The organism is Paenibacillus typhae (assembly GCF_900099765.1).
GTDB lineage: Bacteria > Bacillota > Bacilli > Paenibacillales > Paenibacillaceae > Paenibacillus_AQ > Paenibacillus_AQ typhae.
The window spans coordinates 57,672-99,635 of sequence record NZ_FNDX01000021.1 but is presented as its reverse complement, the minus strand read 5'-3'; the positions used below and the strand labels follow the sequence as shown (position 1 = coordinate 99,635).

General features: G+C 53.1%; 32 protein-coding genes (1 of these 32 cut by a window edge). 24 read left to right on the top strand and 8 right to left on the bottom strand.

From position 1 onward, the window contains the following. From BLR64_RS17510 to BLR64_RS17490, 5 genes are all read left to right on the top strand, one after another. Positions 1–347 (top strand): transposase (locus BLR64_RS17510; RefSeq protein ID WP_139172014.1); only part of this gene is annotated, 347 nt, incomplete at its 5' end. A gap of 629 nt (positions 348–976) precedes the next feature. Then, the gene (locus tag BLR64_RS17505) at positions 977–1,471 is read left to right on the top strand and encodes a CYTH domain-containing protein (protein WP_090716098.1); all 495 of its coding nucleotides are present in this window, start codon (positions 977–979) and stop codon (positions 1,469–1,471) included. 227 nt (positions 1,472–1,698) lie between these two features. Next, positions 1,699–3,087, top strand: coding sequence for a threonine synthase (gene thrC, locus BLR64_RS17500; RefSeq protein ID WP_090716096.1), 1,389 nt, complete (start codon positions 1,699–1,701; stop codon positions 3,085–3,087). 290 nt (positions 3,088–3,377) lie between these two features. Beyond that, complete coding sequence (locus BLR64_RS17495) at positions 3,378–4,364, top strand: Gfo/Idh/MocA family protein (RefSeq protein ID WP_090716094.1); 987 nt, start codon at positions 3,378–3,380, stop codon at positions 4,362–4,364. Between the two features lie 18 nt (positions 4,365–4,382). Continuing rightward, positions 4,383–5,258: a radical SAM/SPASM domain-containing protein gene (locus BLR64_RS17490; protein WP_090716093.1), complete on the top strand. Its 876-nt coding sequence runs from the start codon at positions 4,383–4,385 to the stop codon at positions 5,256–5,258. Positions 5,259–5,372: 114 nt separating this feature from the next. On the opposite strand, the gene BLR64_RS17485 is transcribed toward BLR64_RS17490, so the two are convergent. Continuing rightward, positions 5,373–6,377, bottom strand: coding sequence for a LacI family DNA-binding transcriptional regulator (locus BLR64_RS17485; RefSeq protein WP_090716091.1), 1,005 nt, complete (start codon positions 6,375–6,377; stop codon positions 5,373–5,375). A 454-nt stretch (positions 6,378–6,831) separates the two neighbouring features. Between BLR64_RS17485 and BLR64_RS17480 the strand changes: the two genes are divergently transcribed. The 11 genes from BLR64_RS17480 to BLR64_RS17430 all read left to right on the top strand — a co-directional run bounded on the left by BLR64_RS17480 (position 6,832) and on the right by BLR64_RS17430 (position 23,984). Continuing rightward, positions 6,832–8,193, top strand: a complete 1,362-nt coding sequence (locus BLR64_RS17480; RefSeq protein ID WP_090716089.1) for an ABC transporter substrate-binding protein — start codon at positions 6,832–6,834, stop codon at positions 8,191–8,193. Between the two features lie 205 nt (positions 8,194–8,398). Next, positions 8,399–11,290: an extracellular solute-binding protein gene (locus BLR64_RS17475; RefSeq protein WP_090716109.1), complete on the top strand. Its 2,892-nt coding sequence runs from the start codon at positions 8,399–8,401 to the stop codon at positions 11,288–11,290. Between the two features lie 22 nt (positions 11,291–11,312). After that, positions 11,313–12,218 (top strand): carbohydrate ABC transporter permease, encoded by a 906-nt coding sequence (locus BLR64_RS17470; protein ID WP_244157747.1) that lies wholly within the window; start codon positions 11,313–11,315, stop codon positions 12,216–12,218. Positions 12,219–12,220: 2 nt separating this feature from the next. Further along, positions 12,221–13,123 carry a carbohydrate ABC transporter permease gene (locus BLR64_RS17465; protein WP_090716085.1) on the top strand — a complete coding sequence of 301 codons (903 nt, stop codon included), beginning with the start codon at positions 12,221–12,223 and terminating at the stop codon, positions 13,121–13,123. A gap of 12 nt (positions 13,124–13,135) precedes the next feature. Further along, on the top strand, positions 13,136–14,644 hold the full coding sequence (locus tag BLR64_RS17460) for an SMP-30/gluconolactonase/LRE family protein (RefSeq protein ID WP_090716082.1): 1,509 nt from the start codon (positions 13,136–13,138) through the stop codon (positions 14,642–14,644). Then, positions 14,625–15,245: a YIP1 family protein gene (locus tag BLR64_RS17455; protein WP_090716080.1), complete on the top strand. Its 621-nt coding sequence runs from the start codon at positions 14,625–14,627 to the stop codon at positions 15,243–15,245. The genes BLR64_RS17460 and BLR64_RS17455 overlap by 20 nt, the downstream gene beginning before the upstream one ends. Positions 15,246–15,259: 14 nt before the next feature. After that, positions 15,260–17,839, top strand: coding sequence for a DUF5696 domain-containing protein (locus tag BLR64_RS17450; RefSeq protein ID WP_090716079.1), 2,580 nt, complete (start codon positions 15,260–15,262; stop codon positions 17,837–17,839). Then, entirely contained in the window at positions 17,836–18,735 is a 900-nt protein-coding gene (locus BLR64_RS17445) for a carbohydrate ABC transporter permease (protein WP_039869937.1), read from the top strand. Before BLR64_RS17450 ends, BLR64_RS17445 begins: the two co-directional genes overlap by 4 nt. 22 nt (positions 18,736–18,757) lie before the next feature. Further along, complete coding sequence (locus BLR64_RS17440) at positions 18,758–19,762, top strand: carbohydrate ABC transporter permease (protein ID WP_090716077.1); 1,005 nt, start codon at positions 18,758–18,760, stop codon at positions 19,760–19,762. Between the two features lie 27 nt (positions 19,763–19,789). After that, on the top strand, positions 19,790–21,709 hold the full coding sequence (locus tag BLR64_RS17435; RefSeq protein WP_090716075.1) for a cellulase family glycosylhydrolase: 1,920 nt from the start codon (positions 19,790–19,792) through the stop codon (positions 21,707–21,709). A 121-nt stretch (positions 21,710–21,830) separates the two neighbouring features. Next, on the top strand, positions 21,831–23,984 hold the full coding sequence (locus tag BLR64_RS17430; protein WP_090716073.1) for a class I SAM-dependent methyltransferase: 2,154 nt from the start codon (positions 21,831–21,833) through the stop codon (positions 23,982–23,984). A gap of 199 nt (positions 23,985–24,183) precedes the next feature. Here the strand turns inward: BLR64_RS17430 and BLR64_RS17425 are convergent, their stop codons facing one another. From BLR64_RS17425 to BLR64_RS17415, 3 genes are all read right to left on the bottom strand, one after another. Further along, the gene (locus BLR64_RS17425; protein ID WP_139172012.1) at positions 24,184–24,534 is read right to left on the bottom strand and encodes a nuclear transport factor 2 family protein; all 351 of its coding nucleotides are present in this window, start codon (positions 24,532–24,534) and stop codon (positions 24,184–24,186) included. Positions 24,535–24,669: 135 nt separating this feature from the next. Next, positions 24,670–25,581 (bottom strand): YwqG family protein, encoded by a 912-nt coding sequence (locus BLR64_RS17420; protein ID WP_090716071.1) that lies wholly within the window; start codon positions 25,579–25,581, stop codon positions 24,670–24,672. A 78-nt stretch (positions 25,582–25,659) separates the two neighbouring features. Continuing rightward, positions 25,660–26,577, bottom strand: coding sequence for a helix-turn-helix transcriptional regulator (locus tag BLR64_RS17415; RefSeq protein WP_090716069.1), 918 nt, complete (start codon positions 26,575–26,577; stop codon positions 25,660–25,662). Positions 26,578–26,705: 128 nt separating this feature from the next. On the opposite strand from BLR64_RS17415, the gene yicI reads away from it, so the two are divergent. From yicI to BLR64_RS17400, 3 genes are all read left to right on the top strand, one after another. After that, positions 26,706–29,027, top strand: coding sequence for an alpha-xylosidase (gene yicI, locus BLR64_RS17410; RefSeq protein ID WP_090716067.1), 2,322 nt, complete (start codon positions 26,706–26,708; stop codon positions 29,025–29,027). A 370-nt stretch (positions 29,028–29,397) separates the two neighbouring features. Further along, the gene (locus BLR64_RS17405; RefSeq protein ID WP_090716065.1) at positions 29,398–30,573 is read left to right on the top strand and encodes an SGNH/GDSL hydrolase family protein; all 1,176 of its coding nucleotides are present in this window, start codon (positions 29,398–29,400) and stop codon (positions 30,571–30,573) included. Positions 30,574–30,639: 66 nt separating this feature from the next. Continuing rightward, positions 30,640–30,945 (top strand): hypothetical protein, encoded by a 306-nt coding sequence (locus tag BLR64_RS17400; protein ID WP_090716063.1) that lies wholly within the window; start codon positions 30,640–30,642, stop codon positions 30,943–30,945. A gap of 118 nt (positions 30,946–31,063) precedes the next feature. Here the strand turns inward: BLR64_RS17400 and BLR64_RS30575 are convergent, their stop codons facing one another. The 3 genes from BLR64_RS30575 to BLR64_RS17390 all read right to left on the bottom strand — a co-directional run bounded on the left by BLR64_RS30575 (position 31,064) and on the right by BLR64_RS17390 (position 34,759). After that, a complete protein-coding gene (locus BLR64_RS30575) occupies positions 31,064–31,159 on the bottom strand; it encodes a sporulation protein YjcZ (protein ID WP_197071388.1) in 96 nt (31 codons plus the stop codon). Positions 31,160–31,298: 139 nt separating this feature from the next. Further along, the gene (locus BLR64_RS17395; protein WP_090716061.1) at positions 31,299–32,939 is read right to left on the bottom strand and encodes a response regulator transcription factor; all 1,641 of its coding nucleotides are present in this window, start codon (positions 32,937–32,939) and stop codon (positions 31,299–31,301) included. Then, on the bottom strand, positions 32,936–34,759 hold the full coding sequence (locus BLR64_RS17390) for a cache domain-containing sensor histidine kinase (RefSeq protein ID WP_090716060.1): 1,824 nt from the start codon (positions 34,757–34,759) through the stop codon (positions 32,936–32,938). Before BLR64_RS17390 ends, BLR64_RS17395 begins: the two co-directional genes overlap by 4 nt. Positions 34,760–34,893: 134 nt before the next feature. On the opposite strand from BLR64_RS17390, the gene BLR64_RS17385 reads away from it, so the two are divergent. The 4 genes from BLR64_RS17385 to BLR64_RS17370 all read left to right on the top strand — a co-directional run bounded on the left by BLR64_RS17385 (position 34,894) and on the right by BLR64_RS17370 (position 40,268). Next, entirely contained in the window at positions 34,894–35,775 is an 882-nt protein-coding gene (locus BLR64_RS17385; protein WP_090716058.1) for a carbohydrate ABC transporter permease, read from the top strand. Then, entirely contained in the window at positions 35,775–36,608 is an 834-nt protein-coding gene (locus BLR64_RS17380; RefSeq protein ID WP_068721850.1) for a carbohydrate ABC transporter permease, read from the top strand. Before BLR64_RS17385 ends, BLR64_RS17380 begins: the two co-directional genes overlap by 1 nt. Before the next feature lie 66 nt (positions 36,609–36,674). Continuing rightward, positions 36,675–37,982: an ABC transporter substrate-binding protein gene (locus tag BLR64_RS17375; protein ID WP_090716057.1), complete on the top strand. Its 1,308-nt coding sequence runs from the start codon at positions 36,675–36,677 to the stop codon at positions 37,980–37,982. Positions 37,983–38,138: 156 nt separating this feature from the next. Continuing rightward, a complete protein-coding gene (locus BLR64_RS17370) occupies positions 38,139–40,268 on the top strand; it encodes a beta-galactosidase (protein ID WP_244157746.1) in 2,130 nt (709 codons plus the stop codon). A 309-nt stretch (positions 40,269–40,577) separates the two neighbouring features. Here BLR64_RS17370 and BLR64_RS17365 read toward each other — a convergent pair whose 3' ends face one another. After that, a complete protein-coding gene (locus BLR64_RS17365) occupies positions 40,578–40,805 on the bottom strand; it encodes a hypothetical protein (RefSeq protein WP_090716055.1) in 228 nt (75 codons plus the stop codon). A 344-nt stretch (positions 40,806–41,149) separates the two neighbouring features. Between BLR64_RS17365 and BLR64_RS17360 the strand changes: the two genes are divergently transcribed. Continuing rightward, positions 41,150–41,964, top strand: the 5' portion of a protein-coding gene (locus BLR64_RS17360) for a LysR family transcriptional regulator (RefSeq protein ID WP_090716054.1). The gene runs 103 nt beyond the window's last position; only the first 815 of its 918 coding nucleotides appear in the window; the start codon lies at positions 41,150–41,152; its stop codon lies beyond the right edge, outside the window.

The window sequence follows — 41,964 nt, the reverse complement described above, 5'->3', positions numbered from 1 at the left end:
ATGCCAAATACGAAACCCTGCGCTACACCAAGCCTAGCCAGTGCAAAGACTGTCCGTTTTCCGATTCTGGCTGCCAAAAGGTGTTTAAAATCCGGATCCAAACGGATTTGCGAAAGCACGCCTACCCCGCAAGAGGTAGCGAGAGCTTTACGAAACTGTACAACAAGCGAACGGCCGTGGAACGAGTTTTTGCGTACCTCAAAGAGTATTTTGGCATGAAACGTACACGTCACCGCGGTGTCCGGGCAGGTGTGGATTTCCAGCTCAGTACACTGGCCTACAATTTGAGTAAGTTTGCGCTAGACAAGTTGAACAAGCAGTTAAACAGTTTCCAGAAAGTAGCCTGATTTTTTTAAAAAACGATCTCAAAAATTTTGGCCCAGTCTTGCTACTCAACAAACTGAATTATGAAATTGACTCCTTTGTACACTTAAAAAGATGAAAAAGTTCTATTTTCTCCAAAATGGCCCTCTTTAGTTGCACAGAGTGCAGTTATTCTGAGAATAACGCCAAAAATCGCTATTTTAGTTGCACAGAGTGCAGTTATCCTGAGTGTGTGGCGTAGGATAATGATGTACAGGGGAGCACTGACCAGGCTAAGTGGAAATTCGCCACCTATTTCTGGTCTAGCTGCCGGATATGAGGATGCTAAATGGAAAAACGCCACTTAATTCCACAGTTTCCCCGTCAAAATGGGGTTACTGTAAAATTTAGATGTCCTTTTCCACCTAATCATCGTAAATGGCGATAAACGGCCGGATTAAGTGGCGAAAATCCATCTAAGCAGGTTGAACTTAGAAATGTAAGTTAAATGAGGAGCAGTGGAGAGGGATGGGGAACTGGCGAATTGGGAGCGTCAGTCCCCCAACTTTCCTGCCTCACCGATTGACTAACGTATGACCTGCCCCTATGATGATAAATAATATAAAACATCGCAGAGCGCATACCGTACAGCGTATAGAGGGAGAGAGACAGCATGTCTATGGAGATTGAACTCAAATTCCTGCTGCCGGAATATCCGGAGCAGCTGATTGAGGGCGGAGAGCTCAAAGTAATTACACGGCACAGCATTGACCAGACGTATCTGGCGATTGAGGACGGGCAGGAGCTGCGGGTGCGCAAAATTACCGATCTTGATTCGGGCGAGGTTACGTTTACGCATACGTTCAAGGACGGAAAGGGCATCAGCCGCAAGGAGATTGAATATGACATCTCGGAAGGCCTGTATAATCAGATGATCGATGCCGTCAAGGCCATTCCCCTGGTCAAAACACGCACCACAGCCGTATGGAACGGCATCACCGTAGAGATCGACGTCTACACCCAGCTTCAGCTCACAGTAATTGAAGTGGAGTTCGACTCACTGGAGGAAGCGGAGAGCTTTAACGCCCCGGAATGGTTCGGAGAAGACGTAAGCACAGAGAAAAAATACAGCAACAAAACCGTCTGGAAAGAGCTGCAGAAGAAGTAGGGCGGCAACCGTATTTTTTCAAAATATCAGAAAGTATAAGTCAGGGGACTTATACAGGTCTGAAATTTCTCGCAGAAACGGGTGTCGCCTTCCCTTAAGGACGACGAAGCCGTTTCTACTTGCAAAAGTTGACACAGAAGTAACGGACTTTAACGCTTAAACGTGTTAATATATAGGGTAGTTCTGTATAGAGTGATTAAAGAGGGGTCCAGGAGGATGAGACAGGTATGGAGTATATAAGCACAAGAGGAAAAGTGGATGCTAGAGGCTTTATTGATACAGTTCTGATGGGACTGGCGGATGACGGCGGACTGATGGTGCCGGTTCAGATTCCGGTTATTTCTGCGGATAAGCTGGAGGAATGGCGCAAGCTCAGCTTCCAGGAGCTGTTTCTGGAGATTTTCTCCTACTATACCAATGATGAGATTCCTTATAATGACCTCAAAGAAATGGTCTACACCAGCTATGGCAATTTCCGTGCGCCGGAAGTGACGCCTCTCCATAAAGTGAATGATTCCCTGTACGTGCTGGAGCTGTTCCACGGGCCGACGTTTGCGTTCAAGGATGTGGCGCTGCAGTTCATGGGTGAGCTGTATTCCTACATTGCCAAGGTACGCGGTGAAATTATCCATATTCTCGGGGCAACCTCGGGCGATACCGGTGCGGCGGCCATTCAGGGCGTGCGCGGCAAAGAAGGCATCAAAATCTGTATTCTGCATCCGCATAATAAAGTAAGTAAGGTGCAGGAGCTGCAGATGACCACTGTGGACGACAGCAACGTGCTGAATTTGTCTGTGGAGGGCAACTTTGATGACTGCCAGAAGGTGATTAAAGAGCTGTTCGCCGATCTGGACTTCAAAGGGAAATACCATCTGCGGGCGATTAACTCCATTAACTTCGTGCGTATTCTGGCCCAGACGGTTTATTACTTCTATGCTTACCTGCAGATTGAGAACAGCGGTGACAAGAAGATTAATATCAGCGTGCCTTCAGGCAACTTCGGCAACATTTTCTCCGGCTTCCTGGCCAAAAAGATGGGCCTGCCCATTAACAAGCTGATCATCGCCACCAACGAAAACAATATCCTCGAGCGTTTCGTTCTGACCGGCGAATACAAACCAGGCGAATTTACAAGCACCTACAGCCCTTCGATGGATATTCAGGTGGCGAGCAATTTTGAGCGGTATCTGTATTATCTGCTGGATGAGGATGCAGTCAAGCTGTCGGAGTATATGGCAGGGCTTGCGGCGGACGGCAAAATTACAGTGGACGGTGAGCTGTTCACTCGGGTCCAGGCTGATTTCGCGGCGCTTGGCGCGAAGAATCAGCAGTGTCTGGACATCATCACCAAATATAAGCAGGAGTACAGCTATCTGCTTGATCCGCATACGGCCTGCGGAATTGCCGCCTATGAGGCGTTCAGCGGCCCGGATGAGACTACTATTACATTCGCTACTGCACATCCTGCCAAATTCAACGAGGCGATTACCCTCACCGGCATCAAGCAGGAATTTCCGCCGCAGATTTCCGCGTTGTTCGATATACCGCAGCATATGACGGTTGTGGAGCATGACAAGACGGAGATTGTGCGCGAGCTGCAGGATTTTTTCGGATAAAAAGATAACAGGTGTAAGCAAGGTCCGTTCTTGAAAAAAGAGCGGGCTTTTTGCTGTTGGCGTTATTGCTGAATATCAATGGGAATGCCGGACATTCTGCTGACAGCCGCTTTTTTACAGACTATTGACAGGCAATTACCGGGCCGGATGCTCCAGTTCTCCAGGTGCATTTTTTCACATAAAAAATCTAGCGGAAATTGTCGGAAATTACCCTTCAAAAAGTGGACATCCCTGACATGGAATGAGAAAATAGCATTTATAGATTAAAAAGACAAAGGACGGGATCACTCATGACAATTCGTTTCGGGGTCGTTGGCACCAACTGGATTACAGACCGTTTTATTCAGGCTGGACTTGAAAATGAGGATTTTATTCTGACTGCGGTGTATTCCCGTACAGAGGAAAAAGGTCAGGCTTTTGCCGCTAAATATGCGGGGGCTGCGATTTATACGAATCTGGAGGATATGGTGTCCAGCCCGGAAGTGGACGCTGTGTACATAGCCAGTCCTAACTCCATGCACGCCGAGCAGGCGATCATCTGCATGAATCACGGCAAGCATGTCTTGTGTGAGAAGCCTGCTGCTTCCAACAGCAAGGAGCTGAAGCTTATGATTGAAGCTGCCCGGGCTAATGATGTGCTGCTGATGGAAGCGATGAAGTCGACGATGATGCCTAACTTCACCGTAATTAAAGATAATCTCTATAAGCTTGGCACAGTGCGGCGTTATTTCGCCAGCTATTGTCAATACTCATCCAGATACGACGCGTACCTCCAGGGGACTGTGCTGAATGCGTTCAACCCGGAATATTCTAACGGCTCGCTGATGGATCTGGGCATATACTGTCTGTATCCGATGGTGGCGCTGTTCGGCAAACCGGATGCGGTCAAGGCGACCGGCTACATGCTGTCCTCCGGGGTAGATGGCGAAGGCAGCATGGTCATGAGCTACCCAGATATGGATGCCGTTGTGATGCACTCCAAAATTACCGACTCCTACCTGCCTGCTGAAATTCAGGGGGAGAACGGGACGATGGTCATCGATAAAATCAACCAGCCGTATCAGGTCAAAATCCATTACCGCGACGGAACGGTAGAGGAGCTTACTGTACCTCAGGTATACGAAGCGATGTATTATGAGGCGCATGAATTCACCCAGCTGCTGAAAAACGGCCAGCGCGAGAGCAGCATCAACAGCCATGAAAGTTCGCTGGCGGTAGCGGAAGTTATGGAGGAAGCCAGACGCCAGATCGGCCTGCGTTATGCATCGGATTTATAGTGAAATGGGGAGCAGCACTTGAAGACATTTAAAAAGGTATACATCGAGATTACAAGCGTCTGCAATCTGGCCTGCAGCTTTTGCCCGCCGACGGAGCGGACGAAAAACTTTATGAAGCTGGACACCTTCAACAAAATCCTGGATGAGATCAAGCCGCACAGCAATCATATCTATCTTCATGTTAAGGGAGAGCCGCTGCTGCATCCGAAGATCGGCGAGCTGCTGGATGCTGCACATGCCAAAGGCTTCAAGGTTAATATTACGACTAACGGAACGCTGATTCATAAGGCCGGGCCCAAGATTATCGGCAAGCCGGCGCTGCGCCAGATGAATTTCTCCCTGCACAGCTTCGACGGGCATGAGGGCTCCGAGAACCGTGAGGGCTATCTGCGGGAGATTATCTCGTTTGTCCGCGAAGCCTCGGCGCAAGGCGTCATTATCTCCTTCCGGCTGTGGAATCTGACGGAGGACAACCAGACGAACGTAACGCGGATGCGCAACCGCGAGACGCTGGCGGTGCTGGAGGAGGCCTTCAATCTGGACTACCGGATTGAAGAGAAGGTGGTTCCCGGCAGCGGCGTCAAGATTGCGCCGCGCGTCTATCTGAACCAGGACCATGAGTTCAGATGGCCGGCCCTGCATGAGCCGGAGGACGACGGCAAAGGCTTTTGCCATGCGCTGCGCAGCCAGGCAGCGGTGCTGGTTGACGGCACGGTGGTACCGTGCTGTCTGGACGGCGAGGGCGTCATCAACCTCGGCAATCTGCATGAGCAGCCGTTCTCCGAGATTATCGAGGGCGAGCGGGCGAATAATCTGTTCTACGGCTTCTCCCGCAGGGAAGCGGTGGAGGAGCTGTGCCGCAAGTGCGGGTACCGCCAGCGGTTCGGGACCTGATAGACGTCTGTCCACAATAAAACCTCTCTTTTAGTGAAATGAAGTGTAAGCTTCCATTTCGCTAAAGAGAGGTTTTTTGGCGTTGATTGCGGACAGGGTACCCGAATCCGGGTATCAGCCTTTGATGATCAGATCGGCCTGGATCAGGATTTTTTCAAAGCTTGTGCCGGGATTAAGAATTCTCCACAGCATCTGGTCGACGGCCCGCATACCAAGCTGGCCCTTATCGACATCAACAGTAGCCAGCAAAGGCAGTGAAGGATAGGTGTTATCAAAGCCGGTGAAGGCCAGATTGGCGGGGACGGGCAGGCCCATGTATTCCAGGGTTTCAATCGCGAACAACGCGTAGGTATCGTTGGCGCATATGAAGATGTCTGGCAGGCCGTGCTCGGTGACTGCAGCGGCGAAGGTCTCCCTGAACTGGTCAATTTCAGGTCCGATCAGGGAAGGGATCTGGCTAAGTCCGATCCCTTTATCCTCCAGTGCTGCACGGAACACCAGAAAGCGCTCGTAGAAGCTCTCGGCATCGCGGATGTTGCCGATAAACTGGAAGCGGGAATACCCCTTTCCGATGGCCAGGCTCATTAGCTCCTTCATGACAGTCAAGTTATCGGTAAAGATGGAATCACTCTTGAAGCCGGGATCGGCGTGATCCACCATCATCACCGGAATCCCAAGGCTTCTGATCTCCAGCAGAATAGGGGTGGAAATCGAGCCGACCGTAATCACACCCATTATGGCTTCGGGATGCAGAAGGGAGAATAGGGAGTCTCCTTTGGGTTCGGTTAAGGTCACTACGTTAATGCCCCGCTGGTCCAGCCGGGAGGAGATGCCGTTAAACACGGGGCCCCAGTATAAGGATTCCGGGTTCTGGTAGCGGACGTTAGGAAACAGAATCACAATGGTCCCGGACCATTTGCGCATATCCAGATCAACCGGTCCGCCCGGAGCTTTTGCCGGCAGAGAGTCCTTGAAATAGCCAAGCTGGCCGGCGGCTTTGAGGATCGTATCCCGGGTTTGGGAGCTGACTCCTGGTTTATTCGATAAGGCCCGTGAAACTGCAAATTTGGATAGTCCTGTGAAGTCTGCTATCGATTGAATCGTTACTTTGCGTCGCATAAAATCATCCTACTCTAGTCAGATTGGTCAGCTTGTCAAAAGGGAGCCGTATTAACAATTCTACATGAAGAAGGCCGGGCTCACACATCTTTTTTTTGGGATAAAAAATAAAAAAGAACAGATTTAAATGAGTAGTAATAAAGAGTTGTTTGGTGGATTTTGTTTTGTTTAATGTTATTTTTGTTATCACTTAATTAATAAAAAGAGGTTAAATCATTCATTAAATTAGGTTTTGATACATAAATTAGAAAATGAAAGCGCGTTAAATCTAAAAAACCATCAAAATAGGATTGACCGTTTGCCTAACGGGTGGTAATATTTGTTATGCAAAATAAAAACAAAATTAATAACAAATGAAAAGGTGGTATGCCGAAAAGAACGGGTTTTCTGCAAAGTTGTTATTTTTTTATACACGTCTGTAAGCGCTTTATTTAAATTACGGGAGGTTATACGAATGAAAAGAGTAAAGGGGTTTTCCGTTTTATTGCTGTGCCTGGTCTTTCTGCTTACAGCCTGCAGCGGCGGGAATAATGCAGCCAACAGTCCCAAAAATAATCCCACCGCAGAGCCGGCTGCAACAGAAGCGGTTGCAGAAGCGACGGCAGAGCCTACGGCAGCACCAGTGGATATGGGCGGGCGCGTTATTAAGGTGGCTGCCTGGTGGGATCTCAAGCCGGCGGGCAATTCAGCCTCCGAGAAGGAGCGGCTGGCCAAGATTGCCGAGGTGGAGAAGAAATACAACTGTAAATTTGAATTCGTGAATGTGCCGTTTGAAGAATATATGCCGAAGTTTACAGCAACTGCGCTTACGGGAGAGCCCTTTGCCGACATCGTGATTATGGAATATAACTCGGCCTGGCCGGCCATTCTCAAGGGGCAGCTGATGAAGGTCAGCGAGTTCACAACGGCTGAATCGAATATTAACAATGAAGCGACACTACTGGTCAAAGCCCCGCAGATCGCCAATGAATACTATGCTTTTGCGGAGCCGGGAACCGGCGGTGCCGGCCTGCATTACAATCGCGACTTATTCAAGAAGCTGGGCCTGCCCGACCTGCAGGAGGTATACGCGAGCGGACAATGGAACTGGGATAAGTTCATCGAAATCGCCAAGCAGGCTACCAAGGATACCGATAATGACGGCAAAATCGACACCTACGGTTTCTCGGGCTGGGCTATCGACATCCTCCGCAATTTCTCTGCAGCCAACGGAGGCAAAATTGTTGACGAGGCGACAGGCACCCAAGGCCTGACCGATCCGAAGGTGATTGAAACTGCTGAATTCATCAACCGCCTCTACAATGTGGAGAATGTCATGAAGGTCAAAGGCACTGACAAAATCGGCTATGACGAGTTCAATACCTTCAAAGACGGCGATGTGGCGATGTTCCCGGCTCCGGTATGGAATCTGGGCGACCTGACGTTTGATTTCGGTGTCGTGCCGTTCCCTAACGGCCCATCGGGATCTCCTGAGGTGACGTATGCGGATAACGGAAAGAATGCCTTCTTTATTCCTAAGGGTGTAAAAGATCCGTCTGCTGTGTATCAGGCGTTCGAGGAAACGTATGACATTACCCAAACCGGCGATTTCCCGAGCCAGGAATGGCTGGAAAGCATCTATGCCCATGAAGAGGATGTAGCAATGCTGCATGACCATATCAATAACACAGGCCAGATTTTGCTGGAAACCGCTTATCCTGATTTCCCTACCTACGGCTTTATGAAGGATATTATCGTAGATAACCAGTCGGTTACTGCGACTGCCGAGAAGTATAAACCGGAAGCAGAGGCTTCCATTGCCAAGCTGGGCAAGTAACAGGAGCGGCCGAGGCCGCTTTTGCGGCGGGGGAGCCTGCGGGCTTCCCCTGCTGCATTCAGGTAAGATTTCACCACAGTATGCCAGCCTTCCCGTACAAGGGGAACTGCGGCTTCTGCTGTAAGGAGGACTTCTGGTGACCGGTAAAACTAGCCGTTTCCAACTGGCCAAGAATATAACGCTTGCCGCTTTAGCCTTGTTGCTTATGCTTCCGGCAGGCTTGAACGTACAGGCAAATGCAAGTGATCAGGGAGTAACGGCAACAAAGAATGTGCAGACGACAGACGCAGCGGGACAAATTCCCGATGATGCAGCCGCTGCAGAAGGAACAGCAGCCTTTAACCAGGATAAGTACGCAGCCTACCTGGCCGGGCATAAGGATGCTGCCAGACCGGAGCAGGAAATTATTATTGAGGCTGCGGATTACAGCCTGGCTGAGGGCAGCGGAATCAGCAAGCTGTCTGATTACGAAGGGATGGCCGGAGAGTCCTTACTCACCGGTGAGTCTGGCAAGGTGGAATGGACGGTCACCGTCGCTGAAGCCGGTCTCTATAATCTGTCCATGCTGTATTATCCGGTTGCAGGCAAAAGCTCGGCAATCGAGCGCGCACTGTACATTGACGGAGAGCTGCCGTTTCGTGAGGCTGCTTTTCTGCAGTTTGACCGCATCTGGGTGAATCAGCTGGATCAGCTGAAAAGAGATAATCAGGGCAATGATCTGAGACCGAGACAGATTGAGCAGCCGCGCTGGAGCGAGAAGCCGTTTCAGGATTCTGACGGGTATGAAAATGAGCCCTTTTTATTTTATTTCTCTAAAGGAATCCATACAGTGGCACTTGAGTCTTCCAGAGAACCGGTTATCATCAGGCAGCTGAAGCTGTACAAGCAGCCTGAGCCGCTGTCCTACGAGGAGCTGAAAAAGCAGCTGGAGGCCGCCGGTGCGCAGCCTGCGGAGAATCAGCTGCTGGTCATTGAAGGGGAGGCAGCGGCCGCGAAATCCTCGCCAACCCTGTATCCGCTCAGTGAGCGTTCGAGCTCTGCGGTTCAACCGTACAGCGCCTCCAAGATCAGAATCAACACCATTGGCGGCTTTAACTGGCGGATACCCGGCCAGTGGATCGAATGGGAAATCGATGTTCCTGAGACCGGGCTATACAAGATGGCCTTTAAAACGCAGCAGAATTTTGTAAGGGGAATTTACTCCACCCGCAAACTGACCATTGATGGTGTGGTGCCGTTTACCGAAATGGCCATGGTCCCTTTCCGCTATAAAAGCGGCTACCGGCTGGATGTGATGGGCGGAGATGAACCCTATCTGTACCATCTTGAAAAAGGCAAGCATGTGGTGCGTCTTGAGGCCAGCCTGGGCGAGTTCGCTCCGCTGATCCGTGAGGTGGAGGAAAGCCTGTACAACCTTAATTCGATGTACCGCAAAATTCTGATGATTACCGGCACGAAGCCGGATGAATACCGCGATTACCAGCTGGATAAGAAGGTGCCGGATATGCTGGAGGTATTCGGGACCGAGCATGACCGGCTGATGGGCGTCGCCAAACGGCTGGTAGAGCTGTCGGGACAGTCCAGCGACCAGGAAGCGCTGCTTAAGACGATGGCGCAGCAGCTTAGCGAGCTGATCGAGGACCCGGATACGATCCCGAGAAGGCTTACCGCCTACAAGACGAATACCGGGGGCCTCGGCACATGGGTCCAGCAGGCCAGAGAGCAGCCGCTGGAGATTGACGCGCTGTATGTGGCTTCACCGGATATGAAGCTTCCGAAGCAGGGAATGGGCCTCGGCTCAAAGATCAAGCATGAGGCGGCGACGTTCCTTGCCTCCTTCTTTACCGATTATAACCAGATCGGCAATGTCTCCGAGGAAGCGGACCAGAAGTCCGTCACCGTATGGATCGGAAGCGGACGGGATCAGGCCAACACGATGAAGGCGATGATCGACGAGACCTTTACGCCGGAGACCGGCATTAACGTGAATCTGAAGCTGGTGAACATGTCCACGCTGCTGCCTGCTACACTGGCCGGCCAAGGGCCGGATGTGGCGATGCAGATCGGCACCGATCTTCCTGTTAACTTTGCCATGCGCAAAGCTGCGGCAGATCTGACGCAGTTCGCAGACTTCAGTGAAGTGGAGGGCCGTTTCCGTGACAGCGCGATGGTGCCGTTCCGGTATGACGGCGGCGCCTATGCCCTGCCGGAGACCCAGACCTTCAACATGCTGTTCTACCGCAAGGATATTCTGGAGGAGCTGCATCTGGAGGTGCCGCAGACCTGGCAGGATGTGTCGACTCTGCTGGCTGTCCTAAGCAAAAATCATATGCAGTTCGGGCTCCCGGTAGTCGTCCAGTCCGCGGTCCAGGGGCAGAATATTCCGCCCAACTCGATGTACGCGGCACTGCTGTTTCAGAACGGCGGGCAGTTCTACCGTGACGGCGGGGAGGAATCGGATCTGGATTCCCGGACCGGCATCGAGACCTTCAAGCAGTGGACGGAGTTTTACACCGACTACAAGCTGGAGCGCGAATATGACTTTGCGAACCGGTTCCGCACCGGGGAGATGCCTTTTGGCATAGCGGATTACACGGTCTATAACCAGCTGTCCGTCTTCGCTCCTGAGATCCGGGGCATGTGGGGCTTTGTGCCGATACCCGGAACCGTGAAGGAGGACGGCACGATCGACCGGACGGTCTCCAGCGGCGGAAGCGGCGTCATCATGATGGAGAAGGCGAACGATAAGGATGCTTCTTGGGCATTCATGAAGTGGTGGACCAGCGAGGAGACGCAAACTGTGTTTGGACGCGAAATGGAAGGCCTGATGGGGGCTGCCGCGCGTTATCCGACCGCCAACATCAAGGCGCTGGACAGTCTGCCCTGGCCTGTTGCCGACTACGATAATCTGAAAGCCCAGTTCGAATGGGCCGAGGGTGTGCCTGAGGTGCCGGGCGGATATTTTACCGGAAGACATTTATTCAATGCCTTCTACAAGACGGTAGTCGGCAATGTGGAGGCCCGGGAATCCATCATGGACTACGTTCAATATATCCAGGATGAGATCAGCACCAAGCGCAAAGAGTTTGGTCTATAGCAGCAAGGGGGAGGAGCAAGCCGTGCAGAATTGGTGGAGCCTGAAATGGCATGAGATAAGAGCCAATAAGCATTCCTATTTTTTAATGGCACCGTACATGATCCTGTTCGCCGTGTTTACGGTGTTGCCTGTCCTGGTGTCGATTGTGCTCAGCTTCACATATTTCAATATGTTAGAGTTTCCGAAGTTTATCGGCTGGCAGAACTATACCCGCCTGTTCCTGGAGGATGACGTTTTCCTGATCGCCCTCAAAAATACGCTGCTGTTCGCAGTGATTACAGGGCCCATCAGCTACATTGCCTGTTTTGTGTTCGCATGGATCATCAATGAGCTGTCACCCAAGCTTAGGGCAGTAATGACGCTTGTCTTCTATGCGCCTTCGATTTCGGGGAACGTCTACTTCATCTGGCTGATGATTTTCTCCGGTGACCGGTACGGCATAATGAACGGCCTGCTGCTGCGCTTCGGCTTCATTCTGGAGCCGATCCAGTGGCTGAAGACGGAAGGCTACATTATGCCGATTATCATCCTGGTGCAGCTGTGGCTCAGTCTGGGAACCGGCTTCCTGGCGTTCATCGCAGGTCTGCAGACGGTAGACAGTACTTTATATGAAGCCGGAGCTGTGGACGGAATCAAAAACCGCTGGCAGGAGCTGTGGTACATCACGCTTCCGTCGATGCGGCCGCAATTAATGTTCGGCGCCGTAATCCAGATTACGACCGCTTTTGCCGTAGCCGATGTCTCGATTGCCCTGGCCGGGTTCCCGAGTGTGAACTATGCGGCAGAGACGATCGTCACGCATCTGATTGATTTTGGCACCACCAGATTTGAGATGGGATATGCGTCAGCGATTGCAACTGTGCTGTTCCTGATCATGGTCGCCTCCAACCTTATCGTCCAAAAGCTCCTTAGAAAGGTGGGTGAATAATCATGAATATCCCCTTTCAGGTTAATGCCAGGAGGCGGCTCGGCCGCGCGGTCCGGATGCCCAAAAAACGGGTAAACCGTTCAGCCTGGGGCACGTTTTCCTTATTTGCCCTGCTGACACTCTTCGGGGCCTTTATGATTCTGCCGCTCGTTTATGCCATTAACAATGCGTTCAAGCCGCTGGATGAGATATTTATTTTCCCGCCGACCCTGTTTGTGCGCAATCCCACGCTGAATAACTTTGTTGACCTGTTTAATCTGCTCGGCAATTCGTGGGTGCCGTTCTCGCGTTATATTTTCAACACGGTGTTTATTACAGGCGCAGGCATTATCGGACACGTCATATTTGCCTCAGCAGCGGCCTATCCGCTGGCCAAACATCATTTTCCCGGCAAAAAAGTGCTGTTCACCATCGTCGTCCTGTCGCTGATGTTCACGCCGGCCGTAACGGCCATGCCCAACTATATGATTATGTCCTGGCTGGGGCTGATCGACACGTACTGGGCCGTCATTATACCGGCATTCGCCTATTCTCTGGGCCTGTATCTGATGAAGCAGTTCATGGAGCAGATTCCGGATGTGCTGCTGGAGGCCGCCAAAATCGACGGTGCCAGCGAATACCGCATCTTCTGGACGATCGTTATGCCTAACGTCAAGCCGGCCTGGCTGACCCTGATTATTCTGCTGTTTCAGATTCTGTGGGGCAGCGACGGCAACGGCTTCATCTACAGCGAACAGCTGAAATCGCTTCATTTCGCGGCTGGGCAGGTGGTAGCGGGAGGTATTGCCCGTTCCGGTGCGGCGGCGGCGGTGGCGCTGATCCTGATGAGCGTGCCGATTACGCTGTTTGTTTTTTCACAGAGCCGGATTATTGAGACAATGGCTACTTCAGGAATGAAGGACTAGGGGGGAAGGCAGTTGATTGCAAAAAAGTGGCTGCTTGCGGGGACAATGGCATCCCTGCTGCTAAGTTGTGCGGCTCCCGCGCCGGTGAATGCCGAGGCCGTGCCATATGAGAGCTATAACTATAATTACTGGGAGGAAGCCGTGCCTGCTCCGGCAGCGTACATCCCCGACCGCACCCTTACAGGCAAGGATCTCGGAGTGGGTGACTTTCTGGACCCCGCCGACATGGTCGTTGCGGACAGCGGGCTGATCTATATCGTGGACACCGGGAATGCCCGGATTATCTGCCTGGACAGCAGCTGGAAGGTCGATAAGGTCATTACCGGCTTTGACAACGGCGGGAAGGAAGAAACCTTCAAGAATCCGTCGGGCCTCTACGTTAATGACGAGGGCAATCTGTTTGTTGCCGATACGGACAACGGGCGCATCGTCGTGCTGTCCCCGGACGGGGAACTGCTGCGGATGATTGAGCAGCCGGAGTCGGATATTCTGCCGGCGGACTTCAAGTTTATCCCGGTCAAGGTCACAGTGGACCAGGCGGAACGGGTCTATGTTATCGCCAAGGGTATTTTCGAGGGGATTATGCAGTTTGACGAGAACGGCGTGTTCATCGGCTACGTCGGCACGAATAAGGTCAAGCGCGACTACACCGAATACATCTGGCGGATGTTCTCCACCAAGGCGCAGAAGGCACAGATGGCATTGTTCGTCCCTACGGAATTCTCCAATATTGATGTGGATGACAAAGGCTTCCTGTATGCGACCAATATTGATCCGGGCTCGAAGGAGCCGGTCAAACGGCTTAATCCCTCCGGTGAGGATGTGCTGAAGCGGTTCGGCTACTTCGATGTGCTGGGGGATATCCGTTACCGGATATCGGTAGGACCGTCCAAGTTCACGGATATCAAGGTGCTTCCAGACGGTATGTACAGCGCGCTTGATGCCAATCAGGGCAAGGTGTTCACCTATAACGATGAAGGCGACCTTCTGTATGTATACGGCGGCAAGGGCAATCAGACCGGGACGTTCAAAATACCGGCAGCCATTGAATACGCCGGCGGCAGCCAGCTCGTGCTGGACCGGGGGAAGGGCAACATCGTGATCTTCAAGCCGACCCGGTTCGGCAGCATTGTCAATGAGGCGGTCGGCTATCATTACAACGGCGAGGATGCACAGGCGGTTCCCGTCTGGAAGGAAGTCCTGAAGCTGAATGCCAACTATGATATCGCATATATCGGCATAGGCAAGTCGCTGCTGATGGAGAAGAACAACAAGGAAGCGATGAAATATTTCAAGCTCGGGATGGACCGGGACGGTTATTCCGTAGCCTTCAAACGGTATCGCAGAGAGGTGATGCAGGAGCACTTCGGAACCTTCCTGACATCAGTAATGCTGCTGGCTGCCGTATGGATCGCCTATCGGATCCTCAGCTTCTGGAGAAGAAAGCGGGACTCCCGGGCTTCCAGGCAGACTCCGCACAACCTTAAGGAGGGGAACGCCCATGAGGCAGGATTTCATTAAATTCCCGCTGCACCTCATTGTGCATCCGTTTGACAGCTTTTGGGATATGAAATATGAGGGCAAAGGAAAGCTGCGGGTAACACTGACCATTCTTCTGCTTGTGGTAATCTCTATGATCCTGAAGAATCAGTTCGCAGGCTTTCTGGTCAATTACAATGACCCGCGCCATTTAAACAGCATTACACAGCTGTTTACCGTTGTCTTTCCGTTTTTCCTGTGGTGCCTGTCCAACTGGGCCATTACAACGCTGATGGACGGCGAGGGGAAATTCAAAGAAATCATGATGGCTACGGGCTATGCGCTTGTTCCCATTGTCATTATTTATACTCCGATGGTGGTGGCCAGCCGATTCATGGCGGAGGAAGAAACGGCCTTCTACTATCTGATGATGTCGGTGGCATCCATCTGGTTCATCGCGCTGCTGTTCGTCGGCATTATGACCGTTCACCAGTACACCGTGCTCAAAACGATTGTCACAATGCTGCTGACGGTAGTGGTTATGGGCATCGTAGTATTTCTCGGAACCCTTGTCCTGAGCATGATCCAGCAGATTATCGAGTTCTTTATCAACATTTACCGTGAATTGATTTTCCGTACATGAAGGAGGCCGCATCTGTGAAAAGACGAAAATTACCGGCTGCGGTGCTGGCCTGTGCCGCAGTCCTCTGTATCATCGCCGCGGCTGTCCTGTACTTCAGCTCCCGCGGTGCGGAAGCTGTTGAAGCCTCCGCCTATATGGAAGTGACGGCTGAGCTTGAGGCCGGAAGCGAGCTGGCTGCGCTGCCTGATTCCTCCGGCGGAGTGCCCGGCATGATTCTGGCAGCGGATGATGCAGAGCTGTCCCTGTACTATAACGCTGAAACGACTGAGGTAGCGGTGAAGGATAAACGGACAGGTCAGATCTGGTACAGCAATCCGGAAGGCCGCAATGAGGATACGCTGGCCTCGGGCTTTGAGAAGGAGCTGCTGTCCTCGCAGCTGACCGTATTGTTCCGTGATGCTGTAGGGACGCTTGAATCCTACACCAACTTTGCCCAGAGCATCAGCAGCAAGCAGTTCACAGCCGAGAGTCTGAAGAACGGGCTGCGGATCACTTATACCATCGGGGACACCTCGGCAGGTATTGATGCGCTGCCTCAATATATCAGCCAGGCCCGGCTGGAGGAGAAGGTGCTCTCCAAGCTGGATGCGTCGACTGCCAAATATGTTGCAACCCGCTATTATCCCAAAGAAGGCAGCCCGGACATCATGGAGCGGATCGATGCCCAGGTCTCCAAGCCGCTGGTGCTCAAGAAAATGACCGCCGCCTTTGCACTGGCGGGCTATTCTGCCGAGGATCTGGCGCAGGACAATGCGGAGAACGGAATCGGCGGGGAAGCGGGGACGTCTAAGCCCAATTTTGTTATCCCGCTGGAATACCGGCTGGAGGAGGGCTCACTGATCGTAACCGTTCCTGTGAACCAGGTTAAGGAGAGCGGGCAATATCAGATCCGCAGCCTGGATCTGCTTAACATGTTCGGCGCTGCAGACCGGCTGACGGACGGCTATATGCTGGTTCCTGACGGCTCCGGCAGCCTGATCCGTCTGAACAACGGCAAGGTGAAGGAAGAGCAGTATGTGCAGCGGGTGTACGGGCCGGACCCCAATGACAACAGCTACCGGCGCGGGCAGGTCAGTCAGAATGCCCGGATGCCCGTCTTCGGCATGAAGGCTGGAGATGGCGCATGGTTCGCCGTCATCGAGAAGGGCGATGCCATCGCCAGCATTGCCGCCGATATCAGTGGCAAAAAGAATTCCTACAATTTCATCCACAGCAGCTATTCCCTGCGCGGCGAGGATGAGCTTGAGCTGTACACCGGAGCGACCATTCAGGAAATACAGCTGCTTAGCGAAGAAATTTACAAGGGCGATATTCAGGTCCGCTACAGCTTCCTGAGCGGGGATAAGGCCAGCTACTCCGGGATGGCTGAGCTGTACCGGGATAAGCTGGTTGCGGAGAAGGCGCTCACACCTCTGGCCGGGGAGCAGAGCATTCCATTTTATCTGGATATACTGGGCGCTGTCGACAAGCAGAAATCGCTGCTCGGCGTGCCTTACCGCTCCGAGATTTCCATGACCTCCTTCCGGCAGGCTGCGCTGATTGCCGGGCAATTGAAGCAGGACGGTATCGGCCGGCTGCTGATGCGGTACACCGGCTGGTCCGGCAAAGGCGTGAATCACTCCACGCCGGATAAGCTGAAGACGGAAAGCGTGCTTGGCAGCAGGTCAGAGCTGACCGCGCTGCGGGACCAGCTGACACAGGCCGGCGGAACGCTGTTCCCGGATGTAGCCTTCCAGCAGATTTATCATAATGACAGCGGATTCACACCCTCCTCTGATGCGGCAAGGTTTGTTACACGGGAGGAAGCACAGCTGTATCCTTATAACCGGGCGCTGAACCGGATGGATATGACACTTGGAGGCTACTACCTGTTATCACCAGCCAAGCTGCCCTATTATGTGGATTCTTTTATGGATAAGTATGCCGGCTTTGGAATGGAAGGCGTGTCTCTGCGGGATCTAGGCAATGTGCTGAGCTCCGACTTCCGGGCCAGCCGGGTGATCCAGCGGGAAACGGCCAAGGCGATCGTGAAGGAGCAGCTGGACAGAATCAGCCAGGATGTGGACCAGACCATGGTTTCAGGCGGCAACGCCTATGCCTGGCCTTATGCCGATCATCTGATTAATGTTCCAGTATCCTCAAGCGGCTTTGCGCTTACAGATGAAGACGTTCCCTTTTATCAGATGGTGATCCATGGCTTCATCAGCTATACCGGCACACCGGTTAATCTGAGTGACGAGCAGGATATGCACACACAGCTGCTCCGCTCCATCGAGCTGGGGTCAGCACCATACTTTTCGTGGTCCTACGAGCCGTCCTCGAAGCTGAAATTCACGCATTTTGACAGCCTGTATGCAACCTCCTATCAGGACTGGTATGAGCAGGCGGTTTCCATGTACAAGGAAGTAAATGAGGTGCTTGCCCCGGTACAGCATGCGCAGATCGTAAACCATATACGCCATCAGGAGGGTGTTGTGGAGGTGCAGTATAGCAACGGTATATCTATCTATGTCAACTACACCGGCAAGGATGTCTCCGTGCAAGGAACCGCTGTCGGTGCCGGACAATATCTGATTGAAGGTGAAGCGTCATGAACGGAAACAAGCTGAGCCTGCAGCATAAGCGCTCCTTGCTGGGCATTGCTTTTATAGCGCCGTGGCTGCTCGGATTTATATTCCTGTTCGCAGCCCCGCTGCTCCGGTCCATCCAATTCAGCTTCAGCAAATTAACCGTTGATCCTTCGGGGTTTACGCTGGAGGGCGTGGGCTGGGCCAATTTCAACAATGCTTTGTTTGTCGATGCCACCTTCAACCGCGTCCTGACCGAATCGGTCTGGGATATGGTGCTGAATGTGCCGATGATCCTGTTCTTCAGCCTGTTCTCGGCAACGCTATTGAACCAGAAGTTCAGGGGTAGAATCGTCGCCCGGGCCATCTTTTTTCTGCCGGTTATCCTGGCCTCCAATGCCATATCGGCAGCAGAAGCCTCGGGGCTGATCAATCTGGTTGGTGATGCGACTGCCGTGAATGAACTCGGGCAATCGGGCTCCCAGTACAACGTCATGTCCATGGTGATGATTCTGAGCGATATCGGTCTGCCGCTGTCGTTCGTAGACTACATTGTCGATGCGATTCTGCGGATCTATGAGATTATAACCAGCTCAGGTGTGCAGATTCTGATTTTTCTTGCCGCACTGCAGTCCGTTCCCGGAGCGATGTATGAGGTGGCGAAGATTGAAGGGGCCACTGCTTATGAATCCTTTTGGAAAATCACCTTCCCGCTCGTGAGCCCGCTGATCCTGACGAATGTAATCTATACGATCATCGACTCCTTCTCAGGCAGCGCAGTAACAAAAATGATCTTCACCACGGCGTTCACCACCCAGAACTTCGGGCTGAGTGCGGCGATGTCCTGGATCTATACGCTGATTATCAGCATCATCCTGGTCATAGTGGGCTATGTGCTGTCCAAACGGGTGCATTACAACTGATTTATGCAAAGGAGGATACGGCATGCAGTCCCCGCAAGCTGTCCGTAAAGAAGCCCAGCATTACAGAATCCAGAAGGTGAGAGGCAGGGCAGTCGATATCCTGTACGCAGTGTTCCGTTATGCGCTTGTTACAGGGATATCCTTCATCATTATTTATCCGCTGCTGATGAAGTTCTCCATTGCCTTCAAGGATAAGACGGATATTTACAACCCGACGATTTATATGATTCCGGTCCATTTCACGATGGACAATATCAGAATGGCGATGCAGATCCTGGATTACTTCCCGCTGCTCGGCAATACGCTGCTGTTCGTTGTCGTGACGACGCTGCTGACCACGGCCTCCTGTGCCCTGGCGGGGTATGGCTTCGCCAGATTTAACTTTCCGGGAAGCAATATCCTGTTCGCATTGGTTATTCTGACACTGCTCGTGCCGACCAGCACGCTGATGGTGCCGATGTACCTGCATTTCAGAAGCTTCGATATAATGGGCATCATTCATCTGCTTACCGGCAAGTCCGGGCTCAACCTGCTTAATACGTATTGGCCTTCCATTATTACCTCGGCAACCGCCATCGGCCTGAAGGCCGGTCTCTTTATCTATATCTTCCGCCAGTTTTTCAAGGGGATGCCGAAGGAGATTGAAGAAGCAGCCCTGATTGACGGCGCGGGCGGGGTAAAAACGTTTCTGCGGATCATGCTGCCCAATGCGGTCTCGCCGATGATAACCGTCATCCTGTTCTGCTTCGTGTGGCAGTATAATGATACCTTTTTTACTTCGCTCTTTATGAGTGAGCTGGCGCTGATGCCTACCAAGGTCAGCTCGCTGGCGGCTCAGGCCAATGCGCTGATTCCGGGTATGCTGGGGGCAGGCGGGGGCGGGTCTGCGGTTAAGGCTGATCCAAACCACGTAGCCATGATTATTGACACCGGCATTCTGCTGGCCATTATTCCGCTGATTCTGCTGTATATGGTTGTGCAGCGGTATTTCGTGGAGAGCGTGGAGCGGAGCGGCATTATCGGATAACACTGCTTGCAGAAAAGGGTGCGTACAATGAAAAACAGATATTCGTTCAGCCTGATCCTCCTGCTGCTGGCGGCTGCCCTGGTCTGGCCTGCTCCGCCTGCTCAGGCTAAAGAAAGCGAAACACCGCTGCAAGCTTATGTGGAAGCACTGGGTCCCGGCTGGAATCTGGGCAATACCTTTGAGGCCAGCGAGGATGAGACCTCCTGGGGCAACCCGCCTGTGACCAAGGCTTTTATTGACCAGCTTGCTGCCGAGGGCTACAAGACGATCCGCCTTCCGATTACCTGGAGGCACCGGATGGGGGATGCCCCGGACTATGCCATCGATCCGGCCTTTATGGCACGCATTCAGGAGGTCGTTGACTGGTCGCTGGAGGCGAAAATGCATGTGATGATCAACCTCCATCATGATTCCAACTGGATTATGAATATGGCGTCAGAGCATGATGAGGTGATGGCCAGATTTAATGCCGCCTGGACGCAGATTGCCGGGCATTTCAAGGCCTATCCGGATACGCTGATGTTCGAGAGCGTCAATGAGCCGCGCTATTCCGATGACTGGAGCAAGGATGAGCGGGAATATTTTACAATGCTCGATGAACTGAACGTCTCCTTCCACAGCATCGTCCGCAGCTCCGGAGGGAACAACGGCAAACGTCCGCTGGTACTCTCTACGCTGACAGCCGCACCGACCGAGGCCAGACTGCTGGAGCTGTCCAAGACTATAACAAAGCTCCAGGACAAGCGGCTGATTGCAACGTTCCACTATTACGGATATTATCCGTTCAGTGTGAACACAGCCGGTACTACAACCTTTGATGATACTGCCAGGCAGGATTTGATCCAGGCCTTCGACCGGGCTTACGACATCTTCACATCGAAGGGCATTCCGGTTATCATCGGCGAATACGGTCTGCTGGGCTTTGATAAATCACTGGAGACGGTGCAGCATGGCGAGATTCTGAAGTTTTTTGAATATATCGGCTACTATGCCCGGGAGAAAAAAATGCCGCTGCTGCTGTGGGACAACGGACAGCACTTTGACAGGCGCACCTTCAAATGGGTGGATGAGGAGCTGCATCAGGTGATGGTGCAGGGCTGGAAGGGGCGTTCCTCCAATGCCCAGAGCGATTCGGTGTACATTAAAAAAGGCTCGCTGCTGCAGGATACCGTGCTGGAGTTGAACATGAACGGCAACATCTTCAGGGAGCTGCTGTCCGGTGACAAGGTACTTACGGAGGGCACGGACTTCAGGCTTGAAGGGGAGAAGCTGATTCTCACCTCCGCACTGCTGGAGAGACTGCTCACGGAGGAGTATGGTGTGAACGCGGTATTGACCGCGAAATTTAGTAGCGGAGCTGACTGGCCCATCAAGCTGATCCGCTACGATACTCCTGTTCTGCGGAGCTCGCAGGGACCGCAAGGAATCTATTCCCTGCCGGTCTTGTTCAACGGGGACAGCCTGGCTACGCTGGAAGCGGTCTATACCGGCGGCGGCAATGCCGGTCCGGATGAGTGGACGCCGTATAAGGAATATATACGCCATTTCTATCCGGACTACAAGACCGGGGAAATCAAGTTCACGGATGACTTCTGGAGCGGCGTGAAGGACGGGGAGATGCAGCTGCGGATGCATTTCCGCAGCGGGGAAATCGTTCCTTATACGATAACCAAGGAGGGCTTCTCTATTATTGGAGTATCTGCTGAGGATGCATCGGCAGAGGAGCCGGTACAGAAGGCAGGACAACCAGCAGAGGCTCCTGAGCTTTCCACTGAACCGGAGGAATCCGCCGTTCCTGCATTGTCACCTGCCGGAGAGGAAGCCGGCCCTGGACCGGGGAGCGGCAGCAGGCAGACGCTATTAATAGTACTTATATCGGGTCTGGTTGTCCTGGCAGCGGCCGGGATCTACTGGCGTACAAAAGCAAACCGGAAGAGCGGCAGGTGACACGGCGGGCGTCCGGTGCCGGGTGCGGAAGAAGACCTTTGGCTTGCGTCTGATTCAAACGGCCGGGAGCGGGGCTATGGTATAGTAAGGATTAACTTATATCTTACATAGGAGGCCTCCCATGCTGAAATCATTGCAAGCCATTGAAGCTTACCGCGAAGGCCGGCTGCAGCCTTCGGCCGGACCGGCATGGCTGAATCTTATTGTGTCTGCCGAGATGCCGATCGTTAACCTGGAGCGGGTGGAATCGCTGCAGGAGCTGGATCAGCGCAATCCCGTGCTGGACTATGTGGAACGGAGCCTTAGGCTGCTTGACAGCCTGCAGCTGTCTTACTGGATTAAGGAGCTGGCCGAGGAGACGCTGATCTGGTCGGAGACGGCCAAAGGCGGCACCCCGCGCCAGCGCCGGAAATGGCAGGAGGAGGGCATCAATTGCTTTGCTCATAATGTAGGCTCCGCCCAGCTGTACTGGCAGCATACCGCAGGGGAGACATTTGATGTCACCGGAAGGCCGCAGGCATCTGCTCTCAGGGCGGAGGGTGTACCGCAGGCGGAAACGCTGGTCATTGTGCACCGGCTGATCGAGACGCACGGGCTGCTCGGCCAGCAGATCCGCGGCGAGGTTCCGCCGGAGGTCAACCAGCCGCTGGCAGCCATTGCCGAGGAAGGGCTGCTGACCGCAGATGAGCTGGAACGGCTGCTGTTTGCGCTGAACCACTGCATCATCGGCGCAGTCTCGCCGGTGCTGTGGCAGGATGTGCGCACCGAGATCATGGAGCTGATCGCGGCCGTCGCCTCCGGCGAGCCGGCTGAGCCGCTGCCGATGAAGGAGCGGCTGCGGCGCATGCGGTCCGGCCCGATTCTCCGCGGGGAGGACTTTGCAGCCGAGTGGGGCCGTCTGGAGCAGGAAGGGCTGCCCGTGGAATTGCTCGAAGCCTTGCAGCCGGCTACTTTCTGGTATGCGGAATCGGCGCTGCAGACCTTCTCGCTGGAGCAGTTTCTGAAGGTGCTGGCGCTTGCTGCCCGCGGCAGCAGTGGCGGCAACAGCAACGGCGGGGGCTTAGGCCATCTGAGCTTTGAAGCAGTGATGAATTCGATTTATTACGATTACAAGGGCACCAAGAAAATCAACGTATATAAGAAGCGGATTATTGAGAAATATCTGTCCGGCCTAAGCTGGAGGGATATTGCTGAGGGCACGCTTGTGCCGGGCAATCCGCATCTGGTGCACAGGCTGCGGCGGCAGGGGCATCTGCCGGATACGGTGTTTTTCGACTTCGAGTTCTCGCCTGCAGCCGAGAAGCTGATTGAGTTCTGCATGGAAGCCGAGAAGTCGGTGCTGTATGAGCGGGCGGTGCTGATGCTGTTCGATCTGTTTGAGCTGCGGCGGGACGCCTTCGACCGGTTCCATAATGAGGACAGCTATTTGAGCCAGATGAATGACACGGCCGATTATAAGTCCGTTATTCTTGATTACATTACCGGCACTACTGTACTGGATATCGGACCCGGCGGCGGTGTGCTGCTCGATCTGATCGAAGAGCGGATGCCCGGGGTTACACCGGTCGGCATTGACATCTCCAGCAATGTGATCGAGGCTTTGCAGCAGCGCAAGGCGCGGGAAGGGCGGCGCTGGGAGGTGCTGCAGGGTGATGCGCTGAATCTGAAGGAGTATGTGGATGCGGGCAGGGTGGACACGGTTATTTTCTCGTCGATTCTGCATGAGCTGTATTCCTACGTACCGATGGACGGCCGGAAGTTTAACCACCGGACCGTTGCCGCAGCGCTGGTGAGCGCTTTTGAGGTGCTGGCTGAAGGCGGAGTAATCATTATCCGTGACGGGATCATGACCGAGCCGGTAACCCAGCAGCGGAGAATCCGCTTCCTGGAGGAGAACGGGCTGGAGTGGCTGAAGCGGTATGCGGAGGATTTTGCCGGGCGGGAGATTCAGTACCGGGTTACCGGTGAGCAGGAAGTGCAGCTGCCGGTGAACGATGCGATGGAGTTTTTGTATACGTACACCTGGGGAGCAGAAGCTTACGTTCATGAAGTCCAGGAGCAGTTCGGTTACTTCACTCCGTCGCAGTATGAAGCTTTTATCCGCGAGCATTTAGGCGGCCAGGCGCAGATTGAAGTGTTCCGGCACTATCTGCAGGAGGGTTACACCGAGGCGTTGCGCGGCCGGGTTGCTGTGATGGATGAAGAAGGAACAGAGGTTCCGCTGCCGGACAGCACCTGCTTTATTGTGATCCGCAAGGGGCAGGCGGTGAGGTAGGGGATGAAATCAGGCCTGAGACTTTATCGGCATAATGCCGGTGCAGTTTCAGGCCTTTTGATTTCCTGCTTCTCGCTTTCAGTAAGCGGCTGATGCCAGCCTTATGCAAATGCTGAGCGGCGTGGCGTGGCGAGCAGATACGTGACTCCGGCTGGGGGACAACAAAAGAGCCGCTCTAGGCGGCTCTTCAGCAGCAATTTTATTTTTGCGTGACGACCAGTGAACTGATCTTGCCGTTACGTATTTGGAACTCATGTCTGAACAGCTGCGGGGCGGGGACCCGGTTCCGGTTGAATTCGCCCTCCATCTCTGCAGTTACGGCGATGCTGCCCCCGGACTCCTCGATTTCATTAATGGTGAAGCGGACCTTGGCCGAGAACAGCTCTGCTTCGCCCCAGGCCTCTATGGCTTCTTTGCCCTGAATCTGCTTCCCGTTATCCCTGACTACGGCTTCTTCAGCGAACAAACCGATAAAAGCCTCCGGCTGATATTGGTTGATGGCATTGTAATATTCCTGTACTTCACTCGGCATAGTGACATGCTGGTTCATGGGATCTGCCTCCTGTAAGTAGATTTGAACGGGCGGGCGGACCCGCCCTTACAGGTAACTTAAACGTATCCGGGGAGTGGTAAGCAGAGCAGCTGCTGAATCGATCCGTACAAAATCCTGTTGAGCCTGCAGCCCTCACGTACCCACGCGGTTCGTATAAACATTTTCGAAGAAGCCTTTTTTGAAATCATCCGCATTGATGAAAAAGTGCAATAATCCCGACAAGTCCCATTCCATTCCGATCTGATCATCAGAATCAGCCTGAAATAACAGAATTTCATCGCTGGGGTGGCCTCCGTATTGCAGCGCTGACATATGGCCCAGGAAACGGAATCCGATCCCTCGGTTGTAGGTATCCGTGAATTTCGGTTTGAATTCCAGCGCATAGCGGTCCAAGTCCGCTTTGTTGTTCATCAAATGGTTAGCCTCCAGATAGTCTGAATCGGGCAGCGTTAATTCAAGCTTTTGTTCGAGCAGCGCGGACTTGAATATCTGTTCTTCCGATAACGCTGCCGGCGGCTGCCTCCTAACCAGTGCTGCTGTATCCGGGGCATAATATACAACATTATTGTTCATCTTATCTTCATCATAATCCTCGTCTGTATACCATAATTCATAATCATATACATAGAAAAAGTAGAGAATCCCGGTGGACGGATATTCCGGGTTAACCAGATTCATAGGGAACTCTTCAAGATTGATTTGAGCGACAAACGACATGGGGTGATTTCTCCAAGAAGGCCATTGATAGGAAGCAGGCATATCAGGCTGCCCGCCGATTTTGCTGGCCCCAAGCTCGATATCCGCCTCATCTGTCATTTTTGGAACCATGTAGAATCCGGGTAAAATCTGATGTTTCAATGTATCCCAATATGCGCCAAGCCCTGCTTCCTCCAGCATCTTGCGGATCTCACGCATGGAGGGGTCTGTAATTTGATCAGATGCCAGCGGGTGCTCGTATACGGGGGGATTGTCGCTTGTCGCAACACCTGATATTAAGAGGCGGAGCAACAGTACCAATCCAGTTAAAACTTTCAATATATTCATGATTTCCCCTGCCCTTCTAAATGATTATTTTATATGGACAGGTTAAATTTGTCAGCTTGAGATATTGTACCTCTGGCCTTAAGGATACAGCTGCCCCGCTACTGCACCCTGAGCCCCGTCTTTACGAAACTCCGAGGGCGAGCAGTTCATTGCTTTGCGGAAGACTTTGATGAAATAGCTGACGTTGTCAAAGCCGACCTCAAGCGCGATGTCGGAAATTTTGCGTTCAGTCTGCTGCAGCAGTGCGGCTGCCTGGCGGATGCGGTAGGAGTTGATATAGTCCACCGGTGTCTTGCGGGTCATGGCCTTGAAGAAACGGCAGAACTGGCCTTCGCTCATCGGAATCAGTCCCGACAGATCACTGGTACGGATTGGCTCCTTATAGTTTTCCTGAATATAAAGGATGACCTTTTTGAGCCGGTTGACCTTGGTGGTATCCGCACCCGGCGACAGGCTGTGGTTCACGGAACGGTCCGGCGCGGCAATCTGTGACAGCATAATCAGCAAGGTTCCTTTCATAAAGGCCTCGAATCCGGGCATTTTATTAGCATATGCGTCCATCATCCGCTCAAGCTGCAGCAGCAGCTCCTGCTGCCAGGGAACAGCCGGTGTAAGATGCCGGGGGAAGCTCTGGCGCTTCTCCTGAAGCGGCAGAATGACCGTCTGCTGAATCGTATCATACTGGGCACTGGCCAGCAGATCCGGATGAAATACCAATGCACAAAACCGGCAGGGGCCATCCTTCAGGACGTGAGCGGCATGAATATCCCCGGATTCGATAAACACAGCTTCACCGACGCGGAGCGGGAAATAATCGGTATCCACCTGAAACAGAATCTCCCCTTCCTGCAGCATAAAAAACTCTGCCTCCTCATGCCAGTGTGTGTCCAGGATGTGGGTTCCGGCCGGAAGCTCGATCCAGTAGGCGGCCAGCGGAAACATGACATCGCCATGTACACGGTCTTCTTTGAGCAATCGCTGGGACGTGCGGTCCATAAATAGGCCTCCTTGTTAGATAAACATCAGAATAGTGTTATAAATAAGCTATATTATATTAGTTTTGTTGTTTTTTTATCGTTATAATGCAACTATAAACACCAAATTGAAGGGTGGCAAGCACACTTATGAAATTTACAGACGGCCTTTGGCTGGTTCGTGAGGGAATCAATATCAACGGCGCAGTGCAGAATTATGTAGTAGAAAAGACTGCTGAAGGTCTGACTGCAATCACACAAACAACTCCAATTACAGGACGTGCAGCAACACTGAACTCCACGCTCCTTACTGTTAAATTCCACTCACCGCTTCCGGGCGTTGTAGGCGTGAAGATCATTCACAATGACGGCGTTGTTGAACGCGGCCCGGCTTTTGAGCTGACCAAGGGAACTGGTGACCACGTTCAGGTGGAAGAAAATGAAGCACAAACCGTACTGATCAGCGGCGGACTCCGTGTAGTCATCAACAAAGGCACTCACTGGTCCGTGGATTTCTACCGCGGTGACGAGCGCATTACCGGCAGCGGTTTCAAATCCATGGCTTACATCACCGATCAGGACGGCAACACGTTTATGCGTGAAGAGCTGGATATCGGCGTAGGCGAATATGTCTATGGTCTGGGCGAGCGCTTCACTTCTTTTGTGAAGAATGGACAGGTTGTTGATATCTGGAACAAAGACGGTGGCACCAGCTCGGAGCAGGCGTACAAGAACATTCCGTTCTATGTAACAAGCAAGGGCTACGGCGTATTTGTTAATCATCCTGAGCTGGTTTCGTATGAGATCGCTTCGGAAAAAGTGAAAAAAGCCCAATTCAGCGTAGCTGGAGAGAGCCTTGAATATTTCGTGATCGAAGGACCTTCGATTAAAGAGGTTATCAGCAAATATACTTCCCTCACCGGTAAGCCTGCGCTTCCTCCGGCATGGACCTTCGGCCTGTGGCTGACGACTTCATTCACAACGGACTACGATGAAGCTACCGTTAACTCCTTCGTAGAAGGCATGGCTGAGCGTGATCTGCCGCTGCATGTGTTCCACTTTGACTGCTTCTGGATGCGTGAATACCAATGGACGGATTTCCAGTGGGACCCGCGTGTATTCCCGGACCCTGTCGGCATGCTGAAACGCCTGAAGGAGAAAGGCCTGAAGATCTGCGTATGGATCAACTCCTATATCGGACAGCGCTCCCCGCTGTTTGAGGAAGGCAAGAAGAACGGCTATCTGATCAAAAAAGCGAACGGCGACGTGTACCAGACTGACCTGTGGCAAGCCGGAATGGGTCTGGTGGACTTCACTAACCCTGCAGCCTGCGAATGGTATGCCGGTTACCTGCGTGACCTGGTGGACATGGGCGTAGACAGCTTCAAAACAGACTTCGGCGAGCGTATTCCAACGGATGTTGTGTACTTCGACGGCTCTGATCCGCAAAAAATGCACAACTACTACACACAAATGTACAACAAGGTTGTGTTCGACGTACTGGAAGAGAAGCTCGGCAAAAATGAAGCAGCGGTATTTGCGCGTTCGGCTACAGCCGGCGGGCAGCAGTTCCCGGTTCACTGGGGCGGCGACTGCTACGCGGACTATGAGTCGATGGCAGAAAGCCTGCGCGGCGGCCTGTCCCTCGGTCTGTCCGGCTTCGGCTTCTGGAGCCATGACATCGGCGGCTTCGAAAATACAGCTCCTGCGCATGTCTTCAAGCGCTGGCTGGCCTTCGGTCTGCTCTCCAGCCATAGCCGTCTGCACGGCAGCACCTCGTACCGTGTGCCTTGGGCTTATGACGATGAGGCGGTGGATGTTACCCGCTTCTTCACCAAGCTCAAATGCAGCCTGATGCCTTACCTGTATGATGTTGCCGGACAGGCGCATGAAGAGGGCTGGGCATCGATGCGGGCCATGGTCATGGAATTCCCTGAAGATCCTACCTGTGAAGTGCTTGACCGCCAGTACATGCTTGGTGACAAGCTGCTGGTTGCTCCGATCTTCCAGGAGAACGGCGAAGTGAAATACTATCTGCCGGCCGGCCGCTGGACGCACCTGCTGAGCGGTGAAACCGTAGTAGGCGGATCCTGGCGCAAAGAGAAACATGACTTCTTCAGCCTGCCGCTGTTCGTACGCCAGAACTCGCTGCTTGCTACAGGCAGTGAAGATACCCGTCCGGATTATGATTTTGCAGATGGCGTGAAATTCGGCCTGTACTCGCTGGAAGACGGTGCTGCAACAACTGCGGTTGTCCGTGACATCAAGGGTGCGCCTGAGCTGACTGTAAAGGCTGAACGTCAAGGCAGCAAGATTACTGTGACTGCCGAAGGCAGCGGCAAAGCCTTCTCGCTGGCTGTGAAGGACCTGGGTGCCATCGCATCCGTAGAAGGTGCTGAGCAGGCGGATGATACTACTGTGAATGTGGCTGCGGGAACGAAGTCTGTCTCCTTCACCGTTACATTGAAATAGGTTAAGACCAGCTCTCTAATGACCGGGAACAGATTGTTCCCGGTTTATTAGCGAGTTTTTTTGGAGAGGAACCTGTAAGGGCTCAATCCTGCAACAGAAAATCACGGGTTCAATTATGCTAAGTGGAATTTCGCCATCTAATTGTCAGCAAACTGCCGCTTTGGTGCAAATAGTGGGAAAAACGCCACTTAATCTCGCACCTTTTGAGCTATACGGGGTTTGTGGGCTAAAATAGGTGGCGATTTTCCACTTAATGATTGCTAATGTTGAGAAATGATGAAATTAGGTGGCGAAAATCCAACTAAATGTTGGTTTAAGCCCGGGTAGAGGCCGCTGGATCTGCCAGCGTAACAGAATAGGAGAAATAATTATGGACAATAAAGACAACAACGGAGTGCTCAGCCAGGCTGATTACTCCTCGGCAACGGCACTATCTACGGCAGCGAATTTTATTATGAATGCAGCGGAGCCGTTTACGCATACATACCGCACCTACGTGCGTCTTAGAGAAAACGGCGGCCTGACGCTGAAGTTCTGGCATAGCAACCATGTGGATTCCACCTGGGATCTGGGGCAGGAGGCCAGCGGCAGCGAGCCGGGCGGAGAGTGGGTAATCGAGGCTGCCTATATCGCTGACGGAGGGCTTGTACCGGACGGCTCGGTAACGCCGGGGACACAGATTCCGGTTACCTTCGGCGGGCAAGGCTCCCGGCAGGTCGCTTCCGGCGAATGCTTCTGGAGCGATGAGGCAGAGCTTGAGCTGCCGGAAGGGCATTATCTGGCGTTCACCTGGACGATCAGGACACTGGCAGCCGGCAAGTCCTTCCCGTATAACGTTGAGGGAATGCTTGTCAGCGGCTTCGATGCCCCTGGAAATCTGGCAGGCAGTGAGACCGCTGAGAAATTCTCGGAATCGGATAAGCTTCTTGTAGCTCCGAGTTATATCGGCTACAAGAAGCAGGCAGCGAAGAAGCTTGTCTTCCTGGGCGATTCGATTACCCAGGGGGTACGTACAGAGAAGGATGCTTACTCCTATTGGGCGGCACGCATTGCCGAAGGGCTGGGAACGGAGTACGGCCTTTGGAATATCGGCTCGGGCTGGGGCAGAGCCTATGATGTGGCCGGAGACGGCCCATGGCTGAACAAGGCGAAGCAGGGTGATGAGATACTGATGGTGCTAGGCGTCAACGATCTGGATATCGGGAAACGCACAGCGGAGGAGCTGCTTGGCGACCTGGCAGGGATCATTAGCAAGATCAAAGAATCGAACCCGGCGGCCAAGATTATTCTCAGCACCGTTCCCCCGTTTAACTTTGCTGAGGAGAGGGAGACCTACTGGCGTACGGTAAACGCGGCGATTCGCAGTAATCCTCCGGCTGGCGTGGACCGGGTATTCGACATTGCTGCCGTATTATCGGAGCCTGCTCCGGAAGAGCACCGGATCCGGCCGGAGTATATGAGCAACGAGTTTGATCCACATCCGAACGGTCATGCCGGCAAGGCGGTAGCCGACGCTTTTTTGGCGTGGTACCGTCAGCCGGAGTAATGAACCAACCGGACCTATTAGGCATACTATGTAGTACTTTTAAACAGGAAGGTAGTGTGCTTATAAATGGGAATTCAGGCGGGGATGCAGCAGAAAGTGCTGTATCAGGCGGATAATCAGGCTGTCCAGAATTTGAAATCAGTCAGACATCATATACACAATGTATGCAGACAGCATCTCAATCAGTATGTACAGGTGCAGACGATGGACGGACAGATTGTAACAGGAAGATTACTTGGCTGTGACAGGGGATTCTTTTATTTGGGGGTACAGCAGCATGGAGGACACCGGGCCTTTTTTGGCGGCAGCGACGAAGCCCTTTTGACCTTGGTTCTCTATGAACTGCTGGTTATTACGCTTCTGTATACATGATTTCACTGACAGTGCCGATATCCTGCGGTTAATTCTGCGGCTTCTGATCCAAGTAGAACTGACGGGGAGCCTGGCAGCCGTTTCACGGCCGCCAGGCTCCTTGCTGTGTCTGGATTCCCTAGAATGTTTTAAGAATGATTACCAGCAGAATGTAAAGCACCAGAATTGTTGTAGTGGAAGTGAACATACCGCCGACATTTGCACAACCGCTCATCGTATTCCCTCCTCCGCAAGAACATCTTACAGACCCATATTATGCAGCATCCGCCTCCGGTGCATAGACATTTGACCTGCTTAATTACAATTGGAAGCTCAAATTAATGAGCATTAGCTGCTTTCTGTCTGCTTGGACTTCAGAGGGTAACCTGTATCCGGTAATCCTTCGGTGTAGCTCCGGTCTGCTTCTTAAACACCTTGCTGAAATACTTCACATCATGAAAACCGACCATCTCCGAAATCTGCGAGAGCTTAAGGCTCGGATTCTGCAGCAGCAGCTTGGCTTTTTCGATCCGAACAGAGCCGATATAGTCAGTAAAATTAATGCCGTATTCCTGCTTGAACTTGCGTGAGATATACTCCCGGCTGACATAGAATTTGCCGGCAACCTCCTGCAGCGAGAGATCGGCCATGTAGTTCTGGTCGATATATTTTACGATCTCTGTCAGCGGGTTGCGTTCCTTGACCTGTACGGCTGACAGCACCCGGGACAGGCTGGCCATCAGCGCGTAGGACCAGTCGCGCCAGGCAAACAGCGAGAACGAGTAGCCGCCTGCATATGGAGCAGGGTTATCGCGGTCGGACAGCTCCAGCTCTGCGAGGGCGCTCTCGGCCTGGCTGCCCAGCGTCTCGCGGACCAGCCGGGACCGGAACAGCAGGGCATCGGCTTTCCAGGAGCCGAGCATTTCAGGAGTGATGATACCGCTGCGGCTGAGCTCCTCGGTCCAGTGCTGCGCTGCGGCGGACAAGGCATTCGTGTTGCCGCTGACAACCGCCATTTTCCAGTCCTCCTGGACATCGGCAAAGATCGGTTTTGCTCCGGCTGCGCCTGTATCCTGCCGGTATTCTGCCGAAGCAATACTGAAGTGGCTGTAATCCTCATGCCGCAGCAGATTGCGGCGCAGCAGGGCTTCGGCAGCTTCTGTGCGCTGTGCGGCAAGCCGGCCCGGCAGGCTGCCGGCCGAGCTGATGCCAAAGTGCATCCGCAGCTGCAGGGTATGGAACAGGCCCTGATTGATTTTGCCGGTCAGCTCGGTAACGGATTCCTGAACATCCCACAGCAGAATGGCGATTTCCGGCGGTCCGCCCCAGTAGCGGAAGGCTGTGCCTATGCCCTGCGGCTGCAGAAATTCGTTACAGATGTTAACGATGGCATAATAGAGCAGCTCGCTGTCTCCGCCGAAACGCCGCAGCAGCGGGTTATTGCCGGCATCCGTCTGCACGAGCAGCAGACGCGCAGCTCCGGCACTGCCGGGGATAACGCCCTCGGCAACCAGCCGGCGCAGCGTAGTCTCTGCGGTCACCGGATCATCAATGAGCGCTGAGAGCAGCCGCTCGCCGTAGATCGGCTTGATCTCGTTCAGCCGGATGCTCTGCCGCTGCCGCTGGCTGCGTTCCTCTGCCTCAGAGCGCCAGGCGGCAACCGCCTTGGCGACAGCCTTATTGATGGCCTCCGGCTCAATAGGCTTGAGAATATAGTCAATTCCCCCGTGCCGGACTGTCTCGCGCACAAAATCAAAATCATTATGCCCGCTGACAACAATGAACTTCGTGCTCCCGGCGAACTCATTGACCCACGTCATCAGCTCAATGCCATTGCCGGATTCCATCATCATGTCCATAATAACGAGCCCGGGCTTATGCTCACGGATCAGCTCAATCGCTTCATTACCGCTTCCGGCCTCCATAATTTCCCCGATCTGGTGGGCGTCCCAGTTGACCAGCAGCCGGACCGCCTTCCTGACTCTTGCTTCATCGTCCACAATCAGCGCCTTCATATCCGTTCACTCTCCGTTAGTATATCAATTTCCAGTCTGACCATTACGCCGCCTTCGGGCAGGTTGTCTACAGTAAGTGCAGCATCTTCACCGCATACGAGACGCAGGCGGGCCAGCACATTGCCGAGACCGATGCCTGCACCGGGCGCATCACGTCTTTCCTCACTGCTCTTGAGTGCGGAAACATCGAGTGGATCAGGCCGGTTAAGCTCCTGGCGCAGCTTCTCCAGCTTGGCGGCAGGGATGGAAGTACCGTTGTTCCGGATGGTCATTTCCATCCGCCCGCCGTCCAGTCCGCTGGCCGTAATCTCAATGAATCCATCCGTACGGGACAGATTAAAGCCGTGCTTGAAGTAATTTTCCACAATCGGCTGAAGAATCATCTTCGGCATCAGTACGCCGAGCAGCGGCTCTTCCATATCGTAGCGGAAAGTGAACTTATTTTCAAAACGCTCCCGCTGCAGCTCGACATAGGCTTTGACATGCTCCAGCTCATCCTTGACCGTGACGATCTTTTCATCATTATGCATGCTGTACCGCATCATCTTGGCCAGGGCCGAGAGCAGGGAGTAAATCTGCGGAACCTTCATCTCAAGGGCCAGAGTACCGATAATCTGCAGCGTATTGTTCAGAAAATGCGGGTTAATCTGCGACTGCAGCGCCCTAAGCTCATTGGTTTTGTTGGACAGCTCCAGCCGGTATTCCCGCAAAATCAGGTTGTTGATCGTGTCCATCATGCTGCGGAAATGCTCGGTCAGCACACCGATCTCATCATTGCCCGCCGGGCGGATATCCACCTCCAGATTCCCGGTCCGCACCTGGTTCATGTACCGGGTCAGCTGCTTGATCGGGGCCGTGATCCGGAAGGAGATCAGGACAGTCAGGGCGATGATCATACTCATCAGCAGGAACAGCAGCAGGATGTTGATGCCGGCAGCCTCCTTGGCTTCACGGAACAGATAGGAAACCGGAATCTGTTTGATAAGCGTCCAGCTGAGGCCGGTGCTCTCGATTTTTTGATAAATAAAGACGGACCCGCCCTCCTCAAAATACCCCTGGGGCTCTGTGTTCGCGGCAATCTGGCTGCTGTACCAGCCTGCATTCAGCGGCTTGCCGAGCGCAGCTTCATCCCGGCTGTAGACCACGCTGCCGTCGCTGTCCACGAGATAGATATTTTCCTGATCCTGCTCATACAGCTGCTCCACAATTTCGGTAAGCGCCGCCAGCTTGACGTCAACGGACAGATAGCCGAGGGCTTCCGAAGAAGGAATACGTTCGATTCTGCGGTGAAAGGTAAAGACCGGTTCGGGAACAAATTGGGTCAGCGGCAGGGTCAGGCCATAGACATTGCTGATATGGGTGGTCTGAACCTTGACCGGAGAGCTGCCGGTAAGATTGGCCTCCTCATAGGGGGCACTCCCCAGCCAGCGCTTGGGCGTAGTGTTGTCGGTAATCAGCGTGGCTTTGCCGTCCTTGACGCCGTACAGGTACACCTGCGAAATATTGGGCAGGGAAGTGGAAATGTAACTGAGTGAATTATAAATGGCGATATCGGAGGAGAGGTCATCATAGCCGGCCTCAAGCAGGCGGTAGAAATCGGAGTCGGAATAGACGCTCAGCGACAGCCGGTTGATCTCCTGAATCAGACTGTCGATATTTTTGTAGCCCTGATAGAGCAGATTTTTGTTCTCATCCACAGCCCGTGTCCGCAGCGACTGAGTTGTGTAGGAATAGCTGATGTACATGGTCGCCATAATACAGACAAGGGTCGGGAGGAGTAAAAAAACGATCAGTTTGGTGCGAATATTGTTCCATTTCATCGATTCTTGTCACATCCGATCAATATTTTACACCTGAAAGATCACTTGCGTAGGTGTAAGAGGTCCTTCAAAAAACAGATAATATGAATAGATCATAAACAAGTAAGTGAGTAAAAGAAAGGGGGGGCCAATATATGCGCGGCAATAAGTTGTCCGGGCTCGGTCAACAGCTTTTCTTCGTTGGCCCGGCATTATTGTTCTTTACGATCGTCATGATTATCCCGTTTGTGATGGGGATGTATTACTCCTTCACCGACTGGAACGGCGTATCCGGGAATGTCGCCTGGGTAGGCTTTGACAATTTCAAAACGATTTTTACAAATGATTCGGATTTCTGGTCATCCTTCTGGTTTACCGTGCGGTTTACGCTGCTGGGGGTTGTGCTGACCAACGTAGTGGGCTTTTTCCTGGCCTATTTCCTGACCAAAGCGCTAAAGACACGCAACATGCTCCGCACCATCTTTTTTATGCCTAACGTAATCGGCGGTCTGTTGCTTGGATTTATATGGCAGTTCATCTTCATCAAGGGTTTCGCCACTATGGGCGATCTTACCGGCTGGTCTTTCTTCAATCTTCCGTGGCTCGGCGATGCGACAACCGGCTTCTGGGCCATCGTCATCGTATTTGTCTGGCAGTCCTCCGGTTACCTGATGGTTATCTACATTGCTTCACTTAACAATGTATCTAAAGAGGTACTGGAAGCAGCACAAATCGACGGAGCCTCCCGCAGCCAGACGCTGCGCAGCATCATTGTTCCGCTGATTATGCCTGCTGTAACAGTCGGACTGTTCCTGGCCATTTCCTGGTCCTTCAAAATGTTCGACCTCAACCTGTCCCTGACCAAGGGCGGACCGTTCAAATCTACAGAGTCTGTAGCGATGAACATCTATAACGAAGCCTTCCTGAACAACCGATATGGACTGGGTACGGCAAAAGCCCTGCTGTTCTTCCTGATCGTTGCCATCATTACGGTCATTCAGGTGCGGATTACGAAGAGCAAGGAGGTTGAAGCGTAATGAAAACCGAAGGCAAAGGCAAGTGGAATTATGGCCTGGAAATCATTATGATTCTCCTTGGCCTGCTGTTCCTGTCACCGTTCTATTTCCTGCTGGCTAACTCGGTGAAATCGTTCGGGGAAATTCTTAGTAATGCGGCGGCCTGGCCGTCCGAATTCGTCTGGTCCAACTACTCGCAGGCCTGGAAGCTGGCACGTTTCTCGGAAGCCTTCCGGAACTCGATTATCATTACAGTGATCTGTGTTATCCTGATCGCCCTGTTCTCTGCCATGGCAGCATACCGGATGGTCCGCGCAGATTCAAAGTTCAACCGGATTCTCCTGCTGCTGTTCGTAGCGGCAATGGTGGTGCCGTTCCAGACCATCATGATTCCGATCCTGCAGGTGGTTAACTTCCTGGGAGTCAACAATTCTATTCCCGGTCTGGTAATGGCCCAACTCGGCCTCAGCATTCCGATGGCGATCTTCCTGTTCCACGGATTCATCAAATCCGTACCGCTGGAGATCGAAGAAGCGGCAACCGTTGACGGCTGTAATCCGCTGACTGTATTCTTCCGGATCGTACTTCCGCTGCTCAAGCCGATGCTGATGACGATTATCGTACTGAATGCACTGGGCATCTGGAATGACTATCTGCTGCCGTCTCTGATTCTTCAGGCACCTGAGCTGCGGACTATTCCGCTGGCAACCTTCTCGTTCTTCGGGCAGTATACGAAGCAGTGGGATATGGCGCTTCCGGCGCTGACACTCGGTGTAGCTCCAATTGTTGTGTTCTATCTGTTCATGCAGCGTTACATTGTTGAGGGAATCGCGGCGGGTTCGGTGAAGGGTTAATCCCTTCCCGAGTCCTTCGTTCCATACATTTATCAAGCATTCAAACTTATCAAGGGGGAAAATAGAATGAATAAGAAACGTACTGCAGTAATGATGTCCAGCGTAATGCTGATGTCTGTTGTGCTCGCGGCCTGCGGCGGCAATAACAATACCGCTTCAAATAACGCACAAAATGGAAGCGCTGGCAACTCCGCATCCGGAGAAGTGAAAACGGTTAAAATCTTCCAGTTCAAAACGGAAATCGTAGAAGGCCTGAACGAGCTGAAGGTTGAATTTGAAAAAGAGTATCCGAACATCAAGCTGGACATCCAGACTGTAGGCGGCGGTGCGGACTATGCGGCAGCCCTGAAGACGAAATTCGCTTCCGGCGATGCGCCTGATATTTTCTCAAACGGCGGTTATGCGGAAATGGAACTGTGGGGAGACAAGCTCGAGGACCTGTCCGACCAGCCTTGGGTTAAGGATCTGATTCCTTTGGCAGCTGAGCCAATGACCAAGGACGGCAAAACCTACGGGATGCCAATGAACCTTGAAGGTATCGGTTATGTATATAACAAGGACCTGTTCGAAAAAGCAGGTATCACCGAAACACCTAAAACCATCACCGAGCTGGAAGAAGCGGCTAAAAAGCTGCAGGCGATCGACGTTATTCCTTTCGGCAACGCTTATCAGGAATGGTGGCTGCTGGGTATCCAGGGCATCAGCGTAGCTTTTGCACAGCAGGATAATGTTGATGAGTTCATCAACGGTCTGAACGCCGGCACTTCCACAATCGTGGGCAACGAGAAATTTAAGGATTGGAGCAATCTGCTCAACCTGACTGTAAAATATGGACAGAAAAATCCTTTGACTACAGATGCTAATACTCACCTGGCTATGTTCGCTAATGGCGAAACGGCTATGATGCAGGAAGGCAACTGGGCACAGACTCTGGTTGACGGCATCACTCCGGACATGAACATCGGTATGTTCCCTATGCCAATCAACGACGATGCTGCAATGAATGATAAGCTGTCTGTAGGCGTTCCGGCTAACCTGGTCGTTAACAAGGATTCCGATTCGAAGGAAGAAGCTAAGACTTTTCTCAACTGGCTCGTAACTTCTGACATGGGTAAAGAGTATATCGTGAAAAAATGGAAATTCATCCCTGCTTTGTCCACAATCCCTGCAACACCTGAAGATATCGGCCTTCTTGGTGCTGATGTATGGAACTATGTTAAAGCAGGTAAAGTTTACGGATTGCAGGCTTCGAAATTCCCTGATGGTGTAACCCAAGAATTCGCCAGCTCGATTCAGCAGCTGATTGCTGGTAAAGTGGACGAAGCCGGCTGGGAAGCTTCCATGCAAGCAGCTTGGGACAAGTTAAAGAAGTAAGGTTTTTGGAAACTAAATATAGAGTCCTTTAAAGGACCGTTAAAGTTGGATTAAGCAAGTGGATTTGCCGGGGCGTTCCCGCCTCTCGCATCAGTGATGTGAGGCGGGGGCGCCTTTTTGGTAAGATGGAACCATGCAGGAAAGGAGAGCGAGTCAATGGGGATGAACAGTTACGGTAAAGAAGAGAGCGGTTACATCAAGGGGAATAGTGATTACAGTAGGGGACTGAGTGAATACAGTAAGGAAAAGAGTGCCTATAGCAGGGAACAGGGTAAATTTAGTGGAGAAAAGAGTGACCACAGCAACGTCCAGATCGGCGTTGACTATTATCCGGAGCATTGGGATGAGTCGTTGTGGGAAGAGGACATAAAGTTAATGAAGGAAACCGGCGTCCGGGTGGTCAGGGTAGCCGAATTTGCCTGGAGCCGGCTTGAGCCGTCAGAAGGGCGCTTTGAGTTTGGATGGCTCGACCGGGCGATCGATCTGCTGCACCGCTATGGTATGCAGGTTGTCATCGGAACGCCTACAGCAACACCGCCGCGCTGGCTGACAACGGCGTATCCTGATGTATTGCCGGTATTCTCGGACGGGCAAATCTATCATCCGGGCGTGCGCGGACACCGCTGCTATAACAGCGGGTCACTGCGTATGTACGGCACGCGTATCGTTGAGAAGCTGGCCCGCCATTACAGCGGACATCCGGCGGTAATCGGCTGGCAGACCGACAATGAATTCGGGATGATCGACTGTCATTGCGATGCCTGCAATACGGCGTTCCGCAGCTGGGTTCAAGGCAAGTACGGCAGCCTGGACCGGGTAAATGCCGAGTGGGGAACAGTGGTATGGAGCGGTGAGTACAGTGACTGGAACGAGCTGACGGTGCCTTATGGCGGGTCAAAATTCCAGAATCCTTCGCTGCTGCTCGATTTCCAGCGTTTCCAGTGGGATGCGGTGGTGAAATTCCAGCAGACTCAGCTGGAGGTTCTGCGCACTGAATGTCCGGGGCATTTCGTTACGCACAACTTCCACAGCTATCCGCAGCGGCTGGACATGTATGCGGTCGGTGCGGATCTGGATGTCGCGTCCTTTGATTATTATCCCAATACGTCGCCGGATAAGCAGGCGACCACTCCTTACAGCGGGGCGCTGTCGCTGGATGTGACACGCGGGATCAAGCGGAGCAACTTCTGGATTATGGAGCAGCTCAGCGGACCGCCGGGATGCTGGATGCCGATGTGGCGTACGCCATATCCCGGCTTCATCCGGGCCTATGCCTGGCAGAGCATCGCCCGGGGGGCGGACACGGTTGTTCATTTCCGTTGGAGAAGCGCAATTGCCGGTGCCGAGCAGTACTGGCACGGGCTGATCGACCACAGCAATGTGCCGGGCCGCAGGTTCACCGAGTTTGCACAGCTGTGCAGTGAGGTGAACCAGCTTAGCGGTAAGCTCAAGGGAACGGTGCTTAAAGCTGAAGTGGCGATTCTGCATTCCCATGAGCAGAAGGCGGCACTGGATATTCAGCCGCAGGCTGAAGGGTTCGATTACTATGAGAACATCAAGCAGATCCACCGCGCCCTGACGAAGCTTGGCATCGGCTGCGATGTGATCCGTGCGGGGGAGCCGCTGGACGGCTATAAGCTGGTCATTGCGCCAAGCCTGTATCTGCTCGGCGAGGAGCTGGCGGCGCAGCTGGAGGAATACGCAATTGCCGGCGGCACGCTGATCCTGACGAACCGGACAGGCGTGAAGAACATGGACAATGTGTGCGTCATGCAGCCGCTGCCGGGCCTTTTGAGCCGCGCTGCCGGAGTCTGGGTGCATGAATATGATCCAATCGGCGGCGCTGCCCATGTAATCCGGGACGAGGCCAGTGATACCTTTGCCTGCAGCCAGTGGTGCGATCTGCTGACTCCGGTTACTGCAGAGCCTATAGCCTGGTATAACGATGATTTCTATGCCGGCACTCCGGCAATCACCGTTAACCGCTTCGGCAAAGGCGAGGTGTACTACTTCGGCACTCATGCCGAGGAGCGTTACTGGTCGGGACTGCTTGGCAGTCTGGCCGGCAGGCACGGGCTCCGGCGCTTCGCCGGCCTGCCGGACGGCGTTCAGGCTTCCGTGCGCAGCGGGGAGAACGGCAGCTTCCTGTTCCTGCTGAATCTCAGCCGGACCGAGCAGGCCGTGCCGCTGGAGAAGAATTACCGCTGCGCATTCAGCGGAGAGACGCGCTCAGGTCTGCTGCTGCTTGCTCCATACGGTGTTGAGATTCTGGAGCTGGAAGGGTAACGGCCAGCTCGAAGCTAACGGACTGAGCAGCCTTTATTTCGTACAAATCATATTTTTTCGCAGGCTAACGGACACCAGCGCTCCTATTCCCCGGATTTTCTGCCAAATGCGGCTGGAAGTAAGGGGATAAGAGCGCTACGGTCCGTTAACCGGATAAAGTTATGTTTTTCGGGTAAATAAGGTCGCTACTGTCCGTTAGAATTGCGGGAGCGGGCAGAGGTGGTGGCCCTGTGCCAACTTCCACAGATCGTCTGTGCTGACTTTCAGTGTATAGATCTCTGCTGTACGTTATTGAGGGTTACCCATGGCTTAAGCTGAGGGATGGCGTCTTCTGCCTTTGCTGCCGAGGCGGCGGGAAAAGGGAACAGGAGCTGTTGGCGGTCGTCTTTCCGGGCCGGGGCTGGATGGCTGTTCGTTCTCTTCACCGCGCATGATAGCGAGCAATTCATACACAGTGGTGATCCGGCTGATATCAATAGCTTTTTCGCTGCCTTCCTGGCCTCCGGGCACCTTGAAGCTCCAACGTTTGGTATCCATTTTTGTTCACTCCTTAAAAGTTTGTAGGATCGCTCCCTTGATATGGCTGCGCAAACTTGCCTCGGAAGCATAGACTTGAGTTTGTAGGATCGCTCCCTTGATATGGCTGCGCAAACTTGCCTCGGAAGCATAGACTTAAGTTTGTAGGATCGCTCCCTTGATATGGCTGCGCAAACTTGCCTCGGAAGCATAGACTTGAGTTTTGTTGGGGAGCTTGGGTCTGACAACGCAGTCATCTTTTATAATTCCATCATATTCCCTGCAGCTTTTCTTGTATAATGAAGGGAAATGATGGAGGGCATCACTGCAAGTGATGGCTGCTTTTGGAGGGGGAGTAACGGATTATGGATATAGGGCTTCTCAGGGTATTTCAGGCAGTGGCCGAGGAAGGAAGCATCTCCAAAGCGGCGCAAAGTCTGAGCTATGTTCAATCGAATGTGACGGCCCGGATTCAACAGCTGGAGCAGGAGCTGAAGACACCGCTGTTCTACCGGCACAGCCGGGGGATCACGCTGACTTCAGCCGGACAAACCCTGCTTGAATATACAGTCCGGATCTTCAAGCTGCTGGATGAAGCGCAGCAGGCGGTTCTGGATTCGCCGGTGCCCAAAGGCTCCATTATGGTCGGCTCCGATACAACCGCTGCTGTCCGGCTGCCTGCCATACTCTCCGCCTACCGCAGCTGCTATCCGGACGTTGAGGTCCAGCTGCAGATTCGCAGACCCTCTGAACTGATCGACGCTGTTCTGCAGCATACTGTCCAGGGCGCCTTCCTGGATGGGCCGGTCGAGCATCCGGAGATTGTGCAGGAGCTGGTTATCAACGAGCAGTTGGGGCTGATCATTCCGGACAGCATGGACTACGAGGACTTGCAATCCATTCACGGGCAGACCCTGCTCATGCTGAATGCGGAGTGCCTGTACCGGATGAGGCTGGATGCCTGGCTCAGGGAGGAGGGCCTCCGGCTGGGCAAGGTGATGGAGTTCGGGACGATGGAGGGCCTGATGGCCTGCGTCAGGGCGGGGATTGGCTTTGCGGTGCTGCCGGTCTCCTATTTCAGACGGATGAATATCACACAGGGCATTTCCTGCTATCCGTTCCCGGAACGCTATGCAGAGGTGCCGACTGTATTCATCCGGCGGCGTGACCTGTATATGAC

Bases quoted from the DNA above. Each gene is read 5' to 3' on its own strand.
- BLR64_RS17505 (WP_090716098.1), top strand. From the start codon at position 977: ATGTCTATGGAGATTGAACTCAAATTCCTGCTGCCGGAATATCCGGAG.
- thrC (WP_090716096.1), top strand. From the start codon at position 1,699: ATGGAGTATATAAGCACAAGAGGAAAAGTGGATGCTAGAGGCTTTATT.
- BLR64_RS17495 (WP_090716094.1), top strand. From the start codon at position 3,378: ATGACAATTCGTTTCGGGGTCGTTGGCACCAACTGGATTACAGACCGT.
- BLR64_RS17485 (WP_090716091.1), bottom strand. From the start codon at position 6,377: ATGCGACGCAAAGTAACGATTCAATCGATAGCAGACTTCACAGGACTA.
- BLR64_RS17480 (WP_090716089.1), top strand. From the start codon at position 6,832: ATGAAAAGAGTAAAGGGGTTTTCCGTTTTATTGCTGTGCCTGGTCTTT.
- BLR64_RS17475 (WP_090716109.1), top strand. From the start codon at position 8,399: ATGCTTCCGGCAGGCTTGAACGTACAGGCAAATGCAAGTGATCAGGGA.
- BLR64_RS17465 (WP_090716085.1), top strand. From the start codon at position 12,221: ATGAATATCCCCTTTCAGGTTAATGCCAGGAGGCGGCTCGGCCGCGCG.
- BLR64_RS17455 (WP_090716080.1), top strand. From the start codon at position 14,625: ATGAGGCAGGATTTCATTAAATTCCCGCTGCACCTCATTGTGCATCCG.
- BLR64_RS17445 (WP_039869937.1), top strand. From the start codon at position 17,836: ATGAACGGAAACAAGCTGAGCCTGCAGCATAAGCGCTCCTTGCTGGGC.
- BLR64_RS17440 (WP_090716077.1), top strand. From the start codon at position 18,758: ATGCAGTCCCCGCAAGCTGTCCGTAAAGAAGCCCAGCATTACAGAATC.
- BLR64_RS17435 (WP_090716075.1), top strand. From the start codon at position 19,790: ATGAAAAACAGATATTCGTTCAGCCTGATCCTCCTGCTGCTGGCGGCT.
- BLR64_RS17430 (WP_090716073.1), top strand. From the start codon at position 21,831: ATGCTGAAATCATTGCAAGCCATTGAAGCTTACCGCGAAGGCCGGCTG.
- BLR64_RS17425 (WP_139172012.1), bottom strand. From the start codon at position 24,534: ATGAACCAGCATGTCACTATGCCGAGTGAAGTACAGGAATATTACAAT.
- BLR64_RS17420 (WP_090716071.1), bottom strand. From the start codon at position 25,581: ATGAATATATTGAAAGTTTTAACTGGATTGGTACTGTTGCTCCGCCTC.
- BLR64_RS17415 (WP_090716069.1), bottom strand. From the start codon at position 26,577: ATGGACCGCACGTCCCAGCGATTGCTCAAAGAAGACCGTGTACATGGC.
- yicI (WP_090716067.1), top strand. From the start codon at position 26,706: ATGAAATTTACAGACGGCCTTTGGCTGGTTCGTGAGGGAATCAATATC.
- BLR64_RS17405 (WP_090716065.1), top strand. From the start codon at position 29,398: ATGGACAATAAAGACAACAACGGAGTGCTCAGCCAGGCTGATTACTCC.
- BLR64_RS17400 (WP_090716063.1), top strand. From the start codon at position 30,640: ATGGGAATTCAGGCGGGGATGCAGCAGAAAGTGCTGTATCAGGCGGAT.
- BLR64_RS30575 (WP_197071388.1), bottom strand. From the start codon at position 31,159: ATGAGCGGTTGTGCAAATGTCGGCGGTATGTTCACTTCCACTACAACA.
- BLR64_RS17395 (WP_090716061.1), bottom strand. From the start codon at position 32,939: ATGAAGGCGCTGATTGTGGACGATGAAGCAAGAGTCAGGAAGGCGGTC.
- BLR64_RS17390 (WP_090716060.1), bottom strand. From the start codon at position 34,759: ATGAAATGGAACAATATTCGCACCAAACTGATCGTTTTTTTACTCCTC.
- BLR64_RS17385 (WP_090716058.1), top strand. From the start codon at position 34,894: ATGCGCGGCAATAAGTTGTCCGGGCTCGGTCAACAGCTTTTCTTCGTT.
- BLR64_RS17380 (WP_068721850.1), top strand. From the start codon at position 35,775: ATGAAAACCGAAGGCAAAGGCAAGTGGAATTATGGCCTGGAAATCATT.
- BLR64_RS17375 (WP_090716057.1), top strand. From the start codon at position 36,675: ATGAATAAGAAACGTACTGCAGTAATGATGTCCAGCGTAATGCTGATG.
- BLR64_RS17370 (WP_244157746.1), top strand. From the start codon at position 38,139: ATGGGGATGAACAGTTACGGTAAAGAAGAGAGCGGTTACATCAAGGGG.
- BLR64_RS17365 (WP_090716055.1), bottom strand. From the start codon at position 40,805: ATGGATACCAAACGTTGGAGCTTCAAGGTGCCCGGAGGCCAGGAAGGC.